The sequence below is a fragment of the Roseibacillus ishigakijimensis genome, assembly GCF_016595415.1.
GTDB classification, from domain to species: Bacteria; Verrucomicrobiota; Verrucomicrobiia; order Verrucomicrobiales; family Akkermansiaceae; genus Roseibacillus; species Roseibacillus ishigakijimensis.
Genome location: NZ_JAENIO010000031.1, coordinates 1 through 49,929 on the forward strand (window position 1 = coordinate 1; position 49,929 = coordinate 49,929).

The following is a 49,929-nucleotide window of genomic DNA, read 5'->3' on the forward strand; positions in this document are numbered from 1 at the left end:
CCTTGCCAAAGAACCCCAGAACAAGTAATCAATTTTCCCTCATCACCATCGTTTAGCTGAGCCCTCAACTGGCCGAACTTTGGGGTCCACCTCAAGGATGGCGATGGACTTGGCAACCTTGAGCTCCCAAGAATCCAAGCCGTGGGTGTGAGAAACGCGGTCGATATGGAGGACGATCTCGCGTGCTGCCTGAGAGAGGTCGCTGGCGAGAACATCGTAGAGGTCCGCACTGGTCAGGAGAGTGGGGACCTCCTGCTCGATGATCGGCTGGCGACCGGATTGGCTATTGATGAGGATATCCTGCACACAGCGAATGGCGGAGCGGAGGCCGATGCCTCCCTGAAGCTTGGCGAGGGAGCGAATGGCCTGGATGAGAACATCGAACGATTGGGGCAGAAGCGGATAGAAGTCGGTGAAGGTGTCCGTCGTGAAATCGTCGGTGGTGGTGAAGTCTTCGAGCTTGGTAAGGTGGGTAAGCTTTTGACCGTCGGTCGCGAAATGGGCTTTGAGGGCCTTTTCACCTTCAACGGATTTTTTGAGCAAGCGACGGTGGGTAATTTCCCGGATATCGGAGGGCTTGAGATCGATCTTGATGGGGAAGCGGTCTCGGAGTCCGAAGAGGGCTCCGGTGTTGGGAAGCGTTTCCTGCGCCGTGGCCATGAGCCAGGCCATGCCGTGTCCGACTTCCTTCAGATTTTTGGCAAGGCCGTCGAGATTGTTGATGAGGGAGTCATTGTTGCGCAGGAAGTGGCCGACCTCGTCCACGATGAAGAGTACGCGTTTGGATCCGGTCTTGCGCTCGATGAGGTCGACCATTTCCTGGACGCGCTCCCGCTCCGTCTGGGTGTTGATGGTGTGGGTGTTTAGGAAGGTGTCTTCGGTCTTCCAGATGGCGGGATAGAATTTGTGAGCCAGGTCCGATGCGATGGGCATGAGTAACGTGGGGTCCAGCTCTTCGTAGGGGAAACCCGATTCAGATTCGACGGATTGGCGGAACTCTTCGAGTTTGCCATCCTTGTCAAGAAAGCTCTCCAGCTGGCTGATTTTCCGATCCGAAGAAAAGCCGGCCCAATTGCAGACCTTGTCGAACAGTAGGGTGGAGATGGGTTCATGGGTGACCCCGCTGCGGGCCTCGGAGGCAAGGTCGAGCAGGAACACGGTGACGTTGAACTTCTTTCGCGTCATGGCAACGCGCTGCCGGAAAGGCTGATTGGGGAATTGCTTGAGGAACTCCTCGGCAAAATGCTTGTCCTTCTCGGAAGCATCGGGATCGAAGGTCATCCCGAAGTATTTGGCGAAGGAGCTCTTACCCGAGCCGTAGAAGCCGGAGAGCCACACACAGCATTCCTCGAAATCGTCGTCACCATCTTGACTGCGCTCAAAGTGCCCGAGCAGCTTCTCGTATTCCTTGGCGAGATTATCAGTCACGACATACTCCCGGGCTTCGCGGAAAAGGATCTCGGGACGGCGATTGGAGAACGTAATGACCTTCTCGATAGGTCGGTCAATGGGCGTATTGGGATCGAAAAGTGTGCGGATGCTCATGGTGAAGGAAAATTAGTAAATGTGTGTGGAGCGGTAGTTTCCGTCCGAAGGATAAACTCCGAGATAGCTGGGATTGTCTCCGATATTGCCTCGCTCACCGGGATAGAAGAACACGGTTGGAACGGCGAAACGGCCTTGTAAAACTTGCTCGAATGCACTGACCCGGAGAAGGGGGTGCGCCATCTCAATATCAGTGATGAGGAGCAGCCCGTTGGGCTTGGAGGCAGCGGCTTGGATTTCCTCTTCAATTGCGGCGACGATGGGGGATTCCAGATCCAGAGACTCGCCTGGCTTTTTGTTCGCGAGAATGCTGTGGAGGGTGTCGGTGAAAGCCTGGTGTGATTGCTGGCGGGCTTCGCTTCGCCTGAGCAGGGCAATTTTTTTGCCGTTGTCCCCAAAGATTTTCTCCATGAGGGCGAGGAGCGAGCAATGTCGAGGTGCGTAGGACTGGTCCTTGAGACGAGCCATCAGCTTGGGGAGGCGCGTGCGGAGTTCGGCCCACAAATGAGGAGGGTAATGGACGTTAAAAACCTGATCGCCCTGACGAGCATTCGTTGTTCCTTCTGGGGCTCCCAGGCGTCGGATGAGTTCGTCTATTTTTTGGTCAAATGAGAACATGGGTGAGTGCGTTGCGAGTGTGATGGCTCCATTCAATGCGGCAGAGGCTTCCGCTGTCTTGAAGGACAAGGTGGCTCTCTGATTCAAACCTTTGGAGATAGAGAATGACGTCGGGGCGGGAAAGCCCAAAGGCTGTCCATTCCTCGGCATTGATGACTTGATCGTCCGAGAGCCCAAGAAAATGAAGATCGTAGGCTAGATAGAGTAAGGTGTTTTCGTGAGGGTGCCACGAATGGATATCTGCTCTGCCTCGGCGAGAGGGAGAAAGAAGCTCGAAATCTCTCCCCATACCCAAGACATATGAGACGACTCGCTCGACCACCGACGGACTCCATTTTCGTGCGAGCTTTCCTTCAATCACGCCTTTGTCGATTAGAGAATCGACGTCCTCTGATAGGATCTGATTTCCGGCGCTCCGGATTGTGGTCCAGTAGAGCTCCGTCATGAAATCGAAGAAGATCCCATGTTGCCGGAGGGCATAGAGAAGGATGATTTCGCGAATGAGTTTGGGAGATTGTGAATGTAGGAGGACTCTTCGAACTTCAGGAGCAGCTTCCAGATGGGGAGGACGAAGGAATCGCGATCCAAAGCCCTCGGTCACAATGTTGCGTAATCGCCGCTCGGAGTCAGTTTGTAATGAGCCCAGCTGTCTGGCCGATTCTAAGAGCATGTTGGCAGTTTGTCCTTCTTCCCACAGTTCGAATAGAGTGAGACATTCCTGAATAATGCCCTGAGATTGGGCAAGACTCGTCGAGTAGTGGCTCCGTCGGGTCTTCATTTCCTGAGTTTGAAGAATGGAATGCATTTCTTGTTTCCTGAAAAAGCCGCTTGATACAATGCGGAAAGGCGAGTGAGATCGTTTTGGAAGTGAAGTTCGATAGTCCCCAGGTCTGTCGGTCCATCGGAGACGGAGTCTGTTTCGTGAAATTGGAGAGGGCCCAACAAGCTGAACTCGGGAGCGGTCATTTGTTCAGTAGTGAGGGTGTCGACAAGTGCGAGTGATTCCTGGTGGATGCGAGCATCCCAAAAGGCTGGCAGGCGGAAGAGGTGATAAATTCCCCGTGAACGAACGGATTCATCGTAAATTTTCTGAAGACTGCTACCAACTAAGGTCGACGCAGCCTGAAGAGTTGTGCGGGGAAAAATCGCAGAAAAATCTCCTTGTCCGGTCGAAAAGGCAGTCGATTGGAGGCCCCATAGCGCTTCGGATTTTGCCGCGACAATGAGTCGGAGGAGCGCAATAAATCTGAAGGGATTTTGAGGAGAGGAGTTTGGAACAGTTGTCATCGACGAGGGCAGCTTTGCAGACTGGGGTTTTCAGGCAAGAACTCTGATGGCGAGCTCAGCAGGTTGTTTTGGAAAGCTGCGTATTGAAGAACGAAGCAAAGTATTCCCGGGAGCCGAACCCCTTGGAACCGATGGATTCCCAAGCTTGCTTGGTGACAATGAGGCCGTCTTGTTCCAGCTCCCAAATGACTTGGAGTTCGTGGCCCTGAGCATCCTCATCCATACAAGCCAAGTCGAGAACCGTGCCGTAATTGTCGTAGCTCGCCCCTTCCACCACGTAGTGACGAGTGCGAACCTGAACGATATCACCGGGGGTGGGTTTGGTTGAAGATGGTGCGTGGGCGAGCATGAAAGAAAATCTCTAACACGCCAATGAACTATCAGGCAAGCTTCTGATTACAGGGAGAAAATAACTGTTCAAAGGGCGTTCATTCCTCGCAGAGTTTTGGTTGAGGAAAGCTGACACTGCGTGTCAGCCCTGAACTGACTTGTCGAGGCGTTGGCAGCCCGTGTCAGTGTTGTCAGGGCTGTCAGAGCGGTGAACGGGTGCATTTTCGTGAAGTGGCTGTTTTTCCTGACAGATTCGCAACGGTTTGCGGTTTTGTCTTTGTAATTCGCTCATTTAGAGTTGAAAGAGAAAGAAAAAGCCCGTGACAGTTGAACTGCCACGGGCTGGGATTTGAGGATTTGTGAGTCGGTAGAAGGTCGCTAGAGGAGCGAATGGATGGCCCGGGTGTATTCGTCGAGACTGACAGCGGACACCATTTTCCCGTCGAGGGTGATCATTCCCTCTTCGGCGAGCCGGGTCAGCAGGGTGTCTCTTTCGGTGGCGGTGGAGAGACGAAAGGTGCGCTGGAGTTCGCGGCGAGTGAGGTCCTCTCCTTTGCGAAGTTCGTGGAGAATCTTTTGGATAAGTTTCTCGCGGGAGCTGGGAGTGAGGCCAACCCGATGCCAGATGAGGGTGTGGGTAGCGATGATCAGGCCCTTGAGAGTTTCTTCGAGAAAGGTGAGGATGATTTCGGCATTTTCGGGAGGCTCTTTTTCAAGACGAGGGGGATCGTTGTCCCAAGCGACAGTTGATTGGTAGAGATTGCTGCAGACGGCAAAAAGTTCCCGGCTGACCTTGAGGAGGCCGAATCCGTAATCGCCGGGGAGCCGACTCAGACCGTCGCGTAGATAGGATTGATAGCGAAGGGCGGCTTCGGTGCGGGGAAATTGGTTTTGGGGTGTTACTGCGATGGCTCCTTGGAAAGGGCGCCACATCATCAACATGGCGGAGAAGGTGGGCCAGAGGGGGACGTTGATGCTCGCGTCGCCCACATCCGGGAGGGTGAGGAAGGGGTGGCCCCACTCAAAGAGGCCGTTCTCTTCCAGGGCAATCAGGGTGGCACTGTCGAGACGACCGGCGACGGCGAACCTCTTTGGCGACCGCTTCAAGCTCGAATCGATTCCGATGGACTTCTGGAAGAAATCTCCTTTTTTGAGATAGTCCTGTAATTCGCGGAGGTCGGCTTTCCCGTCCAGTCTGGCGACTACAGCTCCGTCCCCGTTACTGATGAGGCCCACGTCCTTGTGCCAGCATTTGGAGAAGGGGCGGCTGCGACCAAATCCGAAGAGGCTCCAGTGGGCTTTGCGGTATTCTTCTTTGTTTTCATAAGCGGCTTGTCGATAGAATCTCGTATCGTAGGCGAGGTTGTTGTGGTAATAGGTGACGGATTCGCGGAGGTAGTGCTCGGCGATCTTTTGGCTGACGTAAGGGATCCTAGGCCGCGAGAGGTCTTGAGTGCTGTCTGCGTCTTCTACGAGGAGCTTACGAGCAAACTCCCAGAGTGGGCTGGTCTCTTTTCCTGGGCTGCCAACAAAGAGAGTGGATGGGAAGCTGCCGAGTTGCTGGGCTAGCGACAATTGCCAAAAGGTCGTCAGGCAGGTTGTGATGGAAAGAGTCCTTGCAAAGGGATCCGGCGAGCATTGGGATTCAAATTCGCGGAGAGCCTGAAAGAAGGTGTGCTGAAGCGCGGCAGAGGGTTTTGGGGGCTTGGGAGGCTTAAGCATGGTTCTGACGTTTGGGGGCTTCTGGGGACAGGAACGACTGGGCTGCAGAGGGGGCGCGGGTTTCCTCCTGGCAGACTTCCCAAAGAGGGCCGTCTTTCTGCGCCAGAGATTTTTCTTCCAGTTCAGCGAGGAGTTGGCCGCAGAGTCCAGCGGGAATGCTCAAGGCGCGGTAGAGGTCTCTTTCGTTGCTGGGTCCTTGGTGTAATTTTCTCAGCAACCGTTCTCGAAGATGCTGGCGGTGTTGGTCGATTTCGGAACCGACCAAGGCTTGCCGGGCCGCGACCGCGCGGCGCACCATGAGGCGGGCCAGCTCGTATATGGCCCCCGGATGGCGGAGCGCTCGGCCTTGGATGCGTTTTTGAGCTTCGTTGATTTTTGGTAGGGCGAAGAATAGGGTGGGGAGGAGTTTGCCGGCGGTTTGACTGATGCCGGGATATGCGGGTTCTTGGGAACGGAGAAAGCGAGACCAAGAAGCCAAGCTCTTGGGGCAGTGAAAAGAGACGGTGCTCTCGGGTAGGGATTCTACGCAGAGTCGATCGGCGAATGCGATTTTCAGAGCGGCTTCCAAGGAGGGGAACCGGATAGGTGATTCGCTCAAGGGGATCTCCGGAAGCGAGGGAAGGTCCTGTCCGGGAATGGGGTCGAGGAGCCAGAGCAAGTCGGTGGTTTGGTCGGGGGACTTGGAGACGACGTGAGGAAAATAGTTGCAGGAATCATCAACGAAAAACTGTCCTTGCGTATGGACCGGGAAAGGGCCGGGGATGGAGTGCCCGTCGATGATGGAGCGCAGGAAGGGCAGCCAAGTGGTGTATTCCTTTGGCGAGTGGAGCTTAAACGAGAAGAAGGGCCGGCCGAGGTGGGACTGTTCCAGATTGTTCTGAAGCTCGGAGGGACGGGAGCCTTTTCGAAAGACTTGGCATTTGAGAAAGCGTTGGTCGGAGGGAACTCGGGCGGCTTCTGAAAGGATTATTTCCCAACCGGGACTCTCCGTGGGCCAGGCCGTCTTTTCGGGATTGCGGAGCAAATGGAAGACTTCCTCGGCAGAGCTGCGGACTTTGTCTTCTGGAAAGGCCCAGTCGGCAGGGCGAGGTTTCTGAACCTCCGCAGCCAGCTCTTCCACGAAGGCGAGATTATGGGTGTTGAGCGAATTCTGGAAAGAGGAGAGGGGCGTGACGACGAGCTCATGAACGGCGGCCATGCTAGCGCTACCGCTGATGATGAGGTTAGACCCAACTGAACGGACGCGACCGTCTTTGTTCTGTAACCCCGCTCCCGGTCGGGAGAGATTACCGATTGCGGTAGCGAGAGCGACCAGCGCGTGGACTCCGGCGAGCTGATCGCCATCGCCGAGATCCATCAGGTCGAATTGAGAGAGGAAAGGGCTGAGGGCGGAAGGGGGGCTTGTTTTCATGAGGTGCCAATGGTACCGGGAAGGTTCCGGGCCGGTGACGAATAATCTCATGAATCCTTTCCGAAGTACAGGATTTATGGCTGCACGCCTGGTGGGGAGAAACTGCCAATTCTCGTCTCGTAGGGGCAGTATTCGGGCAGTAGAAAAATAAGCCCTGATTGCTTTTGGAGTCGTATCTCACTAAGAGTGAGATGGTGGGCAGGGCTGGATTCGAACCAGCGTACACTTACGTGAGCAGATTTACAGTCTGCCGCCTTTAACCACTCGGCCACCTACCCGGTTGAAGAGGGTCCGCGTTGCGCGGGGCGGATTGAGTAGGCTTTGCGGGGGGCTTTGACAAGAGAAATCTGCAATAAATTGTCAATTTTTCCGAAATTTCGGGTTTTACCGGTGATTTCTGGTGGCGGGGAGGAGCCAGATGGCTTTCAGGTAGGGTTCTCCGCTGAAGTCTGGGGGCATGGGGGCGGGTTCGAGTCGGGTGTGGGGAGGTTGGTGTGGCTGCAATTGGCGGCGAAAATCGCCGGGGCTGAGTTTGCGGCAATTGGTGGAGGCGAGGATCCAGCCACCGGGAGTGAGGCAACGCAGGGCGAGGGCGAAGAGGTCGCCGTAGTGTTTCTCTACGCTGAAGACATTGCCTTGTTTGTCGCGAGAAAAGGTGGGGGGATCGAGGATGAGGCCGTCGAAGGTGCGCCCTTGTTTGGCGAAGCGCCGCAACCAGTGGAAGGTGTCGCCTTTGCAGAAGTAGTGCTCGCCGGGGTCGAGTTCGTTGAGGTGGAAGTTTTCCTTGGTCCAGTCGAGGTAAGGTTGGCTGAGGTCGAGGGTGGTGGTGGTGGCTCCGCCCAAGGCGGCGCAGACTGAGAAGGCCCCGGTGTAGGCAAAGGTGTTGAGCACGGTCTGGCCCGGGCGGACCAGCTCGCGCACGCGGGCGCGGTTGTCGCGTTGGTCGAGGAAGATGCCTTGGGAGTAGCCAGCGGAGAAGTCGATGCGGTAGCGCACGCCATTTTCCAAGATGGGGAAGGGGGCGTCGAGGCGGGGGCCGCTGAGGTGTTCGGGGGAGGTCTTCTGGTTTTGGTCGAGGTGTTTCCAGTAGACTGTTCTGCGGCTCCCGCGAAGGGCGTGGCCCAGCTCGGGGGTGAGAAGGTGGTCGTGGCGGGTGGCTAGCAGCCAGTGGTTGGCGTAGGTCTCCAGAAAGAGATCGGGAAGACCATCCCCTTCTCCGTCGAGGAGTCGGAGGGCGTTGGTCTCGGCGGTGAGCAGGCTCTGGCGGCGGACGAGGGCGGCGGTGAGAAGGGGATGGGTCAAGGGGGTGATCTTGCGGGAAAAGAGGGAGGCGGGGAAGTGTCATTTTGGGGATGGGATAACTTTGTCACCGCCCTCTCTTCTTTCGTCTTGCGGAAGTTTCGGAAATTTTGTATGGCAGAGTTTGACTCAGATGGCTGTGTGAATAATAAATAGCAAGTTTTTCGCGCTCACTCAAGAAACCACCATTTTCAAAAGCGGTCCTACTTCTCTGGCTGAATCGTGAATCTAAAAAAACTCTGTCCTATTATCTAATATGCGTTTCTTCGCCATACTAGCACTCTCGTTTTTGGTGGTTTCATGTGAGAAAAGTGCTGAAAGTAAAGTGGAGATGTTTTTGGATGTTTACTCAGATTCGAAGCCAGGAAACGTTGTTATTTCAGCAGAAGGCCAACTTGACACAAGTCCCGTGAATGTCTACTTGGATGGAGTGCTCATTGGTTCGACTCCATTGAACTTTACAAGTGATGACTTGGAGCGTCTCAATCTTCCGGTATACGAAAGGGTTGAAGTTTCCCCTGCTGAGCATTGGATGACATGGGATTCAAAGGGAGACGGCACGTTGGTGATTTCGCATCGAGATTCTCCCGAGGAGAAACGACATCTTGATTTCAGGTCTACTGACCCCGAAAATCCGGAGATAAAATATTTCAAAGGAATGGCAACTAGCCGTCGCCACGACGGTGCGATTGGCCTTTATCCCAGGTTTGTTCAACCAGACCGAGCCCAACAAACCACTGAGGCCAACTGAGCACCGATTTTTCTTTTCCTTGGGAGAGGGGGTGGTGAGGCTGGAGAGGCGATGTCGATTTCTCCTCAAAGCTCCGGGTGCTGGCCGTTTGTGAATGAGATCGGGGAGGCTGAACGGGTTCCCCGGGCGCGGATGGATGAGCTGTGGGCGGAGGGCTGGCGGCATTTCGGACCCCGTTTTTTCCGTTACAGTTTGATGTGGCAGGAGGAGGAGTGGAAGCGGGTGATCAATCTGCGGTTGCCGCTGGCGGAGTGGCGGCCTTCCAAAAGTCAGCGCCGCACTTTGCGCCGGAATGAGGACTTGCGCTATGAGTTTGCTCCCGCCGAGCCGGGAGCGGTGGAGGAGGCTCTTTTTCAGCGGCACAAGGCGCGCTTTCGCGATAATGTGCCGGAGTCGTTGCAGGATTTTCTGGGAAGCGAGCCCAATGGGGTGCCGGGTCCTTGTCTGCAGCTGAGTGTGTGGGAGGAGGAGTCCTTGGTGGCGGCGAGCTTTTTGGATTTGGGGGAGCGGGCCTGTTCCAGTATCTATGGAATTTTCGAGCCCAGCAAGGGATCGCGGCGTCTGGGAATTTTGACGATTTTACTGGAGATGCTTTACGCGCAGGAGGTGGGCCTGGAGTTTTACTATCTGGGCTATGCCTGTCTCGAGCAGTCGCCGTATGACTACAAGAAGGATTTCAAGCCGCTCTGGGCGTGGGATTGGCGAGGCTGGCAGCCCTTTACGCGCGACGATTACTCCAGACGAGCCCTCCCATTACCAGCAGGCCTGCCGGGAGGAAGAGGAGAATGAGGTTGTTGAGGAAGCTGACTTCGGGCCCGATGAGGTTGAGCTTGTAGGTGCGCAGGCCGCGGGGGCCGACGCCGACAAGTTCTTCGCGTCCGATGAGCCAGTTGACGGAGTTTTTGACGAAGTCGATCTGCTCTTCGCGGGCGCGTTCGGGGTGGAGGAAGTGGCTGTTGGAGATGACGACCATGCGGGCGGCGGCCTCGGCGGCTTCGTCGGATTTGGCGTCGCCCATGATGACGGCAGCGGCGACGGGCAAGCCTTGTTCGCGGCGGAGGTCGGTTCCGGAGTTGAACTCGGGGAGGACGCCGACTTCCTGGTAGCGGGTCTCGCCCCAGAACTTGGCACTGGCTTCGAGGAGATTGAAGGGGTGGATGTTGCGTTTGTTGAGGTCTTCCGCATTTTCCCGCACCGTCAGGGAGCAGGTGGGACCATCGAAGGTGGTGGATTGCCCGGCAAGGCCTTCATTGACGCCGGCAAAGGAGGTGAAGATGGCGGGCACCTGGCTGATGCTGCGGCCGTTTTGGACGGAAATGAGGCGGTCGTCATTGGGGGTAATGCCGTGGCTGCGGAGAAAGGCGCGCAGCTTGGTGGGACGGTGGCGGGGATCGAGAATGGCGAGGATGGCTGAGCCGGGGCGGGCCCAGTATTCGTTCAGGATATCGATTTCGCGGTTTTCCAAATCATAGGAGGGCGCGACGAGCACGATGCCTTCGGCGTCGGCGGGGATGCTCTGGATGTCGGAGAGATTGAGGGGGGTGAGGACGAGGTTTTGGCGGAGGAGGGTATCGGCCAGCATGGCCCAGGGGCTTTCGCTGCTGCCGGACTCGACGGGGGATTTGTCGGCGAGGAAGTAGAGCTTGCGGGGTGCTCCTTCGGCGATGGAGAGGAGGGCGGTGGCCAGGCGGTCCTCGATCTGGAAGCCCTCGGGGCGGCGCTGGTTATTTTGATCGGTGCTGTAGATGATGAGGTCGTCGACCTCTAAAAAGCGAGTGAGGTTGGGGTCGGGTTCCGAGCTGCCTTTGGTGCGGGCATCGATGAGGAGGAGGTCGGTATTGAGGGTAATGCCGGGGTAGTTGCTCACGAAGCGGGCGGCAGCGTCGGGCTCCCGCACGGGGTCCAGGTAGCGGGCTTCGATGCGGCCACCCGATTCGCGCTCGAATTCATCGACTGTGCGGCGCACGCGCTCGAAGAAGGGCGAGCTTTTGCGGAAGGCCACGGTGATGCGAATGGGGTCTTCGCGCTCAGAGAGCGGATCTTTGGCGAGAATCTTTTGAGTGAGGTCCGAGAGGGTGAAATCGCGATCCTTGGTCAGGTCCCAGACTTTGTAATAATTGGCGGAGAGATAGGCTGCGGCGAGAAAGAGCACCACCGCCAGCACGAGCTGAACGAGGGAAAGACTACCGATGCCGAGGCGGGAGATGGGTTTCATGAAGAGGCTGAAGAAAAAGGGAAAAGCTCAGTTGCGCCAGCGGCGGTAATCAACAAGGTGGTGGGTGAGAAAGACGACGAGAGCAGCGGAGAAAAGGTAAAAAGCCAAGGCCCGGGTATCGATGAGGCCGGTGGTGAAGTCGGCCAAATGGCGTTGGGAGGAAAGGTAGGTGAAGATGCCGGCCGCTTGAAAGTTCTCGCCCCAGATAACGGGGACGTAGCCCAGGAAATAGTGGAAAACCAGGAGGCCGATGGTGATGATGCCGGCCACGATTTGGGACGAAGTGAGGGCCGAACCCAAGAGGCCGAGGGCGGTGAAGTAGGCCCCCATCAGCACGAGAACGAGGATTGCTCCGAAGAAAGAGCCTTGCGAGAAGGGAGCGGGGATATCGGTCAAGGTGGGAAAGAGGAAAAAATGCAACGCTCCCGGGACGAGAATGACGAGGTAGAAAGTGTAGGCAGCAAAGTATTTGGCCAGAACAACCTGCCAGGTTTTGACCGGGGCGGTGAGGAGAGTCTCCAGAGTTCCCGAGCGCTCTTCCTCGGCAAAGAGTCGCATGGTGATGAGGGGAAAAATGAAGAGGAAGTAGAACCAAAAATTCGGGGTGTGATAAGTGACGTAGACCAGTGATTGCGCCACCGGGGCATCGGCGAAGCCCTTCATGGCAGTCGAAAGGGAAAGCCCCTGCATCAGGGCCACAAAGGCCAGCACCACCCAGCCGAAGAGGGTGTAGAAGTAGGTTTTGAGCTCCTTGCGGTAGAGATTGAGAAGGGTGCGCATGCGTGAAAGTCCGTGGGCGTGGAAACTAGACTGCCGGAAGGGGGAATGGCAATGGGGGAATTGAAAAAGCAGCGGGTGGGAAGCGTGCGATAAAAAGAGGGATGGAGTGACCCATCCCTCGATGACTGGGCAGCTTTATTGCATCTCCTTGATGAAGCGGTCGGCTTCTTCGATGGAGCGCTCCATATCGCGGATGAGACGGGCGACGTCGACCTTGACCTTGACCACTTCGGTCTCCAGTGCGCTGATGGCCTTGGCGTTCAGATTGTGCTTCAGGAAGAGGGTCTGGTCGCGGAATTTCTTGAGCACGGGTTCCAGCTTGGATTCCGCAGCCCGCATCGCGCGCTCGAGTTCCTCGAAGCGTTCTTGGGCGGCTTTGTATTGCAACCGGGAGGTGGCCGCCAGCTGTGGGTCGGTGAATTCCTTGATTTCGCGGTCCCACTCACGGAAAAGTGCTTTGCCGGTGCTGGCTACCGCGTCGTTGCGATCGCGCACGTCCTTGGCGCGATCTTCGGATTTCTCGTAAGCTTTCTCGATGCGGCGATACATTTTTTCCAGCTCGCCGCCCTTATAACCGGAGACGGCAATGAATTCATCCAAGGCGGAGGAGAATTGCTCCTTGGCTTCGATCTGGGAGTCCTTTGCTTTTTCCACCCGGCTGACGAGGATATGGCGTTTCTCGTAGCCCAGCTTTTCCATCGCGCCGTAATAGGCGGTGGAACAGGCGGCCAAAAGGAGGGTGACGGTGAGAAGGGGGAAAAGTTTGGTTCTCATAAGGGCGTCTGTTTTGAACAAAAGAAGCGATGCTGAATAGCCTTTTCCGTGACTGATTGGGTCAAGGGGATTTGCCGATGCTTTGTTTTTTGATGCAGGGCCATTGAAGGAGTGATTGCGGGAACTTTGAGTTCTTGGAATCTGTATATTGAGCGGTGGGGAACTATCGCTCCCGGTTTCAAGCAAAAGGCTCCGTGCGCCGTCCCTTCGTAGAAAAGGACCGGCGGACGGAGCCATGGTGTGTGTGGGTGAAAGTGAGGACTTAGCTCTGGAACTTGGGCAACTCTTCGTCGAGGGCGGCGAAGAGTTCCTTTATGGTCTCGGGGGTTTCGTTGCCCATGTTGGAGATGCGGAAGGTGGTGCCTTTGATCTTGCCGTAGCCGCCATTGATGAGGAAGCCGTGATTGTTGCGCACGGCCTTGATCCAGCCGGAGAGGTCGAGATTGTCGGGAGTGACAAAGCAGCCGAGCGCTTTGGAGCGGTAGCCTGCGGGGGCGAGATTTTCGAAGCCGTGCCCGGCGGCCCACTCCTGGAGGAGGGCGTTGGTGGCTTCGTGGCGCTGGTAGCGGTTCTCCAGCCCTTCCGCGAGCATGTGGCCGATGCGCTCCTTGAGCCCGTAGATGTGCGGGATGGCGGGGGTGGAAGGGGTATTGTTCTTTTCGTGATTCTTCTGGAATTCGCAAAAGTCGAAGTAGTAGCCGCGATCCGGGGTGCTGGCGGCCCGGGCTTGGGCGCGCTCGCTGGCAATGAAGAGGGAGAGACCGGGCGGCAGGGCAATGGCCTTTTGCACCCCACAGAGCATGACGTCGAGGTCGAGCTCATCAAAAGGGGTGGGCACGGCCGAGAAGGAAGAAACGGTGTCGACGATGAGGAGGACGTCGTCAAACTCGCGCACCACTTTAGCAATGGCCGCGAGGTCGTTCATGCAGCCGGTCGAGGTCTCGTTGTGCACGAGGGTAACGGTGTCGAAGCCTCCCTCGGCGAGTTTGGCCCGCACGGCGGCGGGGTCGATGGGCTGGCCCCACTCCACCTGAATGGCTTCCGCTTCTTTGCCGCAGCTCTTGGCGACGCCGAACCATTTGTCGGAAAAGGCACCGCAGCAGAGGTTGAGCACTTTCTTCTGGGTGAGGTTGCGCAGCGCACCCTCCATGATTCCCCAAGCGGAGGAGGTGTTGAGAAAGACCGGGCGACTGGTGCCAGCGACTTCCTGCAGACCCGGCTGGACGGAGGCGTAGAGTTCTTCGAAGTCCGCGCCACGGTGACCGATGGTCGGCCCGCACATCGCGGCATAGGTTTCGGGAGCAACGTCGACGGGACCCGGCGAGAAGAGCTTTGGTTTAGCCATGTGCGGGCGAATGTGAAAGAAGGGATTTTTCTGTCAAGGAGCTTTGCGCGCGGACTCCCTTTCCGGCTGCTCCATTCTCGGGGTAGGGGAGTCGCTTTCTCTTTCTTCCCTCTTTTGTTTGCAATCTCGGGATGGCTGGTCCATGCCCTTGCGCCCTGAACGCAATGACCCGCCCAGCTCCTGGACAAAGATGGATGAGTCGCTCGGAACCCAAATTGGGTCTGGGCGTGATCGTGGAAGTGGAAGGAGCCCAAGTGGTGGTGCTCTTTCCGGCAGCGGAAGAAACCCGCCGCTATGCCCTGCAGACCGCCCCTCTGGTGCGGGTGCTCTTCAAGGAAGGGGACGAGGTGCAGGACCAGTTCGCGGGGACCTTCACCGTGGCCAAGGTGGAGGAAACGCCCGAGAGGCTCGCTCATTATCACTGCGAGGACGGCACCGTTTTGCAAGAAGTGGACCTCCTTGATACCCTGACTTTTTCCTCTCCCGAAGATCGTTTCTTGGCCGGAATTTGCGATGATTTCCGTCTCTTTGACTTTCGTCAGCGGGCCTTGCGTTGGAATACCCGCTTGCGGCAGTCGCCCGCGCGCGGCTTCCTCGGTGGGCGGGTGGACCTCATTCCCCACCAGTTCGCCATCGTGGCGGAGGCTGCCGATCGCCTCTTTCCCCGTTTGCTCCTTGCTGATGAAGTGGGCTTGGGAAAGACCATCGAAGCCTGTCTCATTCTCCATCATCTCCGCCTCACCGGGCGGGCCAGCCGCATCCTCATCCTTGTGCCCGAGCCTCTGGTGCACCAGTGGTTTGTGGAGCTCTACAAGCGCTTCAATCTGCTCTTTGCCCTCTTCGATGAAGAACGCGCCGCCGCCATCGAGAGTGGCGACCCCGAAGGCAACCCCTTTCTCGATAGCCAGCTCATCCTCGCCTCCACCGAGTTTCTCGCCGATTCCCCGGAGCGGGCGGCCCAGGCACGGGCGGCGGACTTCGACCTCCTCATTGTCGACGAGGCCCATCATCTCGAGTGGACTCCGGAAGCCGCCAGTCCTTCCTACGAAATGGTGGAAGGGCTCGCCGCGGTGGTGCCCAGCCTTCTTCTGCTCACCGCCACTCCCCAGCAGCTCGGTCCCGAGGGACACTTTGCCCGGTTGCGCCTGCTCGATCCCGACCGCTACACCAGCCTGGAGGAATTCGCCGCCGAGGCCCGCTCCTACGAGCCCCTCGCCGCCGTTGTCGAGACCATCAGCGAGGGCCAATTGCCTGACTCCGCAACCATCGCGCCCTTTCTGGAAAGCTCGCCCCGCGCCCAAGAGCACTTCCTGGCTCTGCAAGAGGGCGAGGAGGAGGCCCGGTCCCAGTTGGTCTCCGAGCTGGTCGACTCCTTTGGCACCGGCCGCGTCCTTTTCCGCAATACTCGCGACCAGTTGACCGGTTTCCCCACCCGTCGGCTGAAGCTTTATCCTTTGGGCAAAGGGCAAAAAGCGTCCCTTTGGCTGGCCAATCTGCTGCGCGAGTTGGGCGAGGATGAGAAGGTTCTCCTCATCACCCACACTCCCGAGGCTGCTATCCGCATTCAGGAAAATCTCCTCGAGCGCATCCATGTCGAGTCCGCGCTCTTCCACGAGGAGCTCAGCATTACCGAGCGTGACCGCAATGCGGCCTGGTTTGCCGATCCGGAAGGGGCCCGCATCCTGATTTGTTCCGAGATCGGGAGCGAAGGGCGAAATTTTCAATTTGCCCATCACCTTGTGCTCTTTGATTTGCCGCAGAATCCCGAGGTCCTCGAGCAGCGCATCGGCCGCCTCGACCGTATCGGGCAGACGCGCGACATCTTCATCCACGTCCCCTACGTGCAAGAGACCAGCTACGAACTCCTCACGCGCTGGTTGGCGGAGGGGTTGAGTGCTTTTGAAAAGCCGCTCAAGGGATCCGCCACCCTCACTGCCGAGCTCCTGCCCGAGCTCATGGACTTTGTGCAGGATCCCCGGCCCGACGAATTCGAGGATTTTCTCCAGCGCACCCGCCTGCGTCGGGAAGAGGTCGCCGAAGAGCTGGCCAATGGGCACGATCGCCTCCTGGCCCTCGGAGCCCCTTCCAGCGACCGGGCCGACGACTTGTTGGAAGCCGTCGACGAGGCCGATGGCAATCGCCGTTTCGAAAGCTTTGCCCTCCGGCTCTTCGACCAGCTCGGGCTGGACGTCGACGACCTCGCCGAGCGCAATTACCTTCTCAAGCGCGGCCAACGTCTCAGCGAAACCTTCGCTGACCTTCCTGAGGACGGACTCGCGGTCACCTTCGAGCGCTCCGAGGCCCTCTTCCGCGAAGATTTGACCTTCCTTTCCGCCGATCACCCCACCTTCCGCACCGCTTTGGATCAATTCCTCGCCGATGATTTGGGCAACGCCAGCTTTGCCCACTGGAAGACGGGGCGGGGGAAAGGGATCTATCTCCAGTGCGGCTTCGTGCTGGAGAGCCTGGCTCCCGACCGCCTTCATCTGGACCGCTTCTTCGCTCCCACCCTCATTCCCATCACGGTCGATCATCGCGAGATGGATCGCAGCGACGAGGAGGACATCTTTCGCGAGGCTCCTCTGCGTCCCGCCGACCCGCATCGCCTGGTCTCCCAGGAGAGTTTCCGGCTGAAGATTCTCCCCGCTTTGCTTAAAAAGGCCCGGCAGTTCGCCACCGAGAAAAGCGCCGAGCCTCTCCGTATCGCCCGCGAGAAGGCGGAACGCAAAATGGAGGCCCGCATCGCTCGCCTCGAAGATCTGGCCAAACGCAATCCCCAGGTCAGTCCCGCCGAAATTGCCGCCCTCAAGGAATGGCAGGGCGAGATTCTCAGTGCTCTCGACCAATCCCGCTTGCGGCTCGATAGTCTCCGCGTGGTCTGGCAGACCTGAGGCCCGTGAGCGGGCGGGGGAGATTGGGGAAATCCGGCTGAAGACTCTTTTCGCACTTTTCGTTTCATCCCGGTGATGACACGGTGCGCCCCCATGCGACGATTTTTTCTCGGACTCGGCTGGTTGAGTTTGATGGTGTGCAGCTCCTGCGCCCCCGTCCCCGCCAATTACCCTGCAGCCAGTTCCTCCGCACTGCCCGCTCCCACTCCCCGGCCGGCCAATCCTATGCTGGCTCCGGTAGCGGAGACCCCCCGCGACCTGCTGCCCGGCAAGCCCGTCCCCGCAATCTCGGCCCCCGCCGCTCTCGTGATGGATGGCGTCACCGGGCGCATCCTCGCTGCCAAGAATGCCGACGAGCGCCGGGCCGTCGCCTCCACCCAGAAATTGCTCACTGCCCTCGTCGTGATGGAGGATGGCCCCCTCAGCGATCCCGTGACCGTGGCCAGCTCCGACACCATGGTCGAACCGTCCAAAATTTACATCCGCAGTGGGGAGACCTACACCCGGGCCCAGTTGATGAAAGCTCTCATGGTCAAGAGCGGCAACGACGTCGCCAAGGCCTTGGCCCGTGATGTCGCCGGGAGCGAAGCGGCCTTTATGGCCCGAATGAATGCGAAAGCGGCTTCCCTGGGCATGCGCAATTCCTTTTTTAAGAATCCCCACGGACTCACGGAACCCGGGCAATACTCCACTGCCCGCGATGTCGCCATTCTCGCCCGGGCAGCTTACCAGTATCCTGCCATTCGCGACTATGTGCGCACCAAGAGTTATACTTTCACACGTCCCGGAGGAGGGAGCAAGAGTCTCAGCAACACGAACAAGCTCCTCACTCGTGTCTCCTACTGCACCGGGATGAAGACGGGCACCACCAATGCCTCCGGGCGCTGTCTCGTCTCCAGTGGTGAACTCAATGGTCGCTTCTGTATCGTGGTCGTCCTCGGAGCCACCAATACCACCAATCTCTACAACGACTCGGAAGCTCTGCTCCGCTGGAGCCTGGAGCGTAGCGAATAGCTTCCCGTCAAAGGGAAGCCGGGGAGCGCGGGAACTCTTTTTTGAGAAGCGAGCAACAGGCTCTTCGTTAGTCTGTTAGTTAGCTATTGAGTTTTCGTGGTTTCCGTCGTAATCTCAAGAATTTCCTCAAACTGGAAATCTGTTGTTCTTGCCTGAAAACGAGCTGGTCAGAGCGGTCATAAATCCTCTAGCTTGGCGAGCGGTATCTTACCCAATGAAATCTATCAATTATCAGACTCGTGATGTTGTTGCTGCGGCTATTTTTACGGCCTTGCTAGCTCCGGGGTTAAAGGCCGCGACCATTATCGACTTCAATGACGGAACCGCTGGTTCCGATGTGGGCACGTTCTACAGCAGCCTTGGCGCGACGTTCTCGAACGCGGAGTGGTCGAGTCTCAGCACGGGCTACACTCCTGCACCGGATTCGACCGGTTTGCGGGTGGTGGGAGACAACGGGAACTTACGCCCAACCATCGGCAATCCGATCGTGATCGTCTTTTCAACGCCGATGATCTCGGTTTCTCTGATCGCCAACAGTGTCAATGCCAACGGTGCGCGGCTCGATCTGTATGACGCTGTCACTGACGGCAACTTGGTTGATTTCGACCAAGTGGTCGGCACTTCTGGTGCGACGAACAGTAATTTCACCCTCTCCGGGACCGCTGCCGGAATCCTCCGGGCTGAGTTTTATCAGCCCTTGAATGCTGAAAACGAGGGGGTGTTGATCGACAATCTGATGTTTACTCCGGTGCCAGAACCTTCTTCGTTTTTCCTCCTCTCGACCGCAGGCTGGGCAATTTTGGCAAGCCGAAAGCGGCCAATATCTTAACAGCGGATTACACCAGATACTCAATCGGGCACGATACAGGCACCCGATTGACTTCGGCTGAGCCAGGTTCCGTCCGAAAGGCAGGGGGTTTTCCAAATGACCGATCGACAGGGGGGAAGCATGGGGCGGGACAATGGCCGTGGAGAGCCTTCCCCAACCGGGTGGCGAGAAAGGGCGTTGCCAGAGACGGGCTTTCCTTGTTAGTGCTCATGATGAAATGAGCAATGTCATTACCAAGGAGGCACGGGATCGCTATTGGCGAACGAATTTGAAGTGGTTGGCGGGCCTGTTGACGGTCTGGTTTGTGGTCTCCTATGGCTGCGGGATTCTGTGGGTGGATGCCTTGGACCAGGTCCGCATCCCGGGCACGGGGTTCAAGCTCGGCTTCTGGTTCGCCCAGCAAGGAAGTATTTACGTTTTTGTCCTGCTCATCGCGATTTATGTGCGGGTGATGAACAAGCTGGACCGCGAGCTCTTGGGCGAAGGCGGGCAGGAAGAGGGAGGCGCGGTCTCGGATCACTAGGAGCACGAAAGGGAGAAGAGAATGAGTGTTGATTTTTGGACTTACACCTTGGTGGGACTGAGCTTTGCCCTCTACATCGGCATCGCCATTTGGTCGCGGGCGGGAAGCACGGGCGAATTCTATGTCGCGGGGGGAGGGGTGCCTTCGGTGGCCAATGGCATGGCCACGGCGGCGGATTGGATGAGTGCCGCGTCCTTCATTTCCATGGCCGGCATCATTTCCTTCGCGGGACGTGATGGCTCGGTTTATCTGATGGGATGGACGGGCGGCTACGTCTTGCTGGCGCTGCTGTTGGCTCCATATCTGCGGCGTTTCGGTAAATTCACGGTGCCGGATTTCATCGCCGACCGGTATTACTCGCCCACCGCGCGCCTGGTGGCGGTGATTTGTGCCATCTTCGTTAGTTTCACCTACGTGGCGGGCCAGATGCGCGGGGTGGGGGTGGTCTTCTCGCGCTTCTTGGGTTTGGAGGTGGAAGAAGGGGTTATTGTGGGGATGGTGATTGTGCTGTTTTATGCCGTTTTGGGCGGGATGAAGGGCATCACTTACACTCAGGTGGCCCAGTATTGCGTATTGATTTTCGCCTTCATGGTGCCGGCTATTTTCCTCTCCATTATGATGGCGGGAAATCCCATTCCACAGTTGGGCTTTGGCGGGATGGCAGTAGGAGAGAATATCTCCCTTCTCGACAAACTGGATGGACTGAGCACGGAGCTGGGTTTCAACAAATACACGGAGGGCTCCAAGGCGACGATTGATGTCTTTTTCATCACGGCCGCTCTCATGTGTGGAACGGCGGGCTTGCCTCATGTCATTGTGCGTTTTTACACCGTGAAAAAGGCCAGTGCGGCGCGAACCTCGGCCTTCTGGGCGCTCCTGTTCATCGCCATTCTCTACACCAGTGCTCCGGCGGTGGCGGTTTTTGCGCGCACCAATTTGCTCAATACCGTTTCCAATGCCAGTTACGCCGAGATGCCCCAGTGGTTTGGCAACTGGGAAAAGTCGGGCCTCATTGCGTGGCTGGATAAAAATGGCGACGGGCGCATCCAGTATGATGGCAGTGGAGCCGCCTTTGCCGCGACCGATGGCTCGGCCAAGGTCTTGCCGGAGTTCACTGACCAGCGGGGGGCCAGCGGAGAACGCCTCTTGGCCAATGCGGCTACCGAAAACACGAACGAACTCTACATCGACCGCGACATTATGGTTCTGGCCAATCCTGAGATCGGGGGCCTGCCGAACTGGGTGATTGGGCTTATCGCGGCGGGGGGACTGGCGGCAGCCCTCTCCACTGCGGCGGGCTTGCTTTTGGTGATTTCGACCTCGGTGGCGCACGATTTGGTCAAAAAGACCTTCGTGCCCGACCTCCCGGAGAAGAAAGAACTGCTCTGGGCGCGCGGTTCGGCCGCCGTGGCGGTGGTCATTGCCGGTTACTTTGGCATCAATCCGCCCGGCTTTGTGGCCCAGGTGGTGGCCTTCGCCTTCGGGTTGGCGGCGAGCTCCTTTTTCCCCGCTATCATTCTGGGAATTTTCACCAAGCGCACGTCCAAGGAAGGGGCCATTGCGGGAATGGCGGTGGGTCTCGTCTTCACGATGAGCTACATCATCTACTTCAAGTTCGGTCCGGGCACCGAGGAACAGTGGTTCTTTGGCATTTCGCCAGAAGGCATCGGCACCCTTGGGATGTTGATCAACTTCGTCATCGCGGTGGTGGTCTCCCGCTTCACGCCGGCTCCTCCTGAAGAGGTGGCCGAAATCGTGGAGAAAGTGCGCTATCCACGGGCAGCGGTGGCGGAGGATGAGGGGAACCGCTAAGACGCCAAGACGCAAAGTTTACGAGGCTTTTATTTTTCTGACCCAGAGCCACCGAGACGCAGAGGTTCACAGAGTTTTTTTTGGAAGGAAACACCTCTGGGAAGCTTTGTGTCTTTGCGGCTTTGCGGTCAGTTCAACTCACGGAGCCCCGGCCTCGGCGTTCACTCCATGACCTCGGCGACTCTGCGGTTAGGGCATGGAACGGGGTGGGGTGATGAGAGAGGGATAGGGTTTTCGCTTGTTCGATGGCCTTTTGGCCCTTAAGCGGGGGGCCGCCCAAGTTGCGGCGGCAATCATTGTTATGGCTATTCAACGAGCACTTCTTTCGGTGTCGGACAAGACTGGTTTGGTGGTATTTGCCCGCCGTCTGGCAGAGGATTTCGGAGTGGAACTTCTTTCCACCGGCGGCACGGCCTCAGCCCTGCGCGAGGCGGGTCTGGAGGTCACCGAGGTCTCCGATTACACCGGCGAGCCGGAACTTTTCGAAGGCCGCCTCAAGACTCTGCACCCCATGATTCACGGTGGACTCCTGCAGCGCCGCGATTCTTCCGAACATCAGGCTCAGGCCAAGAAGCACAACATTCCGCCCATCGATTTGGTGGTGGTCAATCTCTATCCCTTTGAGGAGACCGTGGCCAAGGAGGGTGTCACTTTGGAAGAAGCGATTGAGAAAATCGACATCGGGGGCCCATCCATGCTGCGGAGTGCGGCCAAAAACTATGCCGCCGTGACCGTGGTGACCGATCCTACCGACTACAATCGCGTGTTGGAAGAGATGGCTGAAGTGGAAAAACTCGGCGAAGAGGTCACCAAAAAGGGAGAGACCAGCTTGCGTCTGCGCGAAGAGTTGGCTTTGAAGGTTTTCCGACGGACCAATGAGTATGATGCCGCCATTGCCAACTATTTGGGCCAGTGCGACGAAGGCACAGCGGGCAGCTTCGCGGTCTGCGAGCCGCTGGAACAAGAACTGCGCTACGGCGACAATCCCCATCAGGCCGCGCGCTTGTATGGCAATTTTTCCGATTACTTTTCGCAATTGCAGGGCAAGGAGCTGAGCTACACCAACATTCTCGATATCGAGGCGGCGGCGGACATGATTCTGGACTTCAAGCGTCCCACGGTGGGGATTCTGAAGCACACCAATCCTTGCGGTATTGGTCAGGACGACGACGATTTGCGGGTGGCGTGGGGTAAAGCCTTCGAGACCGACCGGCAGGCACCCTTTGGCGGTGTCATCGTGTGCAACCGGCCCATTGACGAAGGCCTGGCCCGTGTCATTTCCGAGATTTTCACCGACGTGATCATCGCGCCCGACTACCTGCCGGAGGCCCGGGCCATTTTGCAGAAAAAGAAGAATCTGCGTCTGATGCACATGAACGAGCCTGCCTACCGTGAGGAGAAGAAGAAGCAGGTGGTGCGCAGTTGTCCCGGAGGTCTCATGGTCATGGACCGCGATTGGGAGGTCAAAGGCCTCGACAATCTCGAGGGCAAGGTCGTCAGCAAGCGCCCGCCGACACAGGAAGAGCTCATCGCGATGCGCTTTGGCTGGCGGGTGGTCAAGCACGTGAAGTCCAATGCCATCGTTTTCGCTGGCTCCGATCGCACTTTGGGAATCGGTGCCGGACAGATGAGCCGGGTCGACTCCTCCCGCATCGCGGTGTGGAAGGCGGAGCAGGCTGGTCTTTCCCTGGAAGGCAGTGTCATCGCCTCCGATGCCATGTTCCCCTTTGCCGATGGACTGGACGCCGCAATCGAAGCGGGGGCCACTGCCTGCATCCAGCCAGGCGGATCGATTCGGGATGAGGAAGTGATCGCCGCTGCCGACGAGGCGGGATTGGCGATGGTCTTCACCGGACACCGTCACTTCCGTCATTGATCAGGCGAAAGTCGTCAGCTGAGAATTTTTTTGAAAACCGTGCCCCTCAGGGGTGCGGTTTTTTTTTCGGGAAATGAGGTCGAGAAAAGAGCCGACCGGGTTGCTTTCCCGGTGGTCGCGCCCCGGCTCATGTTATTCGAGGGCAAAAGGATCATCGACCCGGGCGGGAAGCAGGTCTTCCACTGGTTCTGGGGGGACTTCATTTTCAGGATCGCCGACCGGCGACGGGCTAGGGGAAAGACCTCATGTGCTCCCACCCGGAGAGCTTGCGGGGCGGAGTCAAGTGGCCACTCCCATCGCGGGGAGAATCCAAAGTTGGGCTGCGAAATAGAGGCCCAGCAGAGCAAAGAGGCCCAGGGTGCCCGGCAGCGGGCTTTCCGTTTTTGCTCCTTCGGGGACCGTTTCCTTTTTTGGCATGTCCCTGGGAGTCGCCATCGGGTGGAAATATTCCGGGGAAAACGCCCTTTCTTCCCTGCAAGACCCCGTGCGCCCTTGCGGTCAGGCCCGAACTGGCCCACTGTTGTCGCACTCAACGCTTATGGACCTTCTTGTCAACTTGCTCGCCATCGTGGTGGTGGTTCTTCTCTTCAACTTCATGATTTTCTTCCACGAGCTGGGGCACTTTCTGGCCGCTCGGTGGCGGGGGTTGGAAGTGGAGAAGTTTTACATCTGGTTCGGAAAGCCAATTTGGAAAAAGACCGTCAACGGGGTGGAGTATGGCCTCGGCACCATCCCGATGGGGGGGTATGTGGCCTTGCCCCAGATGGCTCCCATGGAGGTCATCGAAGGGGGAGATTCCGAGCGGCGCAAGCAGCTGCCTCCCATTTCGCCTCTGGATAAAATCATCGTGGCCTTCGCTGGACCTCTTTTCAGCTTTCTCCTCGCCCTCTTTGCCGCTTGCGCGGTCTGGGTCTTTGGCAAGCCGGCGGACACCATTCACACCACGGAGATTGGCTATGTGCAGGAAGGGAGTCCGGCCGAAAAAGCAGGCCTGCAACCGGGTGATCGCATTCTTTCCATCGATGGGGAGAAGGTGAACCGCTTTATCGGCGGACTCGACGGTATCAGTGAGAAGATCATGCTGAGCAAGCACAACACCGTCGATATCCGCTTCGTTCGCGATGGCCGCGAGATGAGCACCACGGCCGGCTTTTTGGTCGACGACACATCCTGGTTCCAGCGCCGGGCCATGCGCCGCATCGGAGTCAGCTATGCCGATTCCATGGAAGTGGCCGAGGTCACCGAGGGGAGCCCGGCGGCTGTGGCCGGGCTGCAGGCAGGAGATCGGATCCTGGCCGTGGCAGGGAAACCAGTGCACAGCGTGCCGGAGATGAGTGACTTTTTGGCCGAGAAGGTGGGCGAAGAAGTTTCCCTCACCCTCGCCCGGGGAGAAGAGGAGCTGGTGCTGACCGTGCCGGCCCTCGTTCCGCAGGACAAGGTCACTGGCAAACCCCATCCGGATGGGCGGCCAATGATAGGCGTGCGCTTTCAATCTTCCTACGACCTTTCCCTCGTCAACCCTAGTCCAGTGGACCAAGTCAAGGAAGGCCTCTTGCTCATGTTGACGACCCTGCAGGCCATCACAGCCAAGGATTCCAACGTGGGCATTCAGCATCTCAGTGGTCCGGTGGGGATCGGGAATGCCATGTTTGGCTTCATCCGCACTGATGAGGCCCTGCGCCGCATTCTCTGGTTCATGGTCGTGCTCAATATCAATCTCGCCATCATGAACATGCTGCCCTTGCCGGTCCTGGATGGGGGACACATCGTGCTGGCCATCGGGGAACAGATTCGCGGGCGGCCCGTGCAGATCCGGGTGCTGGAAATTGTGCAAAGTGGCTTCGTGCTCGTTCTCCTCAGTCTCTTTCTCTACATCACCAGCAAGGACGTGGCCGACCTCTTTCCCACCGGGCCGAAGCCCCAGACCTGGGGAGAGAAGGGCATCGTCTGGCCCCTGCAGGATGCTTCCTAAGTCTTTCGACCCTTCCTTCGTTGCTTTTCGCGCATGAAAACGCTCAAGATTCTCCGCTCGCCTTCTTCGGTCAATGTGGCCCGCTTGAGTTTTCTCATCTTGTGCCTTCTGACCGGGGTGGCCTTGCACTTTGGCTTTGGAGTCGAGTTCAAGGCCGATAGCGAGGTGCAGCGCGACCTTCTCCCGCTCGAGCTCGCCATCGTGGGGGCCCTCGTGGTCGCGGGTCTTCTCATTTGGGTGGAAACCTTGATCCGCGACGTTTCTTTGCGGGAATTCTCCACCGGCACTTTCGGCCTCGCGGTAGGCGTCTTTTGTGGCTGGCTGCTCACCCAACTCAATGTTGAGCAGTTGCTGTTCAAGTTGATCGAACTCCAGGACGGGGTCGATTCCCCTTACTTGGCAGACAACATACTCGATCTCATCACCCTGGGCTTTCACGTGCTCTTCATTGGCGGGATGGGCTTCATCGGCTCCACTCTCGCCTTGCGATCGGGAAAAGAAGATTTCGCCTTTGTGGTGCCTTATGTCCGTTTCCGTCAGGATGGCACTTCGGGAGCCCCGATTGTGGTTGACCTCGAAGTCGTTCTCGACGGGCGGCTGGAGTCGGTGATGAATTCCGGCTTCCTCGCTGGCCGGGTGGTGGTGCCCCGCATGGTGCTGGATCGTTTGCAATCCTTGCTGGAATCCGGGCAGGCTCACGAGAAGCAGCGGGCCCAGCGCGCTCTTGATGCTCTCGAGCGGATGCAGTCTGGAAAGAAATACCGTCTCACCGTGCACGAGCATCCCGCCAATACCTCCTTTGACGATGCCGAGCGGCAGATTGTGCGCATTGCCCAGATCTTGGCCGGGCGCATCTTGACCGTGAATGATGACTTCGCGCGCTTGGCCGAGGTGCAAGGTGTGGCGGTGCTCAACTTGCATGAGCTGGTCGGGGCCCTCAAGCCGCGCGTGGCCGTGGGCCAACGGGTCCGTTTGGCCTTGGTGCGGGCCGGAAAAGATCCCGATCAAGCGGTGGGCTACCTTGCTGACGGCACCATGATTGTGGTCAACAAAGCCTCTTCCCGGCTGGGCACGACTCAGGATGTGGTGGTCATTTCCCGCTTGGAGACGGCCAATGGCGAGATGATTTTCGCCGAGCTGGCGGCGGCCGAGTGAAGGGGCTTTTCCCCGGGCGAACAGGGGTTATCGGGCCGCCGATTCGCCCTTGGGGGGGAGACTGGTGCCATTGACCCAGCTGCCCTCCACGAGGATTTCGCGATAAATTTTTGGGATGCCCCGGGAGCCTTCGTTGATCATGGAATTGAGGGTCAGAAAGGCGACCCGACCGATTTCCTCGGGATGCTGGTTGATCCCGCTGTCGATGGGGGTATCGAGAATGGTGGTGGCGGCGAGGGCGATGTCCTCCGGCACGCGGTAGCCTTTTTCCTGCAGCATTTGAGGTAGGTCGGTGAGGCTGGTGAAAATGGCATCGGGTTTGTGTTCTTCGATCCACTGCACGAGGGCCTGGCGGCGTTCTCCCGTTGACTTGGAGCGAGGGAGCAGGAGGGGGGGCAGCTTGGGCGCGTCGGGCACCATGCGTTGTCCACCCATGAAACCGAGTTCGAAAATGATCCCATTGCGGCGGAGCTCGGCCTCGGGAGCAACGAAACCGATTCGCTGGTAGCCGCGCTTGTGCATGGCCACAAAGGCGAGGATGGTGTTGGAAACTTGGTCGGAAGTCACCACGTGGCAGCTGGGCGCATGCAGGGTGCGGCCAAAGCGCACCACGGAATAATTTTCCCAAGGAAAGTCCTGCCAGTCGGGCTGGTGGCGGTGGGGCGGCAAGAGAATGCCGCGGATGCCACGGGTGCTTAGAATCTGGTGCAGGCGCTGGGGGGTGAATTTGCCATCGAGCCGGAATTCCTCCAACCGATAGCCAAATTGCTTGGCTGCCTCATAAGCACCTTTCCAGTAGTGGTCGAACTCATGGTGGGCGCGCAGATCCTCAGCCTCGGGCCAGGCATTGATCCAAGCGAGGGAGGCAGTGATGGGCTTGGTCTGCTGATTGCGCCGGTAGCTGGCCAGCGCGGCCAGCATGGGATCGGGACTGTAGCCCATCTTTTTGGCCGCCTTTTTCACCCGGTCGCGGGTCGCCTGCGAAATGCGGGGATGGTCATTGAGAGCCAGCGAGACTGTGGAGTGGCTCACGCCCAGCTCTTTGCCGATATCGCGAAGGGTGATTCGTTTGGCGCTTTCGGAGGAGGAGGTGTTGGAGGTCTGCGTGCTGGCCATGGTCGTCGGGCGGGAAGTCGGTGATGAGGGATAAATGAAGGGTGTTAGGATAGAACTTTGATAATTTGCACCTGGGGGCGCTTGATGCGGGCGTCCACGTAGGCAAAGACGAGGTAGCGCAGGCCGGGGGTGAACTTCAGCATGGTTTCCTTGCCCGTGCGCCATTCTTTCTGGGTGTTCTGGAATTGGAAGATGAGGGGGGCCATGTTGAAATCATCCCGCTTTTCGGGCTGGCTGAAGCCCCGGGCGTCGCCGGGGGCGAGGCCTGCCTGGTGCTCGCCCAAGGCGAAGCGGATGGGGCCGTTGTGGAGATTGAGGACGTAAGCCCCCGCCACCGGGAAGGTCTCGTCATTGTCAGCGATGACCTTCATCTTCCATTGCGGACCGTTCGCGCCAGGCATGGGCAGCACCACAATGATGGCCTTGTCGGTATTGGCGGGCACCGCTGCTTCCGCGAAGAGGCTTTCCCCATCAGAAGACGTGAAGCGCAATCGTCCGTCCACCGGTTGGCACTCGTAGGCCTTGCTCATGCGGTTGCTGAAGACCTCGATGGAGAGGAGAGAACCGTCCGCTCCGGGATGGGAGAAGTCGGGGACCTTGGCCTTTCCCACCGTTAGGAAGCGGCAGGAGAGGGCCGAGGACTCATCTTGGGCAAAAGCGCTGAGGGTGAGCAGGCTGAAAAGGAAGGTGGCTATCAGGAATCGCATAAATTGGCTAGGTCGGTGGTTATGGGGTGAACTGTTTTAGACTTCTTCGGAGTCCAGCCAGCGGAAGGCCACTACGCGGAAACGGCGTCCGAAATTTCGGTTGGTCTCGCTGGTGAGGTCATCGGGATGGACTTCGGCGCGGTCGCTGCTGTCCAGCCAATCGATGCCCCGTTGCACCACGGCTTCACAGGTGGCGGTGGCGAGGATTTGCCCCGATTGGCTCAGGGATTCTCCATAGCCCCGGATGGTGAAAGTGTCCGAACGGGCGGTGGTGGCATTGCCGAGGACATTGAGCAAATCGGCTTGGCTCAAGTAGCCTGGCGCTCCCTGGTAGCTGGCTCCCGCTCCCGCTTCGGCATTTTCGTAGCGATAGGAGGTCACGCGGGAAGAGTCGATGGTGTAGCCGGCTTCGGCGTCTTGGGCCAAATCTTCATTGAGACCCGAGTTGTCGATGGCTTCTTGCAAGGCCCCGCGCAGGGAATTGTCGCTTTGATCCAGCTGGCGGTTGACGAATTCAGCCAGAGAAAGGAAGGGGCCGCGCTCGCGCACTTCCTGCACAATGGCTTCGGCGAGCAATTCGAGTTCTTCGTCGCTGTATTCCCGCGGTCCGGTCCAGTAAGAAATGCGCTCTGGGCCACCCTGCTCCTGCGAGGGAGTCAGCGGCAGGCGGAAGCGGCTCAGGCGCGCTTCCTGGTCGGCGGTGTCGCCCAGTTCCGTGATTCCGCTGGCGGCATCGTTGGGGTTGATCAGGTTCATGAGGGCTTCGGGCGCGTGGACCGAGGCCAACATGGCCTTCCAGGCGGCTACCGAAGTGGAGTTGATGTTGAAGGCTCCTTCCACTTTTTGCCAAGCGGCAAGCTGGCTCCAGTTTTCCGGGTCTTCGGGATTTTGCACCAAATCGAGGAGTTCTTCCTCCGCCCGACTATCAGGTAGTTGCAACTTCAGGCGCGGATCCGTGGTGGGACGGTTTGCGAGGAAGTCTTTGGCCAGCTGCTCACTGGAAAGCCCGCTGCCAAAGGGGCCGTCTTGACTGCCAAAGCCCGAGAAATAGAATTGGTCGTAGAGGGCGGTATTGAGGAGGAAGGAATGGTCCAGCAAGGGGGAGCCGTCCGCTCCGGTGGAAGTGATCGCATTGCGCGGCAGCATGGGGTGGGCCCAAGAATTGCCGATGGGTTGGGCAAAGCGGGGGAGGTAACCCGAGGAACCGCCGGGATTGGCACCATTGAGGGCGGCCAAACCCTGCAGAGGAGCCAGCGGCACTTCATAGAGAGCTCCGAACTTGGTGCCGAGGTCGGGAGTATGACCGGTGATGAAGTTGGAACGGTCCTGGGCGTCCACGCCGATGGCGGAGGTGGTGCCTTCCCCGAATTCGAGAAGCTGAAGGTCAACTTCGTGCGAGTGGTTGGCGGGGTGTTCGCTGAGCACCTTGGCCGTCGTGGCTCCAATCACGCCGTGGGCGAAGGACCAGGGCTTGGTGGCGAGGCGGCCGTCGAGGTCACTCTCGTCAAGGCCACCGAAGGTGGTTTTGGCCTGGCAGCTGAGCATGGCAAAAGGCTTGACCTTGGTGATGTCGGCGATGGCGGTGGTGGAATGGTCCACCAGCTCGAGACCCTGGATGGTGCCCTCTTGGGGGAAACGCAGGGTTTCGTCTTCTCCCAGCAAGGTGTTTTGCAAACCTTCCAGCTGTTCATAGTCGATCTCAATGGCATTGACGATGGTCTGGGCCCGCGAGTCGGCAGGGCGGGCCTGCATCTGGATAGTGAACTTATTGTTCGAGTAACGGGTGCTCAGAGGCGCGAATTCGACGTGGATTTCGTCATCTCCGGCCAGACCGAAGCAAGAACGCCAACGGCCATTTTCGGCGACTCCGTCGATAGCTTGTTGTCCTGCCAACCAGTCACAATCGAAGCCGATGCCGTCGCCCCGCCAGCCGGGAATAGCGTCGATGTTGGAGGTGAGTCCAGTGCCTACATTGATGTCCCAGAACTTCCGGTCGCGGAGGTCCGTCTGGTAGGTGCGGGACGGGTCGAGGTAAGGAGAAAAGAGGATGGTTTCGCCGGGCAACATGGTGAAGGTGGAGGAGGAGGGCTGGTTGCGGCGCTTCGTTTTCAAGTTCATCCCAAAAACCTTTTTGGTGTTGGGGGAGTAGTCGACATACATGGTCTCCAAGGGCACCAGACCATTGGACTGGGGTTGGCCATTGCGGAAGACCTGCATGGCAAAGGGAACGTGCATGAACTCAATGCGCATTTCTTCGAATTCCAAGGCCACGTTGTAGGGATTGTGCAAGGTCACCACCGGGGTGTAGAGGAGGTGGAGGTCAAAATCGTAATTGGTGCCTTTGAAATGTCCGGCCTGGGGGTTGTGCATGTTACCCGCGCTTTCGGGAACGCGCAGCGGCACGCCCTGTCCCCGCCGGAGACTGTAGCTATATAGGTCGCGACCGATGAGGCTGAAGATCATCTGCACCTTGGCAAGGGTGGGCATGAGAACGGGGCCGGGAGGGGCCTCGCGATTGACAAGGAGGTCGCCCGAGCGGCGGCTTACCGTGGCCGCCTCCCAGCCTTCGTCGGTGGGAGCGGTCGCCTTCAAGACGGGAGTGCCATTGTTGTCGAGGATGCGGTCCTTGTAGAGTCGGCTGAATTCGTGGAGGGTGTCCCACTTGGGATCGGAGGGGGCATCGAGGCCAAACTCGGTCTCGTAGACACCGCGACCTTCGTAGTTGCCGGGAAGGGTTTCATTGTTGGCCATCAGGTGGAAATCCTGGCGCAGGCCTCCCCGGGCGGTGTTGGTGAGCAGTCCGGTGGAGTGAATGGTGACATCGTGATAAACCTCTTGCAGACTTTCCTTGGTGAGGCCGCCAATTTGTTGCCCGGCAAGGAGGAAGTTATTGTGGGTGATTCCTTTGGCCATCACGGCAGAGGCTTCACTATCGATTTGGAATTCCTCGCGGGTGAGGCCCTCCAAACCGGGAATAAACTCGGTGGCGGCCCGTTGCCCGGAGCCAAGTTGGGCCACTTTTTCGCCCACGGTGGTCGCTTCCGGCTGGTAGAGGCTGTTGATGCGCGCTTTCACCCCTTCGTCCATGACGGCCCAGGCCATCGCTCCGGCGGGGGCTTGGTTGCTCTGTGCGCTGAGGGTCACCCGCTGGGCTTGCACCAAGTCCTCGCTGTTGGCATTCGCCCCGAGGGTTCCCCGGTTCCAGAGGGCGATCGGGTTGGCAAAATTCTCTTTCGCAAGCTGATAGCTCCGGTCTTCCTCTCCCTGAGCCCCCGAAACAAGCCAGGACTGAAAGTGGCGGGACTCCTTCGTGGCCGCTGAATAGTCATTCGCCGTTGGGGGCGAGTTGGGATCCACTTCGCGAGAACTCCAGACCCCGGTCAAGCGGGGATGGGCCACATTGTTGTCGAGAATGTCCGCTCGGGCGGTCACCCGAGTATCGAGACCGGCGTGTTTTTGCAATTCTCCCAAGGCGACAATCAGAGCCATGCGGGCATTGGCGCGTGCTTCCGCCGCCGCCTGGGCATGGGAAGCGCTGCGGAGCGTGGCGCTGGAAAGGCTTAACAAACCCACCGCTAGCAGACTGAGTAGGATCAGCATCGTGACGGTGACAATGAGCGAGAAGCCCTTCTGCCGAGGAGAACGGGCTGCAGAGCGAGTGGTCTGGTTTTTCTGTTTCTGACTGATCATGGGTTGAAAAGGGAGGGGGGTGAGACGGGTTTTTGGTCTGGCGCGAACAAGATAATCTTCGCTCGAAAGTAAATACACTGGAGATGCAGAGAGAGCACGGGATATCTTTTTCTTCCTTGCTCGACCTGTAAACCTGAAGTAGGAGGGTGCGGTGAGGCGCGCACCCTTTCCGCCCGAGGGAGGGAAAGGGTGGCTAGGGTGCGAATTCTGGGTTTTCAGTTCGGAGCGGATCCCCATTCCTGGTTGGGTTCATCACCGAGTTGCAGTTGCAAGGTGCCGCCAGCGGCGAAGGCTCGATGGGGGAACTGGAAGTGATTCCATTCCCGGCCATTGAGCTTGGCTCCCTGGATGTAAACATTCTCGGGTGAGGCCTCGGGGGCTTCGATGACGAAGGTCTTGCCTTCGTAATAGTCGGGATCGAGGTGAATGGTGATCTTGCTGAAGACTGGGGCGGTGAGGTCGTAGTGGGGCTTCTGGGCCGCTCCTCCGCTCATATCGAAGAGTCCCAGCGCCATCAGCGCACTGAGCGAGCCCATCAGGCCCTGGTCTTCGTCGCCATTGTAACCGCCGAAGGGAGTAGTGTCGGAGAAGGTCTTGGCGAGAACCTCCCGGACCCAGTATTGCGATTTCCACGGCTGTCCGATGTGGTTGAAGACGTGGGCCATGCCGGTGGCGGGCTGGTTCTGGTAATCGACCCAGGAAATGGCGTGGTTGCCGTGCTCGGCGATGAAGCGCACGGGGGCGGCTTTTTCGAAATTGCTTTCCAGACGCTCGGCCATGGCTTCCTCGCTGCCAAAGAGTTTTGCCAATCCCGGCAAATCGTGGGGGATGTAGAAGGTGTAGATGGCGGAAGCGGATTCCACAAAGCCCGGGGAGGTGAAGCCTTTGTCGTTGATGGGGGAGAAGGGCTCGTGCCAAGAGCCGTCTTTGTTGCGGGGGCGCATCCAGCCGATTTCGCCGTCCCAGACGTTTTGATAGTTGGTGGCTCGCTTGCCGAGGAGGGCGGCTTCTTCCTTTCGCCCGAGGGAATCGGCGAGTTGGGAGAGACACCAGTCCTGGTAAGAATACTCGAGGGTTTGGGCCGCGCCCTGGCGGTGCCCCCCTTGTGATTTGGGAATCTTAAGGGGCACGTAGCCGCGGTTGACGTAGTAGGCCATGCCGCCGCCATTGGAGTAGGTCTGGGTCTCGTAGCCCGCGTGATCGCGGATGCCGCCGGGGAAGGCGTTGCGCATCAGCCCGGCGAGGGCCGCTTCTTCGTCCCAATTGCGGATGCCCTTGTGATAGGCGGCGGAGAAGAAGGAGGAGGCCGGATCCCCGATCATGACGTAGGTGTAATTGCCCCCGGAAGGACCGCGGGGGATGAGGCCCCCGTTGTGATACATGTCGATCATGGTATTGGCGAAGTTGTCCATCAGCTCGGGCCAGGCGAGGGGCCAGAGGACATTGATGGACCACTGCGCTCCCCAGAGTGCATCGAAGTTGTGGTGTGGGCGGCTCCCCTGCCGGACAACGGTGTGGGCTCCGGTGTTGTCGGCATAGCGGTGATCGACGTCGCTGACGATGCGGCGGCCTTGCAGGGCGTGCCAGAGATCGGTGTAAAATTTGGTTTTTTGCTCATCGCTGCCACCCTCGACCTCGATCTTGCCCAGCCACTCGTTCCACTCGGCATGGGATTCGCTGACGATCTGGTCGAAATTCCAGTGGGGCAGCTCGGTGGCGAGATTTTTGCGGGCCCCATCGAGGCCGGTGTAGGAGAGGCCGACCTTCATCAGCAGGGGTTTTTCCAATTGGCCAAAGTCGACCACGACTTTGCCGTCCTTCCAGTCGCCGTGGCGCGTGAGGGGGTGGTTGAACTCGGCCACGAAGTAGACTTGGAAGGGCTTTTTGCGGCGGCCCGTGGGCCCCATGGTGAAGGTGCCTTCGACGGCCTGCTGGTCCGCGCGCACGGAGGCCTCGTGGGCAATCATCTCGTGATCCATGAGCTTGCGGGCGAGGTCGAGGATGACGCGGGCCTCCTGGTCGGCGGGGTAGGTGTAGCGGTGGAAGCCGACCCGGGTGGTGGAGGTGAGCTCGGCATTGATGCCGTGGTCTTGCAAGAGAACCTGGTGATACCCGGCCCGCACCACTTCTTCCTCATGGGAAAAGCGGGAGGCATAGTCAGCGAGATCGCCGCTGCTGGTGATGGGCATGACGGGCAGACCCGCGATCTGCCAGCCGTGGATGTGGCTGAAGCACTGGATTTTCTCGTCATTGTAGCGGTAGCCGGAGTCCCAGGTGCCATCGGTCTGGGTATCGGGGCTGAGATTAACGAGACCGAAGGGCCGGGTGGCGGAGCTGAAGTAGAAAAAGCGTGGCTTGACGGTGTCGATCTGGGGATTGACCCAATCGGCCGGGGTCTTTTCCGCGGCCTGTCCGGGAAAGAGCGCGGCGAGCGCGAAGATGGTGAAGAGAGAACGTAATTTCATGAGTGTTAGGAAAGTTGATCGAGAGCGTAGGCGTAGGCCCCAATGGCCACGGCCTCGCTGGTGCCGAGACGGGTGATGCCGATTCCACTGCGCGGCAAGGGGTCGTAGGGCAGGGTTTCGTTGCTGCCGGGGATGGCGATGGCGCGGGTTTCGCCCTGCAGAAAGTGCTGGTAGCTGGCTTCCTCCTCGAGGTTGCAGGCTTCTTGCACCAGTCGGGGGAAGTCCTCTCCGGCGGGCGAGCGGTAGGTCCCGTTCATCTCTGCCAGGAGGGCCGGGAGAAAGAGATCGGCTGCTCCCGAGAGCCCGCCACCGATGACCACGAGGCCATCGGTAAGGGTGACGAGTTGGGCCAGGGTGTCGCCCACCACTTCGCCCAGCTGCTGGTAAGCCCAACGAGCCGCTTCTGCCTGGGGATGGTCGCTCTGGCGGGCCAGCTCGGCAATGTCCTTGGGGGAGGGCGCTTCCGCCAGGGGGAGTCCGCATTTTTCGCTGAAGCTTCGTTGCACCGCCCGGATGCAGGCCCCTTCTTCCGCATTGCTCTCGGGGTGGAGCTTGTTGCGCATCAACCAGACCTCTCCGCCGGAGACGTTGTCACCCCGCAACAGATGGCCGTCGATGACGATGCCGCCGCCGAATCCGGTGCCCAAGGTGACTCCGCAGAGGTTGCGGTAGCGCTTGGGGCTGCCCGCTTGCGCGAGGCGGGCATTGACCTCGGGTAAGAGTCCGGCCATGGACTCGCCGTAGACGAAGAGATCGCCATCGTTGTTGAGAAAGGTAGGCAGGCCGAAGTGATTTTCCAGAAAAGGAGCCAAAGGAACCCCGCCGCGAAAGCAGGGGAGATTGGGCAGATCGCCCACGATGCCATGGCGGTAATCGCAGGGGCCGGGGAAGGCGAAACTGATGGCGGAGGGTGGGGTGGCCAGTTCAGCACGCACGCGCTCAAAGCCTGCCACGAGAGTCTGCAAGCAGGCGGTCAGCTCATGGGTGTTGGAAGGCAGGGAAAAGGACGCGATGGCGGGCTTCCCCCCCTGCATAGCGGAGAACTTGAAGCTCGTGCCCCCGGCATCGAGGGTCATCACCGAGCGGGAGTCGTTCTGGGGCGAATTTGGCATCTGGATTCAGGCGGTCGGGAGTTCCCTTGTTTCTTTACCAAATTTCGAGGCCACGAAACCAAAGAAAGCCAGATAGAGATAGCTGATCAGCACGACCGAGAGGGAAGCTCGCACGCCGAAGGCGTCCATCAGGCCCCCTTGCAGCGCGGGCAGCACCGCCCCCCCGCAGATCATCATCACGAGGAGAGAGCTGCCCTGGCTGGTGTCCTTGCCGAGGCCCTGGATGGAGAGGGTGAAGATATTCGACCACATGATGGAATTGGCTAAGCCAATGCCCACGATGGACCAGAGGGCGAATTCTCCGGAGGCGGTCATCGCCAAGAGGGAAAGCACGGTGGCGACGAGGGCAAAGAGGCCCACCATGCGCCCGGGTAGAGCATTGCCGAGGCGGAAAAAGACAAAGCTGAGGGCGACCGTAACGAGATAGGGCCAGATTTCACCCACCGTGAGGTCGGATTTTCCTTTTGCCGACAGGAAGATGACGAGCACGGAAATCGCGGCCGCCGCCACCATCATGGGAAACTTTTTGGCGGCACCGAGTTCGCTGAGGGAAATCGCTCCCATCAGGCGGCCAATCATGAGTCCACCCCAGTAGAAGGAGAGATACTTGACCCCTTGCTCCTCGGTGAAGTGCATGATGTTCTCGAGATAGTTGACGAGAATGCTGCCCACGGTCACTTCCGCCCCCACGTAGAGGAAGATGGCCGCCATGCCCCAGGCAAAGTGCTTGTGACGGAAGACCTTGACCCCGGCCTCAATCGTGCCCTCCTGGCGAAAGGTGGGCAGTTTGATGAACTTGATGGCGGTGGCAAGGGAGAGAAGGATGACGGCGAGGCCAATGTAAGGGGTCTTCACCGTGTCGAGACCGCTGTTGCCACCCGCACTCTGGAAAATGAGCGTGCCACCGATGAGGGGAGTGAGCACGTAACCGAGGGAATTGAGCCCTTGGGAGAGATTGAGGCGCGAGGAAGCGGAGGACTCCGGCCCCAGAATGGAGATGTAGGGATTGGCCGCGATCTGGATCAGGGTCACCCCGCTGCCCAAGAGGCAGAGCGCGACCAGAAAGAGGGGGTAAGAGGCCGCATTGGCCGCCGGAACAAAGACCAGACAAGCCCCGGCAGTGAGGACGAGACCGACAATGAGGCCATTCTTGTATCCGATTTTATTGATGGGGTCCCCTTTGGCGGCCGAGATGAGGAAGTAGGCGAGAGAGACCAGGCAGTAGGCTCCGAAAAAGAAGGATTGCACGAGATTGGCCTGGAATTGGGAAAGGCTGAACTCGGCTTTGAATTTCGGGATCAGCAGATCGTTCATGCAGCTAATGAACCCCCACATGAAGAAGAGAGAGGTGACGGTCGCGAAGGCAAAACGGTTGCCTGAAGAAGATGGGTTTTCGGCCATAAGAGTGTGTGTCGTGTTCTTCAATGAAGCTTGCAGCAAAAAACGGCAAGGGACGGTCTGTTTACCCTGTAAACCTGACGTGTTTTCTTGCTCTTGCCTCCTGTCTCAGGAGTGCCTGAGGAAAAATTCCGGACGCTCGAACTTGAGGGCTACTCTGTTTCGTCGAGCAAATAGCACCCAGCAGCGAAGGTTCATGACATCCTGTTTTATCGAAGTCAAACGAGCTGCTTCGGAAACGGTTCGCACTTTGGGGGCTTGGCTCCACTGGTATCTCACGACGTTTCAATGCCCGGGCCGCCCGCACCTTTGGCATGGGCACCACCCAATCTTACCAGAATCTGATCGCAGGGGGAGTCTGGCGGGGTCAATGGGGCAACCGGGCCCAAGCCGAAACTTACCTCGCCAACGGAGATGGCGGCTATGCCGATGGTCTCCACGGAGACGGACACGCGATCTGGCCGGGAGGTTTCAACTACGATTCTGAAGACGGCTTCCTGCGCCGACTCTGGCACACGCGAGTCATGGCGGGAATCCGTGCCGATATGGGAATCCTGTCTTTTACGCGGGAAGCACAGAATGAATTTGCCCTGCTTGGGGAGGAAGCTCGCTTTGCAGTGGAAAGTCCAGTCGGCACAACCTTCCAATGGTTCAAGGACGGAAGCCCCCTTCAGAATGGTCTCCGCATCACAGGAGCGAACACGGCGGTCTTGCGTATTTTCGAAGCAAGGGCTTCTGATGCAGGAAACTATTTTTGCGAAGCAACGGGGGGAGCGGAGACCTTTCTTTTTCGTCAAAAAAAAGCCCCTCCTGGCTCGGGAGCAGGAGGGGCTGGCAAGGGGAAGTTTCCGCCCGGGATCAGGGCAGGGGGCCTTCGATCAGGCGGATGAGCTCGGTGCTACCCAGGCCTGAAACGTCGATGGTCTTGCTTTCGCTCGCCGCTGCGGCTTCAAACTGGCTGTTCGGGAGGGCTTCGAATTCGCTGGTTCCGGAATTGAAGCGTTGGAAGTGATAAGTGCTGCCGGTGCTGAGACCGGCGGCCTCCACTGTGAGGCTGCCTTCGCTGTAGGATGCGACCGCGAGATCCAGTCCGCTGGTGCCTGCGACGGCCTCATAGTTGGCGAGGGCTTGCGCCGCAGTCATGGTGCCCTCGTAGATTTTGAAGTCTTCGAAGGTTCCGGCTGTGCGTGCGTCTCCGGCATTGGAGCGGCCGAGCCAGTTGTTGAGGTCGTTGAAGTCACTCAGATCGGAGCGTCCATAGGGCAGGTTATCACTGCCGACCAGTTGACCATCAAAGTAGATGTTGCGAATCCCGACGGCGGAATCGTAAGTGACCACGTAGTGATGAAGGGTGCCGGTGGTGATGGTGGCCGAGGTGTTGAGCGCGGCAGTGCCCAGGGCCCGGCTGGTGGTGGCTTCCGAGGCGACCACTCCGCTGCCACTCCGCCGGGGAGTGAGGTTGAAGTGGTTGGTCTGGAGGCCGGGATTGTCTTCTCCTCCCGTCGAATTACCGAAGTCGAAGATCCGGATCCAGGCGCCGGTGCTATCGATGGTGACCCAGGTCTCGATGGTGATAGCATCGGGCAGGGCGGAGATCATGCCATTGGGCAAATCCACGTAGGCCGCGTTGATCTGCCCTTCGGCCGGGAATTGGGGGCCTCCGGGCAAGGTCAAGCCGGTTCCGGTGAAGAGGGCTTCGTCACCCACGACAAGGCCATCGGCTTCGCCTACTAGGTCGGGAATCACGGTCGTGGCGGGAGCCGCTCCCGCCGTGCCATCGAAGTCGTAGTGGTGGCGGAGAGCAATGGGCTTCTCGGGCACGGCTGCGAGAGTCAGGGTGACGGACTCGCTGATTGAGCTGACATCATCGCTCAGGAACCACTTGGCGGTGATCACTGAATCGCCCAAGAGGGATTCGTCACTGCCGGGAGTGGCTACTCCGTTGAAGGAGCCGATGGTGATGTCGCTTCCGCCATCGGTGGTGAACTCAATGCCGTTGAGGTCATTGAGCACGATGGGCTCAGTGATGTTGGGGGTGGTCACCTCGGCTACGACGGTGATTGATTGCCCCCCCACGTAGAGCGTCTCGGTCGGGACCGACAGGGTGATTGAGGTCGGGTCCTCCAGATTGACTTCGGTGGTGCCGGTCAGGGTGGGGAGACCGGGAACCGCCAGTTCGGCCGTGATGGTGGAGGTTCCTTCCGGCCCGGGGATGACCAGACCGGTTTCGTCAATTTCCAGCGAAGAGGTGTTGCTGGAAAGGTAGGTGAAGTCCGGAAAATTCTCGATGGACACATTGGAGAGGCTCTCGCTATTGGCGGTCGCGTTGAGGTCGAACTGCGGCCCATAGGCGAGGAGGTAGCTGGGATCCGGGATTGAGAGCACGATCTCGTCGGCAGTCTCGACCTCGAAGGCCACGGTATTGCTCACTGCCTGGGTGTCATTGGCCCCGGTGATGGTGGCCGTGATGTTCGCGGTGCCTTCCCCCACGAAACTCACTTGCCCGGAGGGAGAGACTGTCACCGCGTTGGGATTGTCTGATGAGAAGGTGATGTAGTCGCTGCCCAAGCCGTTGGCGGCGATCACTCCGGCATTGGAGTAATCCGCGGTGGCGGTGAGAGTGAGAGGAGGTGAGCCGGCCAAGAGCAAGGTTTCCGCCGGCTCGCTCAAGGTCACCGAATTGGCTTCGCCGAAGTCGGGGGACCCAATGGAGAGCGAGAATCCGTTGAAGGCGGCCGTGCCTCCATTGTCGCTGGCTTCCCAATCGAAGGAAATGCTGTCCGTGCCATCGGAGATGAACTGGAATTGCACCCAGGGAATGGCTCCGGTGGAGTCCCCCCGGGTCACCCCGGCACCATTGTAGAGGGTCTCGGCCGAGAGGGGGTCGAGGGTGCTGTAGTGGGCGGTGAAGCGGGAGTCCTGCGAGACATTATCGCCCACACCCCAGCAGGTCAGGGTGATGACTTCGCCGGGAGTAGTGGTGAAGCCACTGACGGTGAGGGTGCTGAGGTCGGCAGTGGGACCTTTGAAGCAATAGGTTTCCGAGATGGTGGCGGTGTCGTTCCAAGAGGCGGACCCGGCCGTAAAGCCACTGGAAGGTCCGGTGGTGGCTACCGTGAAGTCCCCGAAAGCGGTGGCGGTAGCCAAGCTTCTCCAGGTAGTTCCGTTGTTTCCGCTTTGGCCTTCATTGACGGGATTTTCCCCCACATAGATGAAGACGTCGTCGGTCGTGGCTGCATTGAGCGCGGAGTCAGCACTGGCAAAGGCCGCGAGGACCGTAGCCGGATCGGCAGGACCGTTGGGAACGGTCCCGGGACGACCTTCGCGAAAATCGATCGCGAGGTATTGTCCGCACAGTGGAGTGATGAAGGCGGCGAAGGTGCCCGCCGTGAGCAATGGTTTTCGGTTTTTTAGTTTCATTGGATTGAGTTTAATTTGGGAAAGGATTTAGCGCGGATCGGTGAGCTCGACCCGCAGGCGGTAGAAGCGGGCTGGGCCGGGGGGAAGCCCGGCGCTTGTGGCTGCGGTCTCCAGCTGACAATAAACAAAAGTTTCCTCCTCCTCATCCTGCTCGCGCACGACCCACTCGGCATCGAGGAGGGTCCATTGGCGGAGATCATGGCTTGCCTCGATGCCGAAGTGTAGATCGGGCAATCCCTTTGGCCGGGAAAAGACGAGAGCGAGCTCCTCACCCGCCGATCGCTCGGCGCGGGGCCAGCGGATGCGATCGTCCTCTCCCTCCCTCCCTCCGAGGGCGTATTCCATCAGGCTGCTCAAGCCGTCTCCGTCGCTATCGCGCTCCGCCCGCCATCCCGCGCCGGGCTGTTGGCTGAGATGGTGGGCAAAGGAAGGTTGGGGTAGGGGGGTGAGGTCTTCGCTAACTTGAAAAACGCCGATGGCCGAGACCTTGGGATTCTCGATACGCTGCCAAAAGTCGATGGTGAGCCGTCCGTCGGTGACCTCCACCGGGTCGCTGAGGTGATCCCAGGCCCGGTTTTGGCCTCCGGTCTGTGCCACCAAGTCGAGATCGGGAGAAAAAAGTTCGGTTCCTCCTTCCAAAGAGACATTGAAGGTGCGGGTTCCGGTGCTCCCAAAGTAGTTTTCTGCGAACCGCAGCAGCACCTGATAGGAGCCGGGGGGGACGGGGATTTCGTAGCGCAGATCGCCATCGAACCAGCGCTCGGTTTGGTAGAGAGCTTCGTCGTCGGTGTTGGCAATCTCGCTGTCCGTGCTGGCGGTGCGGCTGCTATTGTGGTAGCTGCCCCCGCCACTGCTGAGAATGGCCCCCGGGGTGGTCAGGGAAAATCCGTTGAAGCCTGCCGTATCCGTGCTTCCCCGACCCCATTCGATGTCGATGGCAGAGGCTCCGGCCACTTTGGGAAAGACCAGCTGCCCCCGCGCGGGAGAAGGATCCTCCGCAGTGGCGGTGTCGTAATCGAGGTCCAGGTGCCCGACTTCCTCTCCGCCGTGTCGCACAGTGAAGAATGCCTCCGATTCCGGAGTGTCTCCCACTCCCCAGAGGGTGAGCGTGATGGGGGAGCCCGTCGCGATCCCCTCCAGACCCGCGAGGGTGGCGGTGCGCCCGGCTGAGCTGGAGCCGGTGTGGAGATAGCCGTCGAAGATGGGGAGATCGTCGAGAAGGCCCTTGTTCGTGGTGTGGATTCCCGCGCTCTCATTGGAGAAGGTCAGGCCCGAAAGCCCCGTGGCGGCAAGGGCCACTCCTCCCGAGGGATTGCTGGTGATTTCGTTGACCGGGGCGGAGAGAGCCACCGCAGGATCCGCCTCCGCAAAATCGGCGGCAGCGGCGCGCACCGGGTCTTCTGAAGCCCCCTGCAGGCGGAAGAAGTCGACCAGCACGGTGCCATGAGCGGTGGTGTCGGGGGGAGTGCCACTATCCGCGAGGTAAAGGTGGCCCTCACGGTCGGTATAGTCCGGCCCTCCGGCATTGAGCCCGGTCCAGAAAGAGGTCTCCGCCGCCGAGCGATGGAGAAAGGTGAGCGCGGCAGGTTGGGCCAGGGGATCGCCCGCGAGATCCTCCAGGGCCCCCAGCGTGAGAGTGTAGTATTGGCCTGCGCTCACTCCGGAAAGGGTGAGGTCCACCGCCCGTTGATCGGGATGGGGGCGGACCTGCGTAACGGTCGCCTCGCGGTCGAGGGTGTAATGGCCCGGCTCGGCGAGACTGTCCTCATCCATTTCTTGGTCAAAGCGCACCCGGAGGCGGTCCGGGCCCAATGCTTCCAGGGCGGTGACCTCCGGACCTTGTCTCACCGCGCTGGCTCCCGGCCCCCGGAAGCCAATCCAATTTACCCTCATCAATTCCTCTTCCTCGGGGGAACCGCGGAAAACAAAATGGAGATCCCGGGGACCTTCCAAGGGCTGGCTTAGAGAGGTGGTGAAGTCCTCGAAATCCGCTTCCTCGCTGGTGGGAGTGATGGTGAGGGTGCCAAGGAGAGGGCCGTGCACACTCTCCTGCCGGATCTCGACCGTGCCGCCGGGTAGCGAGGAGGCCCGCAGGCGGATGGCGTCGATGCCTGCGAGACTCAGTTCACGGAAGAAAAAGGAGTCGCCATTGGAGATTGCGGTCACGTCTTCATCGCCTCCCACCACATCCAGGGTGGGCTCCCGCGAGACCCCCGACTGGCCGTCGAAGGTTTGCGCCATCGTGATTTTAGGCTGCAAGGCAAGCCGCGTCTGGCTGGAAACCGATCCTACCCCTGGGGCCCCGCGATCGGTGTAAAAGCCCTCCAGGACATAGCTGAGATCGAGATCAAAGGGATGACTCTCGTCACGGGGGATGAGGAGTCGACCCGTGAGGAGATGACTTTGCACCTCATTGTGCTGGTGGTCGGCATGTCCCAGGGAAGCTTCGAAGAGCACTTCTTCGGCCGCAATGGTGCCGGCGGCAGTGGAGCCGTCCTCGTGGTCGGAGACCTGCAGGGAGTAGTCGACCTCGTCTCCCCAATCGAAGAAGCGGGCACCAGCAGGTTCTTGAAAGGAGATTTGCGGGGCAAAGTTTCCCACCGAAATGGTCAGGGAGGCACGCGCAAAGAGGCCTTCGTCGTCGCTCACGGTCAGCTGGGCCTGATAGAGGCCAGGTTCTTCATAGCGGTGGCGGGGATTGGGCTCGGTGGCATCGGTGATTTGGTCGCCGTCGAAGTCCCAGGCGTAGGTGAGGGCCGCCGAATCCGGGTCGTAAGTGCCTGCAGAACTGAATTGCACTGTCAAGGGAGTGGCCCCCGAAGTGACATCGGCGGCAGCTTGCACGATGGGGGTGGCCTTGGCCCGGGTGTAGTTCAATTTGACCAGGTTGCCGTTGCCCCACTCGATGAGATAGATCGCTCCCTCCGGACCGAAGACCATCTCGTGGGGCCGTTGGAAGGAGAGATGGGGCGCGAATTCGGTCAGCTCCAGGAGGCTGCCATCCGGGCGGGTTTTGGCTTCCAGAATCTTGTTGCGCGACCACAGCAGGAGGAAGACGCTGCCATCGTAGTAGGCCGGGGTCTTTCCTCCCGGTTGATAGCGATAGACCGCCCCTGCCAGGGCACAGCGTCCGCTGTTGCTGCCCAGTTCGGCAAAGGCGGGCGCGGCTTCCTGGTCCGGATACCAAATCCAGGCCGGTTGGGGCTCGGGGATGAGGGCGGGGTCTCCAGCCAGCGCGCCACTGCTCAGAAAATTGGCGGACTGGAAGTAGGCGGAGAGATCCGCGCGCAGACTGGGCAGCGTCCAAGGTTGGCCCTGGCCATCGAGGTAGGGCTTGTTGTCTGCCAAATAATAGGGCCAGCCAAACCAGCCGGGGGCCTTGACCTGATTGAACTCATCATGTCCACCTGTCCCCTGAAAGGCACCGTTGCCGCTGTTGGTGGCATCGGGCCCCACATCGCCGAAGTAGAGCCAGCCGGTCTCGGCATCGATGGAAAAGCGGAAGGGGTTGCGACAACCCATCACATAGATTTCCGGCCGTCCTTGCCCCGTGCCGGGCGGGAAAAGGTTCCCCTCCGGAATGAGATAGTGCGGGTGCTCGGGCGGCCCGGCGTCCACCGCAGGGAGAATGCGGATGATTTTACCCCGCAGGTCATTGCTGTTGGGTGCCCCCTTGCGTCCATCACGACCAATTTCGTTTTCATTGCGAGGGCTGTAGCCACTGGCCTGGGTGTTGTCGCCAACGGAGGCATAGAGCGCACCCTCGGGGCCAAAGCGCAGGCATCCGGCCTGATGATGGCCGGAGTTTACCCGATTGGTGAGGTATTCCAGGATGACGACCTCGCTGCCGGGATCCAGCTGGCCTGCCCGGTCCAGCGTGAAGCGCGAGATGCGGGTGGCGGGTCCCTGGGCCGGAGACCAGAGGAGGTAAAGATGACGGGACTGGTCGAAATCCGGGGCGAGGGCCAGCCCCAACCCTCCGTATTCCCCCCCGCTGTAGACATCCAGCTGCCCGATGGTGCTTGTCAGACCAGAGCCCTGGTCGTGCTTCTTGAGCGCGCCAAACCGCTCCAGCAGATAGATGTCTCCCGTGGGCGCGAGGGCAAGAGACATCGGGTTGCTCAGATTCTGCTCCAAGACGATTTTTTCCCAGTTTTCATTGATGGTGGCCCCGCTGTCGCCATTGAGTTCGCGGCCTGCCCACTCGATGCTGTTGCTGAGGATATCCCGGAAGAGAGGGTCGGAGAAGGTGGCCGCCTGATGCCCCGGGCCGAGATAGACACTGCGGCCTCCCTCGAACTCGCGACACCACATGATGGGGTGGTCATCTCCATGGGCCCCATCGGAGATCCCGGGCCGGGGTGCCTCGCCGAAGGGATTGCTGGTTGTGACTTCCTCCTCCACCACCGCCAGGACGTGAACCTTACCCCGGGGGCTGGTGACGAAATTATACCATTCTTCATTCACGGTCCATTCGCCGAGCGGCTCCGGGCCCGATTGGGTGATGGGATGGACGGTATCGAGAAACTTGACGGTGCCGGATTGGATGGGGCCGTGATGGGAAAATTGTGCTCCCACCATTTCCAAATACCAGGGCCAGCTGTGCTCGGTATCGGTTGCGGCATGGATGCCGACGAACCCTCCGCCCTGGCGATACCAGTTTTGAAAAATCTCCTGCTGGCTGTTGCTCAGGACGTCGCCCGTAGTGTTGAGAAAGACCACCACCTGGTGATTGGACAGGAGAGAAATGAAGGTTTCCGCCTGGTCGGTGTGGGTGACCTCAAAGTCATGGTTTACCCCCAGCTCGGCAATGGCCGTGCGACCGGCCGCGATGGATTGGTGGGTGTAACCGGCGGTCTTGGTGAAGACCAACACGCGAAATCCGTGGCCCAAGAGGGGATCACTCAAAAAAAGAAAAAAACCGAGAAGGAGAGTGATTCGGTGTTTTTTGTGAGAAAATAGGCTAAAATGATGATGAACGGTGAAGCTTGACCCTCGCGTTGAAAGGGAAATGAGCCAGTGATTCATTGGAAGAGAGAGAAGGGAAAGGCGGCAACGACCAAATCGCCGCCCTTCCCAGGATTGCCTGCGGAATCGTTCCCTTCCCGATAGACCGATCGGAAAGGTTCCTATTCCGTAGTTAAACCATTACAAATCCCTTCTTCTGGAAAGGGGAGAGATGGTCACTCAGTTGACTGTTGATTTACCTCGCTCGTTTATTCTCTCTCTTCCAACTTGTTAAGGGAGGAAGGCAAGATTTTTCCTATGACCTCGCGGGGCCTTCCGCTAAGGATTGCCGGACGATGATCAGCCCCTACGACTGGCTCAGTGTGGCCTTTTACCTTGCCTTTGTAATCTGGGTGGGACTGGTCTATTCGGGTCGCTCGCGCAACACCTCGGACTACTTCCGCGCGGGGGGGGCCATGCCCTGGTGGGTGACGGGCACGTCCAGCTGGATGGCGGGATTCAGCGCGTGGACCTTCACCGGGGCAGCGGGAAAGATCTTTTCGACCGGCCCCTACACACTCCTTCTCTTCTACTCCGTTCTGCTTCCCCTGGTTTTTCTCTTTCTCTTCACCAGTCACCGCTTTCGCCGCATGGGGGTGGTGACGCCTCTGGAAGCGGTCCGGCTGCGCTTCGGGCCTCGCTCCCAGCTGTTTTTCACCTGGGCCCGCCTGCCCTTCATCCTTATTTTCGGGGGGGTGACCCTCAATGCGGTGGGAGTCTTTATCGCGGCCGTCCTCGATGCCTACCCCCCTCTCGTGATTTTGTTGCTGGGGCTGACGGTCAGCTTACTCGCCATGTTCGGGGGCTCCTTCGGGGTGGTAGCCAGTGACTTCGTGCAGATGTTTCTCGTGGTCTCGGTAACGGTGATGGTCTCGGTGTTGGCTCTCGCCCAGCCCGATATCGGAGGCCTGCGAGGCATGTTCGTGCAGACCCCGCAGCCCCATTACGATTGGGGGGAATTTGCCCGCCCACAATTTATCCTGCTCTGGTTTGTGGCCCTGATGGTCACCAAATTTTTTGAGGAAAACTCCATCGATAAATCCACTAAGTTTCTCATGACCCGCAGCGAGCGGGATGCCCGTTTGACCCTTCTCATCCCTTTCGTGGGCATGATCCTGGGCCCCTTCATCTGGATGATCCCGCCTACCGTGGCAGCCATCCGGCACGGGGATGATATCGGGCTTTTCTTCAACAACCTCAAGTTCCCCGAGGAAGGGGCCTTTGTTCTGACTGCCAGTGAAGTGCTCCCCAGCGGGATGATGGGCCTGCTCTTGTGCGGCATTCTCGGGGCAACCCTGACCTCCCTCGATGGCGGACTTAATCAGGGAGCGGGCATCTTTGTGCGAAATTTTTACCTCCCTATGGTCAATCCCCGGGCCAAGGAAGAGCGCCTCCTCCTCATCTCCAAACTGAGCACGGGAGCCTTTGGGGCGGCCATGGTGGTCTGTGCCATGGGATGGGAATATTTCCGGGAGCTGCCGCTCTTCGAGCTGCTCACGCAAGTGGCCATCAGCCTGGGGCTGCCCATGTCCATTCCCCTGTGCCTGGGCCTCTTTTGGCGCAAGACCCCGCCCTGGGCCGCGTGGTCCACCGTCCTGCTGGGGCTCTTCGGCTCGCTGGTGACCCGTTTTTGGCTGACCCCCGGCATGTTTGCTTGGATCCCGGGTTTGGAAGGCCCCTATCAGCCGGAGGAAGTGACCACCTTTTACATTTTCGCCAGTGTTTTTCTGGTCGGGACTCTCTGCACCCTTTGGTTTCTGGGAACACGTCTGTTTTACAAGGAAGACGATTCCCGTTATCTCGCGCGCAAGCGGGAGTTCTTTCGGCGCCTGGATCACCCCGGCCCCCCCAGCGGGGAGGAGGAGCTGGCGAGCAGTCGCGTCATTCTCGCGACCATCGGGCGCCTGTGTCAGGTCTATGGCCTCTTCGTCGCCTCCCTCGTCCTGATCCCCAATCCAGCAGGCGGGCGCTTGTGTTTCCTCATTTGTGGCGGCTTGATTTTCGGAATCGGCTTCGTCATTTACCGAAATCATCGCAAGAAAGGGCCGGGTGAGACGTTGAGAGGGGAACAATGAGGAATGTGCTCGTGTGTGTTTGTTTCGCTATTTTCCTATCGGGGGAAATGATGGCGAGGCCGCACCTGTTGGTGTGCGGGAAGGATTTGGCCGAGATGCGGTCCAAGGTGGAGGACGTGGGCTGGGTGCGCATCGCCTACGAGGACATGAAGGATCGCATCGACCCTCTTGCGGCCCGGGTGGCCGATGAGCCCGATTGGCTGACCAGTCGCCTGATGATGAATTGGGAGACTCGTTACGTTCTCCCTGTCACCGAGGGCTCCCGCTGGGTGGGAGGGGAGGGCCGGGCTCCGGTGCCCACCCCGCGCTTTGGCGGTGCGAGGGATTGGAAAACGGACTACACCTTGCCCCGGGCTCTGGAAGACTGGATGCCCTACAATGGCTGGGGCGACGATGTCCGCTTTCTCAAAGTCGAGACCCGCGAGGAGGAGTGGGTCCACCCCAGCGCCACCGGCCTCCTCATCGAGCGAGCCAACCAGCACCTCATGCGCCTCGCCGCCGAGGCCGCCTTCCTCCATTGGCTCACGGGGGAAGAGCGCTATGCCGAGGTCGCTTGGCCCGTCCTCTGGACCTATATGGAAGGCTTTTCCCATGTCCTGCCTCCCCTCGTGAAAGACGGCGATCAAGAGTCCCAGAAAATCATCGGCACCACCTCCTTTGAAGTCATTCACGAGAATATCCTGGTGGATATCGCCATCTGCTACGACTTCATCCAGCCCTATCTGGTGACGCAAGGGCGCGACCCTCTCCTGATCGAAAATGGCATCCGCCGCATGACCCGGCGCATTCTGGAAGGGGGACAGAGCCACGGCAATTGGAACCTTTTTCAAGCTGAAATCGCCGCCCACGGGGCCCTGGCTCTGCAGTCGAATGAAGCCTATCCCGATGGCCAAGGCCGGGAATATTTCCTCGATATCATTCTCAATGCCGACAACGAGGGCCAGCTGGGCCTCATGAAGGTCGTGGAGCGCGGTTACGACCAGGAAACCGCCCTTTGGCCCGAGGCCCCAAGCTATGCCTTCGAGACCACCGCCAGCCTCCTGGCGGTGGCTAATCTGATTGCCCAAGACCCCGAGGGACGGGCCCTGCTCGCCGATGGCTTTCTGGAAAAAGCGGTTCTCGCGCAGGCCGAACTGACCCACCCCAATGGTTTGTCCCTTGGGATAGGGGACAGCATCAACGTCCGGGTCAATACCGAGGCCATCGAGATGCTCATCTCCACCGCCCGCCAACAAGGGAAGATCGCACAGGAGAAACGCCTCACCGCCTTGCTGATGAGGGAAATCGAAGCCGGACGCTACCGCCGCTACCGACAATCGACCGTGCACGCCCTGACCAACTACGTGGCCGAGCTACTGCCGGTTCCCGCCTCGGAAGCCGAGCAAGCACGCTCCTACCATGCCAAGCCGCTCAATGCCCTGGTCATGCGGTTGCCGCAGAATAATTGGAAGCATTCCCTCTCCGCAGCCCTTTTCGGCACCGCCGGCGGTCATGCCCACGCCAACGGCCTCGCTATCGAACTCTTCGGGGCGGGCCACATTCTCGGTCCCGACCCCGGGCGCGGCTCCAGCTACTGGCAGCGCGATCAGCGGCATTATTATTCCCGCATGCCCGCTCACAATACCGTCATTCCCAATGGCCGGGCCGACTATCCAGTGGAAGCTCCCAAGCAATTGGCCCTGACTCTGGGAGTTCTCGAGCCCGCTCCCGGCCGGGAGGGCGTCAGCCCCCGGGTGGGCTTTGCCCAGGCCTCCTTTCGTCATCTGCGGCCCCACGCCAGCCAACTACGCACCCTGGCCCTCATCGAGAGCCCCGGCGGCAGCCGCTTCTACTACGACGCCTTTCATTCCCGCCTCCTCGATGATCAGCGGGAAAAACACCACGACTACCTCTTCCACGCCCAAGCCACCGAAGCTTTGCTCGTAGATGGCAAAGGCCGCCCGCTCTCCCTGCAGGCAGTCAACCGCCTCGGTAGTGAGGCCGGGGATATGGCGGGCTACGATTATTTTCGTAACGAGCGCCTGGCCGACTGCAAGGGCGGATTCCGGGCCCGCTTCATCCTCCCTTACTCGAAGACGGAAGTCCCCGTCATGGACCTCTGGATGCCCGCCCCCGGGCGCCGCCAGCTCTTCTTGGTCGATGCCCCGGCCAATCATGCCATCCGGCGGGGATTGCCCGACCGCCTCACCAAAGAAGCGCTTCCGACCCTTCTGGTGCGGCAAAAGGGAGAAGCTTGGGAGCGCCCCTTCGTCGCCATCTATCAACCCTACCTGCAGGGGGAGGGAGACCCCTTGCAATCCGTGCAAAGCCCCCCCCCGATGCCCGGGATCGCGGGTGCCGTGGTGCGGGGGAACGGGGACTGGGTGGTGGTGCTCTCCGCCACTGAAGAACCGCCGGAAGCCCAGTGGGGCGAGCTCACCTTCCAGGGAGCCATCGCGGTTCTGCTGGGTGATGAAACCGGCCCGCTAGAGCTCTATCTCGGCCAAGGTCGCACTCTGGGCTTCCCCGGCTTGAGCCTCTCCGCCCGTGGAACGGAGCCCCTGAGCGCCTCCCTGCGCAAAACTCCCGAGGGAGAATGGAAATGCGTCAGCTCGGGAGCGGTCGACTTCGAGGCCACCGTCATCCCGGATGACGCCTGGCGCGCCCTGCTCGTTGATTGACTCACAGTGGCCGGGCCGCCCAAGGCTCCCGTGCCGGAAAGACCCACATCCACTCCCAGGACTTCGCCGCGCGGGAAAATTTCCGTCCCAAGGCCCCGCCCATCTCCACCCCGGGACGACCCTCCGCCCG

The 49,929-nt window shown here is 59.3% G+C and carries 34 protein-coding genes and 1 tRNA gene; 13 read left to right on the forward strand and 22 right to left on the reverse strand.

The features are described 5' to 3' along the window. Positions 1-42 precede the first annotated feature (42 nt). The 9 genes from JIN78_RS11805 to JIN78_RS11845 all read right to left on the reverse strand — a co-directional run bounded on the left by JIN78_RS11805 (position 43) and on the right by JIN78_RS11845 (position 8,215). Positions 43-1,545: a hypothetical protein gene (locus JIN78_RS11805; protein ID WP_200392181.1), complete on the reverse strand. Its 1,503-nt coding sequence runs from the start codon at positions 1,543-1,545 to the stop codon at positions 43-45. A gap of 12 nt (positions 1,546-1,557) precedes the next feature. Then, a complete protein-coding gene (locus JIN78_RS11810; protein WP_200392182.1) occupies positions 1,558-2,163 on the reverse strand; it encodes a BREX protein BrxB domain-containing protein in 606 nt (201 codons plus the stop codon). Further along, the gene (locus tag JIN78_RS11815; RefSeq protein WP_200392183.1) at positions 2,150-2,941 is read right to left on the reverse strand and encodes a BrxA family protein; all 792 of its coding nucleotides are present in this window, start codon (positions 2,939-2,941) and stop codon (positions 2,150-2,152) included. Before JIN78_RS11815 ends, JIN78_RS11810 begins: the two co-directional genes overlap by 14 nt. Continuing rightward, positions 2,938-3,450: a BrxE family protein gene (locus tag JIN78_RS11820; protein WP_200392184.1), complete on the reverse strand. Its 513-nt coding sequence runs from the start codon at positions 3,448-3,450 to the stop codon at positions 2,938-2,940. The genes JIN78_RS11815 and JIN78_RS11820 overlap by 4 nt, the downstream gene beginning before the upstream one ends. Positions 3,451-3,505: 55 nt before the next feature. Next, a complete protein-coding gene (locus JIN78_RS11825) occupies positions 3,506-3,799 on the reverse strand; it encodes a hypothetical protein (protein WP_200392185.1) in 294 nt (97 codons plus the stop codon). Between the two features lie 359 nt (positions 3,800-4,158). Then, entirely contained in the window at positions 4,159-5,502 is a 1,344-nt protein-coding gene (locus JIN78_RS11830) for a hypothetical protein (protein ID WP_200392186.1), read from the reverse strand. Beyond that, positions 5,495-6,913, reverse strand: coding sequence for a hypothetical protein (locus tag JIN78_RS11835; RefSeq protein ID WP_200392187.1), 1,419 nt, complete (start codon positions 6,911-6,913; stop codon positions 5,495-5,497). Before JIN78_RS11835 ends, JIN78_RS11830 begins: the two co-directional genes overlap by 8 nt. A 192-nt stretch (positions 6,914-7,105) precedes the next feature. Further along, positions 7,106-7,191, reverse strand: a tRNA-Tyr gene (locus JIN78_RS11840). Positions 7,192-7,297: 106 nt separating this feature from the next. Next, positions 7,298-8,215: a class I SAM-dependent rRNA methyltransferase gene (locus JIN78_RS11845; RefSeq protein ID WP_234037961.1), complete on the reverse strand. Its 918-nt coding sequence runs from the start codon at positions 8,213-8,215 to the stop codon at positions 7,298-7,300. Positions 8,216-8,468: 253 nt separating this feature from the next. Between JIN78_RS11845 and JIN78_RS11850 the strand changes: the two genes are divergently transcribed. Then, positions 8,469-8,963 carry a hypothetical protein gene (locus tag JIN78_RS11850; RefSeq protein WP_200392188.1) on the forward strand — a complete coding sequence of 165 codons (495 nt, stop codon included), beginning with the start codon at positions 8,469-8,471 and terminating at the stop codon, positions 8,961-8,963. A gap of 90 nt (positions 8,964-9,053) precedes the next feature. Then, the gene (locus JIN78_RS11855; RefSeq protein WP_200392189.1) at positions 9,054-9,752 is read left to right on the forward strand and encodes a hypothetical protein; all 699 of its coding nucleotides are present in this window, start codon (positions 9,054-9,056) and stop codon (positions 9,750-9,752) included. Here JIN78_RS11855 and JIN78_RS11860 read toward each other — a convergent pair. From JIN78_RS11860 to JIN78_RS11875, 4 genes are all read right to left on the reverse strand, one after another. Beyond that, positions 9,682-11,178, reverse strand: a complete 1,497-nt coding sequence (locus JIN78_RS11860; RefSeq protein WP_200392190.1) for a DUF7088 domain-containing protein — start codon at positions 11,176-11,178, stop codon at positions 9,682-9,684. The genes JIN78_RS11855 and JIN78_RS11860 overlap by 71 nt on opposite strands. A gap of 27 nt (positions 11,179-11,205) precedes the next feature. After that, entirely contained in the window at positions 11,206-11,958 is a 753-nt protein-coding gene (locus JIN78_RS11865; RefSeq protein WP_200392191.1) for an ABC transporter permease, read from the reverse strand. 135 nt (positions 11,959-12,093) lie between these two features. Continuing rightward, positions 12,094-12,732 carry a DUF2959 family protein gene (locus tag JIN78_RS11870; protein WP_200392192.1) on the reverse strand — a complete coding sequence of 213 codons (639 nt, stop codon included), beginning with the start codon at positions 12,730-12,732 and terminating at the stop codon, positions 12,094-12,096. 262 nt (positions 12,733-12,994) lie between these two features. Further along, entirely contained in the window at positions 12,995-14,077 is a 1,083-nt protein-coding gene (locus JIN78_RS11875) for a pyridoxal-phosphate-dependent aminotransferase family protein (RefSeq protein ID WP_200392193.1), read from the reverse strand. Between the two features lie 164 nt (positions 14,078-14,241). On the opposite strand from JIN78_RS11875, the gene JIN78_RS11880 reads away from it, so the two are divergent. From JIN78_RS11880 to purH, 6 genes are all read left to right on the forward strand, one after another. Beyond that, complete coding sequence (locus JIN78_RS11880; protein WP_200392194.1) at positions 14,242-16,968, forward strand: helicase-related protein; 2,727 nt, start codon at positions 14,242-14,244, stop codon at positions 16,966-16,968. A 93-nt stretch (positions 16,969-17,061) separates the two neighbouring features. Then, positions 17,062-17,982: a D-alanyl-D-alanine carboxypeptidase family protein gene (locus JIN78_RS11885; RefSeq protein WP_200392195.1), complete on the forward strand. Its 921-nt coding sequence runs from the start codon at positions 17,062-17,064 to the stop codon at positions 17,980-17,982. Positions 17,983-18,196: 214 nt separating this feature from the next. Beyond that, positions 18,197-18,811 carry a PEP-CTERM sorting domain-containing protein gene (locus JIN78_RS11890; RefSeq protein ID WP_200392196.1) on the forward strand — a complete coding sequence of 205 codons (615 nt, stop codon included), beginning with the start codon at positions 18,197-18,199 and terminating at the stop codon, positions 18,809-18,811. 217 nt (positions 18,812-19,028) lie between these two features. Next, a complete protein-coding gene (locus tag JIN78_RS11895) occupies positions 19,029-19,334 on the forward strand; it encodes a DUF4212 domain-containing protein (RefSeq protein WP_200392197.1) in 306 nt (101 codons plus the stop codon). Positions 19,335-19,355: 21 nt separating this feature from the next. Beyond that, on the forward strand, positions 19,356-21,146 hold the full coding sequence (locus JIN78_RS11900; protein WP_200392198.1) for a sodium:solute symporter family protein: 1,791 nt from the start codon (positions 19,356-19,358) through the stop codon (positions 21,144-21,146). 301 nt (positions 21,147-21,447) lie between these two features. Beyond that, complete coding sequence (gene purH / locus JIN78_RS11905) at positions 21,448-23,022, forward strand: bifunctional phosphoribosylaminoimidazolecarboxamide formyltransferase/IMP cyclohydrolase (RefSeq protein ID WP_234037963.1); 1,575 nt, start codon at positions 21,448-21,450, stop codon at positions 23,020-23,022. 279 nt (positions 23,023-23,301) lie between these two features. Here the strand turns inward: purH and JIN78_RS11910 are convergent, their stop codons facing one another. Further along, positions 23,302-23,439, reverse strand: a complete 138-nt coding sequence (locus JIN78_RS11910) for a hypothetical protein (protein WP_200392199.1) — start codon at positions 23,437-23,439, stop codon at positions 23,302-23,304. A gap of 121 nt (positions 23,440-23,560) precedes the next feature. Between JIN78_RS11910 and rseP the strand changes: the two genes are divergently transcribed. After that, positions 23,561-24,994: an RIP metalloprotease RseP gene (gene rseP, locus JIN78_RS11915; protein WP_200392200.1), complete on the forward strand. Its 1,434-nt coding sequence runs from the start codon at positions 23,561-23,563 to the stop codon at positions 24,992-24,994. Positions 24,995-25,027: 33 nt separating this feature from the next. Further along, a complete protein-coding gene (locus JIN78_RS11920) occupies positions 25,028-26,149 on the forward strand; it encodes a hypothetical protein (RefSeq protein ID WP_200392201.1) in 1,122 nt (373 codons plus the stop codon). Between the two features lie 27 nt (positions 26,150-26,176). Here JIN78_RS11920 and JIN78_RS11925 read toward each other — a convergent pair whose 3' ends face one another. From JIN78_RS11925 to JIN78_RS11950, 6 genes are all read right to left on the reverse strand, one after another. Next, positions 26,177-27,265: a LacI family DNA-binding transcriptional regulator gene (locus tag JIN78_RS11925; protein WP_200392202.1), complete on the reverse strand. Its 1,089-nt coding sequence runs from the start codon at positions 27,263-27,265 to the stop codon at positions 26,177-26,179. A gap of 44 nt (positions 27,266-27,309) precedes the next feature. Beyond that, entirely contained in the window at positions 27,310-27,972 is a 663-nt protein-coding gene (locus tag JIN78_RS11930) for a hypothetical protein (RefSeq protein WP_200392203.1), read from the reverse strand. A 36-nt stretch (positions 27,973-28,008) separates the two neighbouring features. Then, a complete protein-coding gene (locus JIN78_RS11935; protein WP_200392204.1) occupies positions 28,009-31,662 on the reverse strand; it encodes a hypothetical protein in 3,654 nt (1,217 codons plus the stop codon). 215 nt (positions 31,663-31,877) lie between these two features. After that, positions 31,878-34,127, reverse strand: coding sequence for a GH92 family glycosyl hydrolase (locus JIN78_RS11940; RefSeq protein WP_200392205.1), 2,250 nt, complete (start codon positions 34,125-34,127; stop codon positions 31,878-31,880). 5 nt (positions 34,128-34,132) lie between these two features. Next, complete coding sequence (locus JIN78_RS11945) at positions 34,133-35,239, reverse strand: ROK family protein (protein WP_200392206.1); 1,107 nt, start codon at positions 35,237-35,239, stop codon at positions 34,133-34,135. Between the two features lie 6 nt (positions 35,240-35,245). Continuing rightward, entirely contained in the window at positions 35,246-36,640 is a 1,395-nt protein-coding gene (locus JIN78_RS11950; protein ID WP_200392207.1) for a sugar MFS transporter, read from the reverse strand. Between the two features lie 311 nt (positions 36,641-36,951). Between JIN78_RS11950 and JIN78_RS11955 the strand changes: the two genes are divergently transcribed. Then, complete coding sequence (locus JIN78_RS11955) at positions 36,952-37,527, forward strand: immunoglobulin domain-containing protein (protein WP_200392208.1); 576 nt, start codon at positions 36,952-36,954, stop codon at positions 37,525-37,527. On the opposite strand, the gene JIN78_RS11960 is transcribed toward JIN78_RS11955, so the two are convergent. After that, positions 37,496-40,057 (reverse strand): LamG-like jellyroll fold domain-containing protein, encoded by a 2,562-nt coding sequence (locus tag JIN78_RS11960; protein WP_200392209.1) that lies wholly within the window; start codon positions 40,055-40,057, stop codon positions 37,496-37,498. The genes JIN78_RS11955 and JIN78_RS11960 overlap by 32 nt on opposite strands. Positions 40,058-40,084: 27 nt before the next feature. Next, positions 40,085-44,965, reverse strand: a complete 4,881-nt coding sequence (locus JIN78_RS11965) for a ThuA domain-containing protein (protein WP_200392210.1) — start codon at positions 44,963-44,965, stop codon at positions 40,085-40,087. 395 nt (positions 44,966-45,360) lie between these two features. Here JIN78_RS11965 and JIN78_RS11970 point away from each other — a divergent pair, with 395 nt between their 5' ends. Beyond that, positions 45,361-47,139: a sodium:solute symporter family transporter gene (locus JIN78_RS11970; RefSeq protein ID WP_200392211.1), complete on the forward strand. Its 1,779-nt coding sequence runs from the start codon at positions 45,361-45,363 to the stop codon at positions 47,137-47,139. 50 nt (positions 47,140-47,189) lie between these two features. Then, positions 47,190-49,799: a heparinase II/III domain-containing protein gene (locus tag JIN78_RS11975; protein WP_200392212.1), complete on the forward strand. Its 2,610-nt coding sequence runs from the start codon at positions 47,190-47,192 to the stop codon at positions 49,797-49,799. Positions 49,800-49,929: the final 130 nt, after the last annotated feature.

What these genes read in the sequence shown, in the direction of transcription:
- JIN78_RS11805 (WP_200392181.1), bottom strand. Translation starts at nt 1,545, where the DNA reads ATGAGCATCCGCACACTTTTCGATCCCAATACGCCCATTGACCGACCT.
- JIN78_RS11890 (WP_200392196.1), top strand. Translation starts at nt 18,197, where the DNA reads ATGAAATCTATCAATTATCAGACTCGTGATGTTGTTGCTGCGGCTATT.
- JIN78_RS11930 (WP_200392203.1), bottom strand. Translation starts at nt 27,972, where the DNA reads ATGCGATTCCTGATAGCCACCTTCCTTTTCAGCCTGCTCACCCTCAGC.
- JIN78_RS11975 (WP_200392212.1), top strand. Translation starts at nt 47,190, where the DNA reads ATGGCGAGGCCGCACCTGTTGGTGTGCGGGAAGGATTTGGCCGAGATG.
- JIN78_RS11955 (WP_200392208.1), top strand. Translation starts at nt 36,952, where the DNA reads ATGGGCACCACCCAATCTTACCAGAATCTGATCGCAGGGGGAGTCTGG.
- rseP (WP_200392200.1), top strand. Translation starts at nt 23,561, where the DNA reads ATGGACCTTCTTGTCAACTTGCTCGCCATCGTGGTGGTGGTTCTTCTC.
- JIN78_RS11830 (WP_200392186.1), bottom strand. Translation starts at nt 5,502, where the DNA reads ATGCTTAAGCCTCCCAAGCCCCCAAAACCCTCTGCCGCGCTTCAGCAC.
- JIN78_RS11875 (WP_200392193.1), bottom strand. Translation starts at nt 14,077, where the DNA reads ATGGCTAAACCAAAGCTCTTCTCGCCGGGTCCCGTCGACGTTGCTCCC.
- JIN78_RS11920 (WP_200392201.1), top strand. Translation starts at nt 25,028, where the DNA reads ATGAAAACGCTCAAGATTCTCCGCTCGCCTTCTTCGGTCAATGTGGCC.
- JIN78_RS11900 (WP_200392198.1), top strand. Translation starts at nt 19,356, where the DNA reads ATGAGTGTTGATTTTTGGACTTACACCTTGGTGGGACTGAGCTTTGCC.
- JIN78_RS11810 (WP_200392182.1), bottom strand. Translation starts at nt 2,163, where the DNA reads ATGTTCTCATTTGACCAAAAAATAGACGAACTCATCCGACGCCTGGGA.
- JIN78_RS11865 (WP_200392191.1), bottom strand. Translation starts at nt 11,958, where the DNA reads ATGCGCACCCTTCTCAATCTCTACCGCAAGGAGCTCAAAACCTACTTC.
- JIN78_RS11925 (WP_200392202.1), bottom strand. Translation starts at nt 27,265, where the DNA reads ATGGCCAGCACGCAGACCTCCAACACCTCCTCCTCCGAAAGCGCCAAA.
- JIN78_RS11870 (WP_200392192.1), bottom strand. Translation starts at nt 12,732, where the DNA reads ATGAGAACCAAACTTTTCCCCCTTCTCACCGTCACCCTCCTTTTGGCC.
- JIN78_RS11860 (WP_200392190.1), bottom strand. Translation starts at nt 11,178, where the DNA reads ATGAAACCCATCTCCCGCCTCGGCATCGGTAGTCTTTCCCTCGTTCAG.
- JIN78_RS11850 (WP_200392188.1), top strand. Translation starts at nt 8,469, where the DNA reads ATGCGTTTCTTCGCCATACTAGCACTCTCGTTTTTGGTGGTTTCATGT.
- JIN78_RS11940 (WP_200392205.1), bottom strand. Translation starts at nt 34,127, where the DNA reads ATGAAATTACGTTCTCTCTTCACCATCTTCGCGCTCGCCGCGCTCTTT.
- JIN78_RS11910 (WP_200392199.1), bottom strand. Translation starts at nt 23,439, where the DNA reads ATGCCAAAAAAGGAAACGGTCCCCGAAGGAGCAAAAACGGAAAGCCCG.
- JIN78_RS11820 (WP_200392184.1), bottom strand. Translation starts at nt 3,450, where the DNA reads ATGACAACTGTTCCAAACTCCTCTCCTCAAAATCCCTTCAGATTTATT.
- purH (WP_234037963.1), top strand. Translation starts at nt 21,448, where the DNA reads ATGGCTATTCAACGAGCACTTCTTTCGGTGTCGGACAAGACTGGTTTG.
- JIN78_RS11835 (WP_200392187.1), bottom strand. Translation starts at nt 6,913, where the DNA reads ATGAAAACAAGCCCCCCTTCCGCCCTCAGCCCTTTCCTCTCTCAATTC.
- JIN78_RS11880 (WP_200392194.1), top strand. Translation starts at nt 14,242, where the DNA reads ATGACCCGCCCAGCTCCTGGACAAAGATGGATGAGTCGCTCGGAACCC.
- JIN78_RS11945 (WP_200392206.1), bottom strand. Translation starts at nt 35,239, where the DNA reads ATGCCAAATTCGCCCCAGAACGACTCCCGCTCGGTGATGACCCTCGAT.
- JIN78_RS11815 (WP_200392183.1), bottom strand. Translation starts at nt 2,941, where the DNA reads ATGAAGACCCGACGGAGCCACTACTCGACGAGTCTTGCCCAATCTCAG.
- JIN78_RS11970 (WP_200392211.1), top strand. Translation starts at nt 45,361, where the DNA reads ATGATCAGCCCCTACGACTGGCTCAGTGTGGCCTTTTACCTTGCCTTT.
- JIN78_RS11935 (WP_200392204.1), bottom strand. Translation starts at nt 31,662, where the DNA reads ATGATCAGTCAGAAACAGAAAAACCAGACCACTCGCTCTGCAGCCCGT.
- JIN78_RS11825 (WP_200392185.1), bottom strand. Translation starts at nt 3,799, where the DNA reads ATGCTCGCCCACGCACCATCTTCAACCAAACCCACCCCCGGTGATATC.
- JIN78_RS11950 (WP_200392207.1), bottom strand. Translation starts at nt 36,640, where the DNA reads ATGGCCGAAAACCCATCTTCTTCAGGCAACCGTTTTGCCTTCGCGACC.
- JIN78_RS11960 (WP_200392209.1), bottom strand. Translation starts at nt 40,057, where the DNA reads ATGAAACTAAAAAACCGAAAACCATTGCTCACGGCGGGCACCTTCGCC.
- JIN78_RS11895 (WP_200392197.1), top strand. Translation starts at nt 19,029, where the DNA reads ATGAGCAATGTCATTACCAAGGAGGCACGGGATCGCTATTGGCGAACG.
- JIN78_RS11885 (WP_200392195.1), top strand. Translation starts at nt 17,062, where the DNA reads ATGCGACGATTTTTTCTCGGACTCGGCTGGTTGAGTTTGATGGTGTGC.